This window comes from Dysosmobacter acutus, assembly GCF_018919205.1.
GTDB classification, from domain to species: domain Bacteria; phylum Bacillota; class Clostridia; order Oscillospirales; family Oscillospiraceae; genus Oscillibacter; species Oscillibacter acutus.
The window spans coordinates 2,731,834-2,788,818 of record NZ_JAHLQN010000001.1 but is presented as its reverse complement, the minus strand read 5'-3'; the positions used below and the strand labels follow the sequence as shown (position 1 = coordinate 2,788,818).

56 protein-coding genes (2 of these 56 cut by a window edge) are annotated in these 56,985 nt (G+C 57.7%); 50 read left to right on the top strand and 6 right to left on the bottom strand.

Features of this window, described 5'->3' with window-relative positions:
* From KQI82_RS13595 to KQI82_RS13585, 3 genes are all read left to right on the top strand, one after another.
* A protein-coding gene (locus KQI82_RS13595) for an MGDG synthase family glycosyltransferase (protein WP_216633252.1) crosses the window boundary here: on the top strand, positions 1-533 show its 3' portion. It extends 583 nt beyond the left edge of the window; the window shows 533 of its 1,116 coding nt (coding positions 584-1,116); its start codon lies beyond the left edge, outside the window; its stop codon occupies positions 531-533.
* A 17-nt stretch (positions 534-550) separates the two neighbouring features.
* Entirely contained in the window at positions 551-913 is a 363-nt protein-coding gene (locus KQI82_RS13590) for a VOC family protein (RefSeq protein ID WP_216633251.1), read from the top strand.
* Between the two features lie 119 nt (positions 914-1,032).
* Positions 1,033-1,212 (top strand): hypothetical protein, encoded by a 180-nt coding sequence (locus tag KQI82_RS13585; RefSeq protein ID WP_216633250.1) that lies wholly within the window; start codon positions 1,033-1,035, stop codon positions 1,210-1,212.
* Between the two features lie 92 nt (positions 1,213-1,304).
* Here the strand turns inward: KQI82_RS13585 and KQI82_RS13580 are convergent, their stop codons facing one another.
* Complete coding sequence (locus KQI82_RS13580; RefSeq protein WP_216633249.1) at positions 1,305-1,517, bottom strand: hypothetical protein; 213 nt, start codon at positions 1,515-1,517, stop codon at positions 1,305-1,307.
* A gap of 350 nt (positions 1,518-1,867) precedes the next feature.
* On the opposite strand from KQI82_RS13580, the gene rpoB reads away from it, so the two are divergent.
* The gene (gene rpoB, locus KQI82_RS13575; RefSeq protein ID WP_216633248.1) at positions 1,868-5,575 is read left to right on the top strand and encodes a DNA-directed RNA polymerase subunit beta; all 3,708 of its coding nucleotides are present in this window, start codon (positions 1,868-1,870) and stop codon (positions 5,573-5,575) included.
* A 45-nt stretch (positions 5,576-5,620) separates the two neighbouring features.
* Positions 5,621-9,355: a DNA-directed RNA polymerase subunit beta' gene (gene rpoC / locus KQI82_RS13570; protein ID WP_478213753.1), complete on the top strand. Its 3,735-nt coding sequence runs from the start codon at positions 5,621-5,623 to the stop codon at positions 9,353-9,355.
* A gap of 113 nt (positions 9,356-9,468) precedes the next feature.
* Here rpoC and KQI82_RS13565 read toward each other — a convergent pair whose 3' ends face one another.
* Positions 9,469-9,873, bottom strand: coding sequence for a DUF3298 domain-containing protein (locus KQI82_RS13565; protein WP_216633247.1), 405 nt, complete (start codon positions 9,871-9,873; stop codon positions 9,469-9,471).
* A 315-nt stretch (positions 9,874-10,188) separates the two neighbouring features.
* On the opposite strand from KQI82_RS13565, the gene KQI82_RS13560 reads away from it, so the two are divergent.
* From KQI82_RS13560 to tuf, 5 genes are all read left to right on the top strand, one after another.
* A complete protein-coding gene (locus KQI82_RS13560; RefSeq protein WP_216633246.1) occupies positions 10,189-10,431 on the top strand; it encodes a ribosomal L7Ae/L30e/S12e/Gadd45 family protein in 243 nt (80 codons plus the stop codon).
* Between the two features lie 88 nt (positions 10,432-10,519).
* Positions 10,520-10,936 carry a 30S ribosomal protein S12 gene (gene rpsL, locus KQI82_RS13555; protein ID WP_187333362.1) on the top strand — a complete coding sequence of 139 codons (417 nt, stop codon included), beginning with the start codon at positions 10,520-10,522 and terminating at the stop codon, positions 10,934-10,936.
* Positions 10,937-11,063: 127 nt separating this feature from the next.
* Positions 11,064-11,534, top strand: coding sequence for a 30S ribosomal protein S7 (gene rpsG / locus KQI82_RS13550; protein ID WP_187333363.1), 471 nt, complete (start codon positions 11,064-11,066; stop codon positions 11,532-11,534).
* A gap of 12 nt (positions 11,535-11,546) precedes the next feature.
* A complete protein-coding gene (gene fusA, locus KQI82_RS13545) occupies positions 11,547-13,655 on the top strand; it encodes an elongation factor G (RefSeq protein WP_216633245.1) in 2,109 nt (702 codons plus the stop codon).
* 102 nt (positions 13,656-13,757) lie between these two features.
* On the top strand, positions 13,758-14,960 hold the full coding sequence (gene tuf, locus KQI82_RS13540) for an elongation factor Tu (protein WP_216633244.1): 1,203 nt from the start codon (positions 13,758-13,760) through the stop codon (positions 14,958-14,960).
* A gap of 88 nt (positions 14,961-15,048) precedes the next feature.
* On the opposite strand, the gene KQI82_RS13535 is transcribed toward tuf, so the two are convergent.
* A complete protein-coding gene (locus KQI82_RS13535) occupies positions 15,049-15,534 on the bottom strand; it encodes a DUF4830 domain-containing protein (RefSeq protein WP_216633243.1) in 486 nt (161 codons plus the stop codon).
* An 83-nt stretch (positions 15,535-15,617) separates the two neighbouring features.
* Between KQI82_RS13535 and KQI82_RS13530 the strand changes: the two genes are divergently transcribed.
* The 16 genes from KQI82_RS13530 to KQI82_RS13455 all read left to right on the top strand — a co-directional run bounded on the left by KQI82_RS13530 (position 15,618) and on the right by KQI82_RS13455 (position 32,124).
* Positions 15,618-16,337 (top strand): pseudouridine synthase, encoded by a 720-nt coding sequence (locus KQI82_RS13530; protein ID WP_216633242.1) that lies wholly within the window; start codon positions 15,618-15,620, stop codon positions 16,335-16,337.
* Positions 16,338-16,491: 154 nt separating this feature from the next.
* The gene (locus KQI82_RS13525) at positions 16,492-17,583 is read left to right on the top strand and encodes a PucR family transcriptional regulator (protein WP_187333368.1); all 1,092 of its coding nucleotides are present in this window, start codon (positions 16,492-16,494) and stop codon (positions 17,581-17,583) included.
* A gap of 362 nt (positions 17,584-17,945) precedes the next feature.
* Positions 17,946-18,632 (top strand): cell division ATP-binding protein FtsE, encoded by a 687-nt coding sequence (gene ftsE, locus KQI82_RS13520; protein WP_216633241.1) that lies wholly within the window; start codon positions 17,946-17,948, stop codon positions 18,630-18,632.
* Positions 18,629-19,516 (top strand): permease-like cell division protein FtsX, encoded by an 888-nt coding sequence (gene ftsX / locus KQI82_RS13515; RefSeq protein ID WP_216633240.1) that lies wholly within the window; start codon positions 18,629-18,631, stop codon positions 19,514-19,516. Before ftsE ends, ftsX begins: the two co-directional genes overlap by 4 nt.
* A gap of 11 nt (positions 19,517-19,527) precedes the next feature.
* Positions 19,528-20,724, top strand: a complete 1,197-nt coding sequence (locus tag KQI82_RS13510) for a murein hydrolase activator EnvC family protein (RefSeq protein ID WP_216633239.1) — start codon at positions 19,528-19,530, stop codon at positions 20,722-20,724.
* Between the two features lie 73 nt (positions 20,725-20,797).
* Positions 20,798-21,517 (top strand): hypothetical protein, encoded by a 720-nt coding sequence (locus tag KQI82_RS13505; RefSeq protein WP_216633238.1) that lies wholly within the window; start codon positions 20,798-20,800, stop codon positions 21,515-21,517.
* Between the two features lie 118 nt (positions 21,518-21,635).
* Entirely contained in the window at positions 21,636-22,112 is a 477-nt protein-coding gene (gene greA, locus KQI82_RS13500) for a transcription elongation factor GreA (RefSeq protein ID WP_216633237.1), read from the top strand.
* Positions 22,113-22,125: 13 nt separating this feature from the next.
* Positions 22,126-23,670 carry a lysine--tRNA ligase gene (gene lysS / locus KQI82_RS13495; RefSeq protein WP_241426718.1) on the top strand — a complete coding sequence of 515 codons (1,545 nt, stop codon included), beginning with the start codon at positions 22,126-22,128 and terminating at the stop codon, positions 23,668-23,670.
* Between the two features lie 90 nt (positions 23,671-23,760).
* Entirely contained in the window at positions 23,761-24,531 is a 771-nt protein-coding gene (locus tag KQI82_RS13490) for a TrmH family RNA methyltransferase (protein WP_216633236.1), read from the top strand.
* Positions 24,532-24,543: 12 nt separating this feature from the next.
* Positions 24,544-25,722: a DNA-processing protein DprA gene (gene dprA / locus KQI82_RS13485; RefSeq protein ID WP_216633235.1), complete on the top strand. Its 1,179-nt coding sequence runs from the start codon at positions 24,544-24,546 to the stop codon at positions 25,720-25,722.
* Positions 25,723-25,747: 25 nt separating this feature from the next.
* Positions 25,748-28,195 carry a type I DNA topoisomerase gene (topA, locus tag KQI82_RS13480; RefSeq protein WP_216633234.1) on the top strand — a complete coding sequence of 816 codons (2,448 nt, stop codon included), beginning with the start codon at positions 25,748-25,750 and terminating at the stop codon, positions 28,193-28,195.
* Positions 28,196-28,282: 87 nt separating this feature from the next.
* Complete coding sequence (gene trmFO, locus KQI82_RS13475) at positions 28,283-29,614, top strand: methylenetetrahydrofolate--tRNA-(uracil(54)-C(5))-methyltransferase (FADH(2)-oxidizing) TrmFO (RefSeq protein ID WP_216633233.1); 1,332 nt, start codon at positions 28,283-28,285, stop codon at positions 29,612-29,614.
* The gene (gene plsX / locus KQI82_RS13470) at positions 29,611-30,633 is read left to right on the top strand and encodes a phosphate acyltransferase PlsX (protein ID WP_216633232.1); all 1,023 of its coding nucleotides are present in this window, start codon (positions 29,611-29,613) and stop codon (positions 30,631-30,633) included. The genes trmFO and plsX overlap by 4 nt, the downstream gene beginning before the upstream one ends.
* 92 nt (positions 30,634-30,725) lie before the next feature.
* Complete coding sequence (gene acpP / locus KQI82_RS13465) at positions 30,726-30,974, top strand: acyl carrier protein (protein ID WP_216633231.1); 249 nt, start codon at positions 30,726-30,728, stop codon at positions 30,972-30,974.
* A gap of 56 nt (positions 30,975-31,030) precedes the next feature.
* A complete protein-coding gene (gene rnc / locus KQI82_RS13460; RefSeq protein WP_216633230.1) occupies positions 31,031-31,705 on the top strand; it encodes a ribonuclease III in 675 nt (224 codons plus the stop codon).
* 233 nt (positions 31,706-31,938) lie between these two features.
* Positions 31,939-32,124: a ferredoxin gene (locus KQI82_RS13455; protein WP_216633229.1), complete on the top strand. Its 186-nt coding sequence runs from the start codon at positions 31,939-31,941 to the stop codon at positions 32,122-32,124.
* Between the two features lie 57 nt (positions 32,125-32,181).
* Here the strand turns inward: KQI82_RS13455 and rd are convergent, their stop codons facing one another.
* Positions 32,182-32,340 carry a rubredoxin gene (gene rd / locus KQI82_RS13450; protein WP_216633228.1) on the bottom strand — a complete coding sequence of 53 codons (159 nt, stop codon included), beginning with the start codon at positions 32,338-32,340 and terminating at the stop codon, positions 32,182-32,184.
* 282 nt (positions 32,341-32,622) lie between these two features.
* Here rd and KQI82_RS13445 point away from each other — a divergent pair, with 282 nt between their 5' ends.
* The 8 genes from KQI82_RS13445 to KQI82_RS13410 all read left to right on the top strand — a co-directional run bounded on the left by KQI82_RS13445 (position 32,623) and on the right by KQI82_RS13410 (position 39,802).
* Positions 32,623-33,558 carry a substrate-binding domain-containing protein gene (locus KQI82_RS13445; RefSeq protein WP_216633227.1) on the top strand — a complete coding sequence of 312 codons (936 nt, stop codon included), beginning with the start codon at positions 32,623-32,625 and terminating at the stop codon, positions 33,556-33,558.
* A 110-nt stretch (positions 33,559-33,668) separates the two neighbouring features.
* A complete protein-coding gene (gene pstC / locus KQI82_RS13440) occupies positions 33,669-34,499 on the top strand; it encodes a phosphate ABC transporter permease subunit PstC (RefSeq protein WP_241426879.1) in 831 nt (276 codons plus the stop codon).
* On the top strand, positions 34,496-35,353 hold the full coding sequence (gene pstA / locus KQI82_RS13435) for a phosphate ABC transporter permease PstA (protein ID WP_216633225.1): 858 nt from the start codon (positions 34,496-34,498) through the stop codon (positions 35,351-35,353). Before pstC ends, pstA begins: the two co-directional genes overlap by 4 nt.
* 6 nt (positions 35,354-35,359) lie before the next feature.
* Positions 35,360-36,115: a phosphate ABC transporter ATP-binding protein PstB gene (pstB, locus tag KQI82_RS13430; RefSeq protein ID WP_216633224.1), complete on the top strand. Its 756-nt coding sequence runs from the start codon at positions 35,360-35,362 to the stop codon at positions 36,113-36,115.
* A complete protein-coding gene (gene phoU / locus KQI82_RS13425) occupies positions 36,115-36,759 on the top strand; it encodes a phosphate signaling complex protein PhoU (RefSeq protein WP_216633223.1) in 645 nt (214 codons plus the stop codon). Before pstB ends, phoU begins: the two co-directional genes overlap by 1 nt.
* 40 nt (positions 36,760-36,799) lie before the next feature.
* Entirely contained in the window at positions 36,800-37,453 is a 654-nt protein-coding gene (locus KQI82_RS13420; RefSeq protein WP_216633222.1) for an HD domain-containing protein, read from the top strand.
* A 37-nt stretch (positions 37,454-37,490) separates the two neighbouring features.
* The gene (locus KQI82_RS13415) at positions 37,491-38,159 is read left to right on the top strand and encodes a response regulator transcription factor (RefSeq protein WP_216633722.1); all 669 of its coding nucleotides are present in this window, start codon (positions 37,491-37,493) and stop codon (positions 38,157-38,159) included.
* Positions 38,156-39,802: a sensor histidine kinase gene (locus KQI82_RS13410; protein ID WP_216633221.1), complete on the top strand. Its 1,647-nt coding sequence runs from the start codon at positions 38,156-38,158 to the stop codon at positions 39,800-39,802. The genes KQI82_RS13415 and KQI82_RS13410 overlap by 4 nt, the downstream gene beginning before the upstream one ends.
* Before the next feature lie 47 nt (positions 39,803-39,849).
* Here the strand turns inward: KQI82_RS13410 and KQI82_RS13405 are convergent, their stop codons facing one another.
* The gene (locus KQI82_RS13405) at positions 39,850-40,320 is read right to left on the bottom strand and encodes a MarR family winged helix-turn-helix transcriptional regulator (RefSeq protein ID WP_216633220.1); all 471 of its coding nucleotides are present in this window, start codon (positions 40,318-40,320) and stop codon (positions 39,850-39,852) included.
* A 171-nt stretch (positions 40,321-40,491) separates the two neighbouring features.
* On the opposite strand from KQI82_RS13405, the gene KQI82_RS13400 reads away from it, so the two are divergent.
* The 9 genes from KQI82_RS13400 (at position 40,492) to KQI82_RS13365 (ending at position 48,087) form a co-directional block, all read left to right on the top strand.
* Entirely contained in the window at positions 40,492-41,331 is an 840-nt protein-coding gene (locus tag KQI82_RS13400) for a DegV family protein (protein ID WP_216633219.1), read from the top strand.
* 89 nt (positions 41,332-41,420) lie between these two features.
* Complete coding sequence (locus KQI82_RS13395) at positions 41,421-42,206, top strand: alpha/beta hydrolase (RefSeq protein WP_216633218.1); 786 nt, start codon at positions 41,421-41,423, stop codon at positions 42,204-42,206.
* A gap of 415 nt (positions 42,207-42,621) precedes the next feature.
* Positions 42,622-44,034 carry a GNAT family N-acetyltransferase gene (locus KQI82_RS13390; RefSeq protein ID WP_241426717.1) on the top strand — a complete coding sequence of 471 codons (1,413 nt, stop codon included), beginning with the start codon at positions 42,622-42,624 and terminating at the stop codon, positions 44,032-44,034.
* 266 nt (positions 44,035-44,300) lie between these two features.
* On the top strand, positions 44,301-44,633 hold the full coding sequence (locus KQI82_RS13385; RefSeq protein ID WP_216633217.1) for a zinc-ribbon domain-containing protein: 333 nt from the start codon (positions 44,301-44,303) through the stop codon (positions 44,631-44,633).
* Between the two features lie 99 nt (positions 44,634-44,732).
* On the top strand, positions 44,733-46,151 hold the full coding sequence (locus KQI82_RS13380) for a spore germination protein (RefSeq protein WP_216633216.1): 1,419 nt from the start codon (positions 44,733-44,735) through the stop codon (positions 46,149-46,151).
* A 206-nt stretch (positions 46,152-46,357) separates the two neighbouring features.
* Positions 46,358-46,573, top strand: coding sequence for a MerR family DNA-binding transcriptional regulator (locus KQI82_RS15715; RefSeq protein WP_338148983.1), 216 nt, complete (start codon positions 46,358-46,360; stop codon positions 46,571-46,573).
* Complete coding sequence (locus KQI82_RS13375; protein ID WP_241426716.1) at positions 46,489-46,956, top strand: TipAS antibiotic-recognition domain-containing protein; 468 nt, start codon at positions 46,489-46,491, stop codon at positions 46,954-46,956. Before KQI82_RS15715 ends, KQI82_RS13375 begins: the two co-directional genes overlap by 85 nt.
* Before the next feature lie 165 nt (positions 46,957-47,121).
* Positions 47,122-47,325: a helix-turn-helix transcriptional regulator gene (locus KQI82_RS13370; RefSeq protein WP_216633215.1), complete on the top strand. Its 204-nt coding sequence runs from the start codon at positions 47,122-47,124 to the stop codon at positions 47,323-47,325.
* A gap of 3 nt (positions 47,326-47,328) precedes the next feature.
* Positions 47,329-48,087, top strand: coding sequence for a DUF3169 family protein (locus tag KQI82_RS13365; RefSeq protein WP_216633214.1), 759 nt, complete (start codon positions 47,329-47,331; stop codon positions 48,085-48,087).
* A 211-nt stretch (positions 48,088-48,298) separates the two neighbouring features.
* On the opposite strand, the gene KQI82_RS13360 is transcribed toward KQI82_RS13365, so the two are convergent.
* Positions 48,299-49,246, bottom strand: coding sequence for an alpha/beta fold hydrolase (locus KQI82_RS13360; RefSeq protein WP_216633213.1), 948 nt, complete (start codon positions 49,244-49,246; stop codon positions 48,299-48,301).
* A gap of 395 nt (positions 49,247-49,641) precedes the next feature.
* On the opposite strand from KQI82_RS13360, the gene KQI82_RS13355 reads away from it, so the two are divergent.
* The 7 genes from KQI82_RS13355 to KQI82_RS13325 all read left to right on the top strand — a co-directional run.
* Positions 49,642-50,613 (top strand): ornithine cyclodeaminase family protein, encoded by a 972-nt coding sequence (locus KQI82_RS13355; protein WP_216633212.1) that lies wholly within the window; start codon positions 49,642-49,644, stop codon positions 50,611-50,613.
* Positions 50,614-50,638: 25 nt separating this feature from the next.
* A complete protein-coding gene (locus KQI82_RS13350; protein WP_216633211.1) occupies positions 50,639-51,826 on the top strand; it encodes an MFS transporter in 1,188 nt (395 codons plus the stop codon).
* Positions 51,827-52,086: 260 nt separating this feature from the next.
* On the top strand, positions 52,087-53,145 hold the full coding sequence (locus KQI82_RS13345) for a 2,5-dihydroxypyridine 5,6-dioxygenase NicX family protein (protein WP_241426715.1): 1,059 nt from the start codon (positions 52,087-52,089) through the stop codon (positions 53,143-53,145).
* A gap of 122 nt (positions 53,146-53,267) precedes the next feature.
* Complete coding sequence (locus tag KQI82_RS13340) at positions 53,268-54,920, top strand: ABC transporter substrate-binding protein (RefSeq protein WP_216633210.1); 1,653 nt, start codon at positions 53,268-53,270, stop codon at positions 54,918-54,920.
* Positions 54,921-55,017: 97 nt separating this feature from the next.
* On the top strand, positions 55,018-56,046 hold the full coding sequence (locus KQI82_RS13335; RefSeq protein WP_216633209.1) for an ABC transporter permease: 1,029 nt from the start codon (positions 55,018-55,020) through the stop codon (positions 56,044-56,046).
* A 1-nt stretch (position 56,047) separates the two neighbouring features.
* Complete coding sequence (locus KQI82_RS13330) at positions 56,048-56,932, top strand: ABC transporter permease (RefSeq protein WP_216633208.1); 885 nt, start codon at positions 56,048-56,050, stop codon at positions 56,930-56,932.
* 1 nt (position 56,933) lies between these two features.
* Positions 56,934-56,985, top strand: partial view of an ABC transporter ATP-binding protein gene (locus KQI82_RS13325; protein WP_216633207.1) — the start only. 926 nt of this gene lie beyond the right edge of the window; 52 of the gene's 978 nt are visible here — the first part of the coding sequence; it begins with the start codon at positions 56,934-56,936; its stop codon lies off the right edge, out of view.

The window sequence follows — 56,985 nt, the reverse complement described above, 5'->3', positions numbered from 1 at the left end:
TCCTGAAGCTGCCGGAGGAGGGGAAGATCGTACTGGTGATGACCGGCTCCATGGGCTTTGGGGACGCGGAAGGCCAGGTGCTTGCGCTGTATCGGATGCTGGGCAGAAAAGCGCGGATCCTTGTGATGGGCGGCAACAACGAAAAACTGAAGGAGACACTGCGCCTGGAGTATGATGGCGCCGTCACCGTGCTGGACTACACCCGCGAGGTGCCGCTTTATATGGACGCATCCGACGTGCTCATCACCAAGCCAGGCGGGCTTTCCACCACGGAGTCCGCTGTGTGTGAAATCCCCACGGTGCTCACCACCCCGATCCCCGGCTGGGAGGAGGAGAATGTGGACTTTTTCACCAGCCACGGCCTGGCCCGGTTTGCCACGGAGCCGGAGAACATTGCCCGGCAGGCAAAGCTGCTGTTGGAGGACCAGGACGCCCGGGAGACCATGAAGGCCTGCCAGAGGCGGGAGATCAGCAAACAGGCGGCCGGGGAGATCATGGACTATGTGACGAACCGGCAGCGGTCCCTATTTTAAAAAAGGAGGAATCTGCAATGCGCTTTCAAATGGTACACAACAACCTGAATGTGGCCAGCCTGGCCAAAAGCCTTCCCTTTTACAAAGAAGCCCTTGGGCTGGAGGAGGTGCGCCGGATCAAGGGGGAGGGCTTCACCATCGTCTACCTCAGCAATCCCGAAAGCACCCACCAGCTGGAACTGACGGAGATAGAGGCCCATCCCCAGCCCTATGACCTTGGGGAAAATGAGTTCCATCTGGCCTTTCGCACCGACGAGTTTGAGGCCGCGCTGGAAAAGCACCGCCGGATGGGCTGCGTGTGCTTTGAAAATCCGGACATGGGAATCTACTTTATCTCCGATCCCGACGGATACTGGCTGGAGATCGTCCCCGCGCGATAACGGGAGAAAGGGCGGCGGACGCGAAAAAATGATTGTAATTTCGGTAAAAATCGTGTATACTGAATCATCAAACAGGAAGCTCAGGAGGAGCAGTTGAATGGACAACAGGAGGAGTGGCTATGAACAAGACTGCCCGTTTCGTATTGAAGATCATTGCGGCCAGCTTGGGTCTTGCGGCGATCGTCTGCCTGATCGTGGGCAGCTGGAGCGACATCGGCGAGGGTTGTAAACATGTAAAATGCCGGCTGAGCCGTAAATCGGAGTATGACGACTACGAGGACGAGAAGCTGTACGATTGACAGATGGTGCAAAACGCCTGGATTCAGGGCGCCATAGTGAAAAAAGCTCCGGGAAGGGCCGATCGGCCCTTCCCGGAGCTTTTTTGTTGCAGTCATTTGTCAGCGGAGGAGGATTGAAGCGCCTCCCCGATCAGATGGTTTGCAAGTTCAAAGGCCGTTATCCGCCTTTTTGCAAGCGTGATCTGAGACCGGTATCTATGGGGCTGCTCTTTTGCCTCCAGCGTTTTGACGACCCCTCTCAATTTGTGCAGCGTTGAGTCGATCTGCCGCTTTGCCTCCGCCAGCTCTTTCCTGGAATATGCCATTTGCCTCTCCCCAGCCAAAGCGCTGCCGATTGAATTCGCCACAACGCCTTTTCTTGCCAAAAAAGAAAAAATCCGGAAAAAATCCGGACCTTCCACTGAATTCTCTTGACAAACCAAAAATTACATGCTATCATAAAGCGCTTATGTTTCAAAGCGGAAATGTATCCCCTGCCACGTTACATGTCAAAGATACCACAGGGTGTGGGAAAAAGCAAGAGGAAGTTGTTTGAAATGTAACAACAAGCCCGTGCGTATCAAAAAATGCGCGGGCCTGGCCGGCGGACGTGCGTGCAGATACAGGCAAGGCGGCGCTGCGCCGCTGAAGTCTATGAAGAAAGGTGAAGAACAAGATGGCCAAAGACAAGTATTACGGGAAGACTCTGCGCAAGAACTTTGCCCGGTACGAGGAAGTCATGCCCATGCCGAATCTTCTGGAGATTCAGAAGAAGTCCTACCAGTGGTTTTTGGACACCGGGCTGCGGGAGGTGTTTGCCGATGTGGCGGCAATCACCGATTTCGCCGGCAATCTGGAACTGACGTTCATCGACTACACGATGAATGAGGCGCCCAAGTACGATGTGGAGGAGTGCAAGGCCCGGGATGCCACCTATGCTGCGCCTTTGAAGGTGAAAGTGCGCCTGCGCAACAAGGAGACCGAGGAGATCAAGGAGCAGGAGATCTTCATGGGGGATTTCCCGCTGATGACCCAGTCGGGCACCTTTGTCATCAACGGCGCCGAGCGCGTGGTGGTCTCCCAGATCGTCCGCAGCCCCGGCGTCTACTATGGCAAGGAGATCGATCTGAAGACCGACCTGCCGCTGCTGACCTCCACAGTGATCCCCTACCGGGGCGCCTGGCTGGAGTATGAGACCGACGCCTCGGAGGTATTCTGGGTCCGCATCGATAAAAACCGCAAGCTGCCCATCACCTGTCTGCTGCGGGCTTTGGGCCTGAAGACCAACGAGGAGATTCTGGAGCGTTTCGGCGACGATCCCCGGGTGGTCGCCACGCTGGAGAAGGACCCCTGCACCACCTATGAGGACGCCATGCTGGAGATTTACCGCAAGCTCCGCCCCGGCGAGCCCCCCACGGTGGAGGCCTGCGAAACCCTGATCCACAACCTCTTCTTCGATCCCCGGCGCTATGACCTGTCCATCGTGGGGCGGTATAAATTCAACAAAAAGCTCTCCTTGTGGCACCAGGTGGCGGGCCAGAAGCTGCTTTATCCCGTGGCGGATCCGGCCACCGGTGAAATCCTCTTTGAGGACGGCCACGTGCTGACCACCGCGGAGGCCCGGGAGTTGGACGACATTGGAGTCTATGAGGTGACGGTGGATGTGGACGGAAAGCCCATGAAGGTCTTCTCCAACCACATGTGCGACCTCAGGCGTTATGTGGATTTCGATCCTCTTGCCGAGTGCGGAATCAAGGAGCGGGTGCGCTATGACGTGCTGCGGGAGATTTTGGACAGCGGCGTCGCCGGTGAGGAGCTGAAGGACGCCCTGCGCAGCCGCGCCGACGAGCTGGTGCCCAAGCACATCATTGTGGACGACATTCTGGCCTCCGTCAACTACATGAACGGCCTTGCGGCGGGGCTTTCCACCAGGGACGACATCGACCATCTGGGCAACCGCCGCCTGCGCTGCGTGGGCGAGCTATTGCAAAACCAGTTCCGCATCGGTTTTTCCCGGATGGAGCGGGTCATCCGGGAGCGCATGACCATCCAGGACCTGGATATTGTCACGCCCCAGAGTCTCATCAACATCCGCCCGGTCACCGCGGCCATCAAGGAGTTCTTCGGCTCCAGCCCCCTGAGCCAGTTCATGGACCAGACCAACCCTCTGGCCGAGCTGACCCACAAGCGCCGCCTCAGCGCCCTGGGCCCCGGCGGCCTCTCCCGGGAGCGGGCCAACATGGAGGTCCGCGACGTCCACTACAGCCACTACGGCCGCATGTGCCCCATTGAGACCCCTGAAGGACCCAACATCGGCCTGATCTCCTACCTTGCCACTTACGCCCGGATCAACGAGTACGGCTTCATCGAGGCGCCCTACCGGGCCGTGGACCACGAGACGGGCAAGGTCTCCGACGAGGTGACCTACATGACCGCCGATGTGGAGGACCAATATATTGTGGGCCAGGCCACGGAGCCGACGGACGAAAACGGCTGCCTGACCAATCCCCGTATCACCTGCCGCCACCGGGATGAGATCATCGAGGTGGACCGTGAGATGGTGGATTATATCGACGTATCCCCCCGAATGATGGTTTCCATCGCCACGGCCATGATCCCCTTCCTGCCCAACGATGACGCAAACCGCGCCCTGATGGGCGCCAACATGCAGCGCCAGGCAGTGCCGCTGCTCCGCCCCGAGGCCCCCATCGTGGGCACCGGCATGGAGCACAAGATATGCATCGACTCCGAGGTGGCGGTGCTGGCCGAGGGCGACGGCGAGGTGGCGTCCGTGGATGCACGCCATGTCACCGTCAAATACGACAGCGGCGAAACCAAGGAGTATAAGCTGACCAAATTCCTCCGCTCCAACCACGGCACCTGCATCAATCAGCGGCCCATCGTGGAGGTGGGAGAGCGGGTCCATGGAACGCGGATGGGGGAAAACGGTCAGATGGAGAATCCCACCGTCCTGGCGGACGGGCCGGCCACCGATCAGGGCGAGATCGCCCTGGGCCACAACATCCTGGTGGGCTTTATGACCTGGGAGGGCTACAACTACGAGGACGCTGTGCTGCTCAACGAGCGGCTGGTCCGGGAGGACGTATACACCTCCATCCATATCGAGGAGTATGAGATCGACTCCCGGGACACCAAGTTGGGCCCCGAGGAGATCACCCGGGACATCCCCAACGTGGGCGAGGACGCCCTGAAGGACCTGGACGAGAACGGCATCATCCGCATCGGCGCCGAGGTCCACTCCGGCGACATTCTGGTGGGCAAGGTCACGCCCAAGGGCGAGACCGACCTCACCGCCGAGGAGCGGCTCCTGCGGGCCATCTTCGGAGAAAAGGCGCGGGAGGTCCGCGACACCTCCCTGAAAGTGCCCCACGGCGAGTCCGGCATCATTGTGGATGCCCGGGTCTTTACCCGTGAAAAGGGCGACGAGTTAGGACCCGGCGTCAACCAGGTGGTCCGCGTCTATATCGCACAGCGCAGAAAAATTCAGGTGGGCGACAAGATGGCCGGCCGCCACGGAAACAAGGGCGTCGTCTCCCGCGTGCTGCCCCAGGAGGATATGCCCTTCCTGCCCGACGGCACGCCGCTGGACATCGTGCTGAATCCCCTGGGCGTGCCCTCCCGTATGAACATCGGCCAGGTGCTGGAGGTCCATCTGGGCTACGCCGCCCACAAGTTGGGCTGGAAGGTGGCCACCCCCATCTTCGACGGCGCCAGCATGGAGGAGGACATCTCCGCCGCGCTGGCGGAGGCCGGCCTGGATCCCGAGGGCAAGAGCTGGCTCTTTGACGGCCGCACCGGCGAGCGTTTTGACAACAAGGTCACTGTGGGTTATGTCTATTTCCTTAAGCTACACCATCTGGTGGACGATAAGATTCACGCCCGCTCCACCGGCCCGTACTCCCTTGTGACCCAGCAGCCGCTGGGCGGCAAGGCCCAGTTCGGCGGCCAGCGCTTCGGCGAGATGGAAGTGTGGGCCCTGGAGGCCTATGGCGCGGCCTACACCCTCCAGGAGATTCTGACGGTGAAGTCCGACGACGTCACCGGCCGTGTCCGCACCTATGAGGCCATTGTCAAGGGCCACAACGTGCCCACCCCCGGCGTACCTGAATCCTTCAAGGTGCTGGTGAAGGAGCTGCAGTCCCTGTGCCTGGACATCCAGGTGCTGGATCGCAACGGCAACCTCATCGACCTCAAGGAGGATGAGGACGCCATGGACACCTTCAATCTGGCCCGGATGGACGCGGAGGATGAGCGCAACCGCAGCTTCGCCGACGACAGCGAGTTCCAGGAATCCGGCTTTGACATCGAAGACGTGGAAGAGGGGGACGACGAACCCTTGGAAGACGGCCTGGACGAAGAATAATTTAGAAATCGTCCGTTTCTGAATTAGAATAAGGAGGATTTGCATATGAGCGATATGAGCAATGTCGGCGCCGCCGGCGAGGTTGCTTTTGACGCGATAAAAATCGGGGTCGCCTCCCCTGAAATGATTCATGAGTGGTCCTTCGGCGAGGTGAAAAAGCCGGAGACCATCAACTACCGCACCCTGAAGCCCGAGCGGGACGGACTGTTCTGCGAGCGGATTTTCGGGCCCACCAAGGACTGGGAATGCCACTGCGGAAAGTATAAGAAGATCCGCTACAAGGGCAAGATCTGCGACCGCTGCGGCGTGGAAGTCACCCGGGCCAAGGTCCGCCGCGAGCGCATGGGCCACATCGAGCTGGCTACCCCGGTCTCCCACATCTGGTATTTCAAGGGCATCCCCTCCCGCATGGGACTGCTGTTGGACATCTCTCCCCGCATTCTGGAGAAGGTGCTCTACTTTGCCGCCTATATTGTCACCGACGCCGGCGACACCCCCTTGGTGAAGAATCAGATTCTCTCTGAAAAGGAGTACAGGGACTTCCGGGAAAAGTACGAGGACGACTTTGACGCCGGCATGGGCGCCGAGGCGGTGAAAAAGCTCCTTTGCACCGTGGGACTGGACCCGGAGCAGAGCCGCCGCAAGCTGGAGCTGCTGGATAAGAAGGACCGCACCGGGGAGGAAGAGGCGGAGATAGAGTCCCTCAACGGCCTGGTGAAGCTCTCCGAGGAGCTCCATGCGGAGCTGAAGGACGCCTCCGGCCAGAAGAAGGCCCGGGTAGTCAAGCGCCTGGAGGTGGTGGATGCCTTCCGCCTCTCCGGCAACAAGCCTGAGTGGATGATCATCGACGTGCTGCCGGTGATTCCCCCGGAGCTGCGGCCCATGGTCCAGTTGGACGGCGGCCGGTTCGCCACCTCTGACCTGAACGACCTCTACCGCCGGGTCATCAACCGCAACAACCGCCTGAAGCGCCTCATACAGCTCAACGCGCCGGACATCATCGTCCGCAACGAAAAGCGGATGCTTCAGGAGGCGGTGGACGCTCTGATCGACAACGGCCGCCGCGGCCGCGCGGTCACCGGCGCCAACAACCGGGCCTTGAAATCCCTGAGCGACCTGCTCAAGGGCAAGCAGGGCCGCTTCCGCCAGAACCTGCTGGGCAAGCGCGTGGACTACTCCGGCCGCTCCGTCATCGTGGTCGGCCCTGAGCTGAAGATCTACCAGTGCGGCGTGCCCAAGGAGATGGCCGTTGAGCTGTTCCGCCCCTTCATTATGAAGAAGCTGGTGGAGGACGGAAGCGCCAACAACATTAAGTCCGCCAAGAAGATGGTGGACAAGGGCCGGACCGAGGTGTGGGACGCCCTGGATGAGATCATCAAGGACCACCCCGTCATGCTCAACCGTGCCCCGACCCTGCACCGTCTGGGCATCCAGGCCTTTGAGCCGGTGCTGGTGGAGGGCCGCGCGCTGAAGCTGCACCCGCTGAACTGCACCGCCTTCAACGCCGACTTTGACGGCGACCAGATGGCCATCCACGTTCCCCTCAGCGCCGAGGCCCAGGCCGAGGCCCGTATCCTCATGCTCTCCGCCAACAACCTGCTCCGTCCCCAGGACGGCGGACCTGTCACCGTACCCACCCAGGATATGGTGTTGGGCTCCTACTACCTGACCATGGAGCGTGTGGAAGACAGCATGTCCCAGATGTATCCCGCCGGCGAGGAGCCGGAGGAGTATCATCCCCCCGTGTACCGCAACGAGGACGAGGCCATGATGGCCTACAACGAGCATGCGGTGGGCATCCACGCGCCCATCCGGGTGCGCCGCACCTGTACGGTGGACGGAACCACCTGCACCCGGGTGGTGGGCACCACCATCGGCCGGATCATCTTCAACCGCAACCTGCCCCAGGACTTGGGCTTTGTGGACCGTACCGATCCCGAGCATATGTGCGACTACGAGATCACCTTCCAGTGCGGCAAGAAGCAGTTAGGCCAGATCGTGGACCGGACCATTCAAAAGCACGGCTTCACCATGGCCGCCGAGGTACTGGATGCCATCAAGGCCACGGGCTACAAGTATTCCACCCGCGCCGCCATCACCATCTCCATCGCGGATATGGCCGTACCCGCCAAAAAGTACGAACTCATCAACGAGACCGAGGACCGTGTCCTTGACATTGAAAACCAGTATAAGATGGGCTTCATGACCGACGACGAGCGCTACCGCCAGGTGGTGAGGGAGTGGGAAAAGACCACCAACGACGTCACCGACGCCCTGCAGGCCAGCCTGGACCGCTACAACCCCATCTATATGATGGCCGACTCCGGCGCCCGCGGATCCATGAAGCAGATCCGCCAGCTGGCCGGTATGCGCGGATTGATGGCCAACACCGCCGGCAAGACCATTGAAATCCCCATCAAGGCCAACTTCCGTGAGGGCCTCAGCGTGCTGGAGTACTTTATCTCCTCCCGAGGCGCCCGAAAGGGTCTGGCCGATACCGCCCTGCGCACCGCCGACTCCGGTTACCTGACCCGCCGCATGGTGGATGTCTCCCAGGACGTTATCATCCGGGAAGAGGACTGCGGCGTGGACCACGGCATCGTGGTCAGCGAGATCAGTGAGAACGGCCAGATCATCGAGAAGTTCTCCGACCGCATCCGGGGCCGCTATCCGGTCCACGATATCCTGGATCCCAAGACCGGCGAGGTGCTGATCTCCCATGAGAAGATGATGGATGAGTCCGACGCCAGGCTGCTGGAGGCCCATGGCATCACCTCTGTGGAGATCCGCACGGTGCTGACCTGCCGCGCCCACAGCGGTGTGTGCGCCAAGTGCTACGGCATGAACCTGGCTACCTCCAATCCCGTGGGTCCCGGCGAGGCCGTGGGCATCATCGCCGCCCAGTCCATCGGAGAGCCCGGCACACAGCTGACCATGCGTACGTTCCACACCGGCGGCGTGGCCGGCGGCGACATCACCCAAGGTCTTCCCCGTGTTGAGGAGCTGTTCGAGGCCCGCAAGCCCAAGAAGATGGCCCAGCTGGCGGAGATCGGCGGCAAGGTCAAATTCGAAGCGGCCACCAAGGGCAGCCTGCTGGACATCACCATCACCGCCGAAGACGGCGACACCCGCACCTACTCCGTACCCCACACGGGGTTGCTGGTCAAAGACGGGGATGTGATCGAGAAGGGCACCGCGCTGATGTACGGTGCGCTGAACCCCCACGAAGTGCTCCGCCTGCGGGGCGAGGGCGCCGTGTACAACTACCTGATCCAGGAAGTTCTGCGCGTGTACCGCCAGCAGGGCGTTGACATCAACGATAAACACATCGAGGTTATTGTCCGCCAGATGATGCGCAAGGCCCGGGTGGAGGACTCCGGCGACACCAGGCTGCTCTCCGGCTCCATGGTGGATGTGCTGGAACTGTCCGACGCCAACGAGGAGATCCGCCGCCGCAACGCCGAAGGCGAGACCAACGACCAGGGCGAGCCCCTGCGTGAGGCCCAGGCCACCCAGTTGCTGATGGGTATCACCAAGGCGTCTTTGGCCACGGATTCCTTCCTCTCCGCCGCCTCCTTCCAGGAGACCACCAAGGTGCTGACCGAGGCCGCCATCAAGGGCAAGGTGGACCACTTGGTGGGCCTGAAGGAGAACGTCATCATCGGCAAGCTGATCCCCGCCGGAACCGGCCTGGACGCCTACCGCACCTTTGCCGAGGAGATCGTGCCCGGCGAGGAGCCCCGGCAGGACGATGTTCTGGCAGAGGCATACGTGGACTGAGTTTTCCGCGGCCGCGGGATTGAAGGGTTCATCAGCTTGTTCAGAAAAGGACTGCCCTGTGATTCAACAACGCCCCGCGGCCTTTCAGGCCGCGGGGCGTTGTTCAAAATGGATCAGGGCTTGGGCAGAATGAATTCCTGGGCTCCGAAGGTCTCGCTGGTGACGCTGCCGGCGGGCAGGACAATGACCGGATTGCCGTCGTCATTGAAATAGAATTCCGTGGAGTCGTCTATGGAGACATATTCGGTGAGGGACTTCTCCTCTGTGATGGGGAGATATTTGATGTCCGGATTTTTGTCCATACGGTTCCCCATCTGCATTTCAATGGTGTCCCTGATAAACTTGGCGTAGTCCTCACCGTACAGCTCGGCCAGGGTGGCGGATTCTGAGCTTCCATCACGCTGCGGAGCGGTCAGAGAGGCGGCGCTTTGCGATGCGCTCCCTGAAGAGGCGGGTGCGCAGGCTGCCAAAAGCAGCAGCGCTATGACAAAGGGAAAAATGGCAGGGATTCGTTTCATGTCGGATTCCTCCTTTATTTTGTAAAGCATGATTGCTCTGTACCGGATAGACGGCGGATTGCAAAAAAAAGTTTGAGCTTGCGACCTGGCCGCGGACTGGTCCGATCAACCTGGGGATTCCCAAGAAGTATGAACTATGAACTTGGTAAAGTTCAGGTAAAATGCTGGAGGCGGCGGGAAAATACAGGAAAACCCCGGACAAACCGGACAATTTTTCGCCGTTTCTATTGACGATCCCATCCAGGCGTGATATAATTCTAATCCGCGCGGAATGTTTTCCGTGAATTTCGCCATGCGAATCAGGAGGAATGCTCCATGCTGGAGGAACTGGCCTCCCGGGACAAGGTCATTGGCGTGAAGCAGTCCCGCAGAGCCATCGCCGAGGGGAAGGCGGCCAAGGTGTTTTTCGCCTGCGATGCCGATGGCGCCGTGATAGAGGGCCTGCGGCGCGGCTGTGCCGAACAGGGAGTCCCCACAGAGGAGGACCACAGCATGTCTGAGATAGGCCGCGCCTGCCGCATTTCGGTGGGGGCTGCCGTTGCGGTCCTGCTGAAGTAGTTTTTTTCGGAATATTTTACCGTATTCCGCAAAAAATATAGCCTGATGCGTTTTGCACCGGCAAGAATATCAAAGAAAGGAGAACAGTATGCCTACTTTTAATCAGTTGGTCAGAAAGGGAAGAGAACAGGCTACCTACAAGTCCAATTCTCCCGCCATGCAGTATGGTCTGAACACCTTGAAGAACAAAAACACAGATCTGCCCTCTCCCCAGAAGAGAGGCGTGTGCACCGCCGTGAGAACTGCGACCCCCAAGAAGCCGAACTCTGCACTGCGTAAGATCGCCCGTGTGCGTCTTACCAACGGTTACGAAGTCACCGCCTATATCCCCGGCGTGGGTCACTCCCTGCAGGAGCACTCCGTCGTGATGATCCGCGGCGGTCGTGTCAAGGATCTGCCTGGTGTTCGTTACCACATCATCCGCGGCACGCTGGACACCCAGGGCGTCTCCGGCCGTATGCAGGCTCGTTCCAAGTACGGCGCCAAGAGACCCAAGTCCAAGTAAGGACAAAAATGAAAGCTGTTCCGAATAGGCTGATATAAAAGTAGCAGTCCTCTTTGGCAGCTCACGGAAGGCGGACGCCTTTCGAGTACCTATGAAATCATAGATTATTATGAAGGAGGGAAGCATAGTGCCCAGAAGAGGAAATGTTCCCAAAAGAGAAATCTTGCCCGATCCCATCTACGGCTCCGTACTGGTGACCAAGCTGGTCAACAGCATCATGCTGGACGGCAAAAAAGGCGTTGCTCAGAAGGTTGTCTACGGTGCTTTCGACACAGTGAAAGAAAAGACTGAGAAGGATCCCCTTGAGGTATTCACTCAGGCAATGGAAAATATCATGCCCAGCCTGGAGGTCAAGGCCCGCCGTGTGGGCGGCGCAACCTATCAGGTTCCTATGGAAGTCCGCCCCGCACGGCGTCAGACCCTGGGTCTGCGCTGGCTGACCGCCTATGCCCGCGCCCGCAGTGAAAAAACCATGGCGGAGCGTCTGGCCGGCGAGATTATGGATGCTGCCAATAACACCGGCAGCGCAGTGAAAAAGCGTGAGGATACGCACAAGATGGCCGAGTCCAACAAGGCGTTCGCACACTTCCGCTGGTAAGAGGAGAACAGTATGCCAAGAAAAACACCTCTCCAAAACACAAGAAATATCGGAATTATGGCCCACATCGATGCGGGAAAGACCACCACAACGGAGCGTATCCTGTACTATACCGGTGTGAACTATAAGATCGGTGAGACCCACGATGGTACTGCTACCATGGACTGGATGGCCCAGGAGCAAGAGCGCGGCATCACCATCACTTCCGCCGCCACCACCTGCTTCTGGACCGGTTCCAAGAACCAGTTCCCCCAGACCCGGATCAACATCATCGACACCCCGGGCCACGTGGACTTCACCGTGGAAGTGGAGCGTTCTCTGCGCGTGCTGGACGGCTCTGTGACTGTGCTGTGCGCCAAGGGCGGCGTGGAGCCCCAGTCCGAGACCGTGTGGCGCCAGGCCGACAACTACAAGGTCCCCCGCATGATCTATGTCAACAAGATGGACATCATGGGCGCTGACTTCTACAACGTCCTGCGGATGGTCCACGACCGGCTCAAATGCAATGCGGTGCCCATCCAGCTGCCCATCGGCAAGGAGGACACCTTCAAGGGCATTGTGGACCTGATCGAGATGAGCGCGGACGTCTATTATGACGATCTGGGCAAGGACATGCGTGTGGAGCCCATTCCCGAGGACATGGTGGACCTGGCCAACGAGTACCGCGAAAAACTGATGGACGCCGTGGCCATGGTGGACGAGGAGTTGATGGAGCTGTATCTGGGCGGCGAGGATATCCCCACCGAACGGATCCGCAAGGCCATCCGCGAGGCTACCATCGCCAATGAGATGGTGCCTGTCACCTGCGGCACCTCCTACAAGAACAAGGGCGTGCAGAAGCTGCTGGACGCCATTGTGGATTTCATGCCCGCTCCCACGGATATCCCCGCCATCAAGGGTGTGAACCCCGACAGCGGCGAAGAGGACGAGCGTCCCTCCGACGACAACGCGCCCTTCTCCGCCTTGGCCTTTAAGATCATGACCGACCCCTTTGTGGGCCGCCTGAGCTTTTTCCGCGTGTATTCCGGCCATCTGACCACCGGCTCCTCCGTGCTCAACAGCACCAAGGGCCAGAAAGAGCGTATCGGCCGCATTCTGCAGATGCACGCCAACCACAGAGAGGACATCGACGAGGTGTTCTCCGGTGATATCGAAGCCGCCGTGGGTCTGAAGAACACCACCACCGGCGACACCCTCTGCGATGAAAAGCACCCCATCATCCTTGAGTCCATGGAATTCCCCGATCCCGTCATCCGCGTCGCCATCGAGCCCAAGACCAAGGCCGGTCAGGAGAAGATGGGCGTTGCGCTGATGAAGCTGGCTGAGGAGGATCCCACCTTCAAGACCTGGACCGATGAAGAGACGGGCCAGACCATCATCGCCGGCATGGGCGAACTCCATCTGGAGATCATCGTCGACCGTCTGCTCCGCGAGTTCAAGGTGGAGGCCAATGTGGGCGCTCCCCAGGTCGCCTATAAGGAAACCATCAAGAAGGCCGTGGACCAGGATACCAAGTACGCCCGCCAGTCCGGCGGTAAGGGCCAGTACGGCCACGTCAAGATCCACGTGGAACCCAACGAGTCCGGCAAGGGCTATGAGTTCGTCAATGCCGTGGTGGGCGGCGCCGTGCCCAAGGAGTATATCCCCGCCGTGGACGCCGGTATTCAGGGCGCCATGTTGGGCGGCGTGCTGGCCGGGTATCCGGTGGTGGACGTCAAGGTCACGCTGTTCGATGGCTCCTACCACGAAGTCGACTCCTCCGAAATGGCGTTTAAGATCGCGGGTTCCATGGCCTTCAAGGAGGCTATGCGCAAAGCCGATCCCACGCTGTTAGAGCCCATCATGAAGGTCTGTGTCATCGTCCCCGACGAGTATATGGGCGACGTCATCGGCGATCTGAACAGCCGCCGCGGCCAGATCCAGGGCTTTGAAGCCCGTCCCGGCGCTCAGCAGATCGACGCCTTTGTGCCTCTGGCCGAGATGTTCGGCTACGCCACGGACCTCCGCTCCCGTACCCAGGGCCGCGGTCAGTACACCATGGAGCCCTCCCACTATATCGAAATCCCCAAGAGCATCCGGGATAAGATCGTGGAGACCCGCTCCGCCGGGAAGAACGAGTAAAAAACAGTTGCTTTTCCCCGCGATTTACTGTAAAATGGCAACGATAACGAATTTTATCTTGCTGAATGTTTGAAATCGTAATTTGTTAGGAGGATTTTTCAAATGGCTAAGCAGAAATTTGAGAGAACTAAGCCCCATGTCAACATTGGCACCATTGGTCACGTTGACCATGGTAAGACCACTCTGACCGCTGCCATCACCAAGTGGCTGTCCCTGCAGGGCAAGGCCCAGTTTGAGGCTTATGATTCCATCGATAAGGCTCCCGAGGAGAAAGAGCGCGGCATCACCATCAACACCGCTCACGTGGAGTATGAGACCGAGAAGCGTCACTATGCTCACGTTGACTGCCCGGGCCACGCCGACTATATCAAGAACATGATCACCGGTGCCGCGCAGATGGACGGCGCCATCCTGGTCATCGCCGCCTCCGACGGCCCCATGGCCCAGACCCGCGAGCACATCCTGCTGGCCCGCCAGGTGGGCGTGCCCGCCATCGTTGTGTTCCTGAACAAGTGCGATCAGGTGGACGACGAGGAGCTGATCGAGCTGGTGGAGATGGAAGTCCGCGAGCTGCTGAGCAAGTATGAGTTCCCCGGCGATGATATTCCCATCATCCGCGGCAGCGCTCTGAACGCCCTGATCTGCGAGTCCAGCGATCCCGCCGCTCCTGAGTATGCCTGCATCAAGGAGCTGATGGACGCTGTTGACGACTATATCCCCACCCCCGCCCGCAACGACGACCTGCCCTTCCTGATGCCTGTTGAGGACGTGTTCACCATCTCCGGCCGCGGCACCGTGGCAACCGGTCGTGTGGAGCGCGGCGTTCTGAAGCTGAGCGAGGAAGTCGAGATCGTCGGCCTGTCTGACGAGAAGAAGAAGACCGTCGTCACCGGCATCGAGATGTTCCACAAGCTGCTGGATTACGCTGAGGCCGGCGACAACATCGGCGCCCTGCTGCGCGGCGTTGCCAAGACTGACATTGAGCGCGGTCAGGTTCTGTCCAAGCCCGGCTCCATCCATCCCCACACCAAGTTTAAGGGCCAGGTTTACGTCCTGTCCAAGGATGAGGGCGGCCGTCACACCCCCTTCTTCAACAACTATCGTCCCCAGTTCTATTTCCGTACCACCGACGTGACCGGCGTCATCTCCCTGCCCGAGGGCGTTGAGATGTGCATGCCCGGCGACAACGTGGATATGAATGTTGAGCTGATCACCCCCATCGCCATTGAGAAGGGCCTGCGTTTCGCTATCCGTGAGGGTGGCCGTACTGTCGGCTCCGGCGTTGTCATCGAGATCAACGAATAAGTTCAATGTGCCTGAAAAAGAGGAGCCAAACGGCTCCTCTTTTTTTGCTGCGCAATCCCCGCTTAATCCGTTTTTCCCTTTACAGCCGCTACCGGGAACCGGAGGAGTCGCCCTCCCGGTCCGGAAAGAGCAGGGTGGACTGGAACCCATCCTCCCCGGCCATGAAGAGGTCGCCGGCAATGACGCTTCCGGCGCACAGATAGAGGTTGGCCTGCACATCGGAGGCGGCGCCGGGATAGTTGGTGATCCGGTAGGTGAAGCGCTCCACCCGGCGGCCCAGGTAGTCGGTCAGGTCGAACCCCTGCTGCTTCTGGAGATCATTGTAAGAGGCGTAGGTGCCCGCCCCATCCTCGGGGAGCAAAAGCTCCAGGGTTTCTACCGGGTCAGGGACCACCTCCCACCCAAGGGACTCCAGATAGGCCACCCGCTGTTCATTTGTCTCAATCTGCTGAGGGATGGGCAGTCCGCTCTGACGGTGCAGGGCGCCGCTCAGCAAAATCAGGGCGATTGCCGCAAGAGCGCCCAGCAGTACCCAAATCACGGCCTTTCGCTTGGTCATCGTAACAATCCACATAAAACTTCCCTCCTACAGATTCCTTATTACTTTTCCCCTGAATTTATGCTATGATATCCAAAAGGATTGAGAGAGGCGAGCGAATGGAGAAGCTGCGACTGGACAAAATCGTATCCGCCACCGGCCTTTATTCCCGCCGGGAGGTCAAGGCGCTGGTGCGCCAGGGGCGGATTCTGGCGGATGGAAGGGTGGTGCGCTCGGCGGATGAGAAGTTTGACCCGGAGGGGACGGAGCTGCTTTTGGATGGGCGGCGGGTCGACTATCAGGAGTATACCTATCTTATGATGAATAAGCCGGCGGGAGTCCTCTCCGCCACGGAGGACGACAAAGGACGGACCGTGCTCTCGCTGCTGCCGCCGGAGCTGCAAAAGAGAAACCTCTTCCCGGTAGGGCGGCTGGACAAGGATACGGAGGGTCTTCTGCTGCTGACCAACGACGGTCCTCTGGCCCATGAGCTGCTCGCCCCCAGACACCATGTGGATAAGGTCTACTTCGCCCAGGTGGACGAGGAAATCGAGGAGGCGGACTGCCGGGCCTTTGCAGAGGGCATGACGCTTGGGGACGGGCTGCGGTGCATGCCGGCACAGCTTCGCATCGGCGGCGCTCCGGACACCTGCTATGTGACGCTTCAGGAGGGGAAATTCCATCAGGTCAAGCGGATGCTGGCCAGTAGGGGGAAACCTGTGAAATACCTGAAACGGCTGCAAATGGGCAATTTGACGTTAGATTCGGCGCTTCCCCCGGGAGCCTTTCGCTTTTTGTCGTCTGAAGAATTGGAAAGCCTGAAAAATTTTGGAAAGTGAACTGGATTTTTTCCAATGTTCAACAAAAAACCATGAGTTTTTTTGTTGAAAAAAGAAAAAACTTCTTGCATTGTGACAAGTTTCCCGTTATAATATCTGTGTTGACAGATTGCACAAATAAGGACTGTGAGCCTTTTTATGAGGAGGAAAACAGATGTCAGGAAGAATTTTTCAGAATGTTGTCCTGCAGCTGAAGGAAAACACGGATCGCACCATTGGTGTGATCGACGGCGAGGGCATTGTCATTGCCTGCAGTGAACTCTCCATGATCGGCCAGCGGTGGCCCGACTATGTAAGTGCCATCAACAATGCCGACGGCGCCATCATCACCTCCGACGGAAAGACCTTCAAGGCCTTGGCTGGCTGGGGCGCACAGTTTGACTATGCGGCTTTTGTCTCCGGGGACAATGAGATCAGCAGGACGGTCTGCGCCATGTCCACCGTGTCCCTCAATTCGGCCAAGGCCTATTATGAGGAAAAGCATGACAGAGGCTCCTTTGTCAAGGACATCATCTCCGACAACATCATGTTGGGGGATATCTACATGCGGGCCAAGGAACTGCGTGTGGCCACCGACGTGCCCCGGGGCGTATTTGTGGTGCGCTCTTTGAAAAAGGGCGAGTCCGTGCCCATCGATGTGTTGCAGGCCCAGTTCCCGGACCGGCAGAACGATTTCGTGCTCAGCGTGGGTGAGGGCGACGTGGTGCTGATCCACCAGGTGGGCGAGAGCGCCGGCATCAAGGAGCTCAACAAGGTGGCCTCCACGCTGGAGGAGTCGCTGCGCAGCGGGGCGGAGAGCACGGTGGTCGTGGGCATCGGCACTGTGGCGAATCATCTGCGGGAACTGGCAAAATCCTATAAGGAGGCCCAGATCGCCATCGAGGTGGGCAAGGTCTTCGACACGGAGAAGTACATCGTCAATTATGAGAATCTGGGAATCGGCCGACTGATCTATCAGCTGCCCACCACGCTCTGTGAGATGTTCCTCCAGGAGGTATTTAAGAAAAATCCCATCGACGCCCTGGACCACGAGACGCTCTTTACCATCCACAAGTTCTTTGACAACAACCTGAATGTGTCGGAGACGGCGCGCAAGCTGTTCGTCCACCGAAACACCCTGGTCTACCGGCTGGAGAAGATCAAAAAGCTCACAGGTTTGGACCTGCGTGAGTTTGACGACGCCATTACCTTCAAGGTGGCCCTGATGGTCAAGAAATACCTGACCTCCCGGGGGATCGACGCCTGAGGAAGGATTCAGTCCGCGCGGCAAAAGCCGCGCGGATTTTTTGTATTCACGGATCGGCCAACAGGATTCTTTTTTGTAATTTTTTTACGTTCCCTGTTGCGAAAGGAAAAAGACTTCGATATAATAAGAGCAATGTAGAATTATGTCGACTACAAGGGGTTGTGGTCGGACAAAGCGATATGGTCCAGGAAGCGGGGCGGGTCTGTTTGAAACCGCCCGTGACGCCTCTTTGCGAAGCTGCTGCCCGGACTGAAAACTCCAGCCAGCGGCTGGCCCGCGGCAGAAATGACGTGGATTTGAAAAGGTCCGTTCGGCTCTTTTCACGCTGGCTGATTCAGAATGCCATACTGTGAGGGAAAAAGATGATTCGTTTGAAGGATGTGGAGTTAGAGTATCCCAACGGCGCCCAGGCGATCCGCGGTATTACCATGGCTATCGAGGATGGGGAGTTTGTTTTTATGGTGGGGCCTTCCGGCTCGGGAAAATCCACCATCATCAAGCTGCTGACGGCTGAGATCGAGCCCACGGCGGGGCGGATCATGGTCAACGGGTTCAGTATGAACAACATTTCCCAGCGTCAGATTCCATTGATGCGGCGCACCATCGGCGTCATATTCCAGGACTTCCGGCTGATTGAGAAGAAATCGGTTTACGACAACCTGTCCTTTGCCATGCGGGCGGTGGGGGCCTCCCCCAAGGAGATCAAAAACCGCATCCCCTACGTGCTGGAGCTGGTGGGCCTGGACAACAAGGGCCGCCGTCTGCCCTCGGAGCTCTCCGGCGGTGAGCAGCAGCGTGTGGCCATCGCCCGGGCGCTGGTGAATAACCCCGCCACCATCATTGCCGATGAGCCCACCGGCAATCTGGACCCCGCCCGGTCTCTGGAGATCATGATGCTGCTGGAGCGGATCAACGCCCTGGGCACCACTGTGGTGGTGGTGACCCACGAAAAGGATCTGGTGGACCGCTTTTCCAAGCGGGTGATCGCCCTGGAGCAGGGCAGGATCGTCAACGACGGACACGCCTATTATGGAGGGCCCCGGCAATGAGAAAACACGATTTCGGCTACTTCTTTCACGAGGGCCTGTCCAATATGTTCAGCCACGGCTTCATGTCCTTTGCCGCCGTGGGCATCACCGTGGCCTGCCTTTTGATCATGGGAACCTTCACCCTGGTGGCGGTCAATGCCGACGCCAATCTGAAGGATCTTGAAAACGCGAACGAGATACTGGCCTTTGTGGACGAGAGCCTCACCGAGGAGGAGGCCAGGGCTTTGGAGCCCAGGCTCACGGCGATTCCCAACGTCACCTCCGCCGTCTTCGTCAGCCGGGAGGAGGCCCTGGCGTCCTTTGTGGAGGAGCATCCGGAGGAGGCGCTGTTTCAGGACCTGGACCCGGAGATTTTCCGCCACCGCTTTGCCATCCACGTGGCAGATCTGAAGCTTCAGGGCGAGACGGGAGAGCGGATCAAGGCGGTCAGCGGCATTGCCAAGATCAATGTCTATGAGGAGATTTCCAACGGCTTCATCACCGTGCGCAACATCGCAAGCGTGGTGTGCGCGGCGCTGATTGTGATTTTGTTTGTGGTCTCCGTTTTCATCATCTCCAACACCATCAAGCTCACAACCTTTGACCGCCGGGACGAAATCGCGATCATGAAGATGGTGGGCGCCACCAACGGCTTTATCCGCTGGCCCTTTGTCTATGAGGGCCTGATGATCGGATTTTTGGGAGCGGTCATCGCTTTTTTGCTCCAGTGGCTGCTCTATGAGGCGGTGGCCAAGGGCGTGGCCGGGTCCGACACCATGCAGCTTTTGAAGGTGGTAGACTTTTCCGCCATGTGGAAGCCGGTGGCCGCGGTCTTTGCAGGCACCGGGCTGCTGGTGGGCGTGGGCGGAAGCCTGACTGCGATTCGCCGCTTTTTACAGGTTTAGGGGGGCTGCGGATGAAAAAACGGACATTGCGTATTCTGACCGCCGTTGTGTGCATGGTGCTGATGGCGACCACGGCCGCCGCCCCGGCGATGGCCGTCACCCAGGCGGATATCGACGCGCTGAAAAGCGACGCCAGCGATCTTTCCTCCCAGAAGAAGGCGCTGCAGCAGAAGTTGGACGCTTTGGCGGACGACAAGACAAGCGCGATAGAGAAGAAGAACCTGCTGGACCAGCAGATCGGCAAGATCAGCGATGAGATATCCAACGTGGAGCAGCAGATTGCCACGTACGTCTCCCTGATCTCCCAGACCCAGAGGGAGCTGGAGGACGCGCAGGAGAAGGAGGAGGCCCAGTACGAGCTCTTCTGCAAGCGTGTGCGGGCTATGGAGGAGCGGGGGACCGTCAGCTACTGGTCGGTGCTGTTCGACGCCACAAGCTTTACGGATTTACTGTCCAGTCTGGATTTTATCAATGAGATCATGGATTCGGACCAGAGGGTCATCGACGATCTGAAGGCGCTGCAGGAGGAGATATCCGCCAAGAAGGCGGACCTTGAACAGCAAAAGGCGGACTCTGAAAGCGCCAAGGCGGACCTGGAGAGCAAGAAATCGGAGCTGAACACCCAGCGCAAGGCCGCCGACGACTTGGTCAAGCAGATTCAGGCCAATGAAAGCGAATATCAGGATACGCTGGATAAGATCGACGCCGAGGAGGAGGCAATCCAGGCGGAGATTGTGAGGAAGTCCAAGGAGCTGGCGGCTCAGCAGGCCGCGTCGGGCCAGGGCACCACGGCGGCGTTGGGCGGCTATATCTGGCCGGTGCCCAGCCATCGGATCACCTCTCCCATGGGCAGCCGCTATACCGGCATCCCCGGCGCCTCCACCAACCATAAGGGCGTGGACATCGGCGGCGTGGGCTACACCACCGAGGTCCACGCGGCCAAGGCCGGCACGGTCATTGTGTCCCAGCACAGCAGCTCCTACGGCAATTACGTGGTGGTCAGCCACGGCAGCGGCAACACCACCCTCTATGGCCATATGAGTAGCCTGAAGGTCAGTGTGGGCCAGAGCGTGGCCCAGGGAGACGTGCTGGGCATCACCGGCTCCACCGGCATCTCCAGCGGACCCCACCTCCATTTTGAGATCACGGAAAACGGAAGCCGGGTCAATCCGCTGAACTATCTGACCGACTATGTCAAGGCCTGGTAAGAAATACACATACCCCCAGCTCCCGCTCCATAACATGGAGCGGGAGCTTTTTTTGACAAAAAGGAGGGCGTATATGTTTGGATATGTGGAATGGGCTGGTGAGAAGCGGGGAAACTTCGTATCGGCGGGAGAAGCGGTGATCTGCGGGATGCGGGTGTACCGGGTTGTGATTGGGCGGGAAAGCCGGTTTTGGGCCGGCCGGGCCGCTAAGGCGATGCAGCGCGGCGGCATCCGGCAGGCAATTTTTCCCCAGGGCTTCCCCTATCCGGAGGCGTTTTTCAAGCGGGGCATCCGACCGGTGGATCCTCAGCCGCTGCACCGGCAGCTGGCCGCCGAGGCGGTGCGCTGCGCCATGGCGGAATTAGGGCTGACGGCGGGCAGCGCCGTCACCGCCGTGGTGGGGGACCGGCTCAGCGGCGATCTGCAGCGGGCGGTGACGGAGCTATGTCTGCGCAACCGCTACGTGCTGCTCTCGGTGCCCTATGGCGCGGAGGCCATGTGCCGCGGCCTTCAGCGGGAGTATGGCGTTTCGGTGCTGCAGCGGCCAACGGCGGAGCAGATAGAGCGCTCGGACATCCTGCTGCTGTTCGATCGCCGGGAGGAGCTGAGCCTGCGCAACCGGTGCGTGCTGCCCCTCTACGAAGGAGGCCGGGAACGGTGGGTCCTGGGGCTGCCGGAGCAGATGAAAATTCCATCCGGCTGCGAGGAGGAGCAGCTGGCCGCGGCGCTGGTTCAGGCGGGAATTCTGCGGGCAAATCAAATTGAAGTGAAGTCCTTGCGTTCCAATGCTTGACAATCCGGAAGGGATTCACTATAATACACTCCATGATTCATAGTATATAATAGTATAAGTATGTTCCCGCACGGATGATGCGTTTTTGAAAACCATACAACAGAAAGGACCCGAGTGCATGAACAAAGAATACAGAATGAGCGAGGCCCGCTTCCAGGAATTGCAGGAGGAGCTGAACTATCTGAAGACCACCCGCTCCGACGAGGTGGCCGAGATGATCAAAGTAGCTCGCGGCTTTGGCGATCTCAGTGAAAACAGTGAGTACGACGAGGCCAAAAATGAGCAGGGCAAGCTTTATTCCCGCATTGCCGAGCTGGAGGAGATTTTGCAGCATGTGGTGATCGTGGACGAGAGCAACGCTCCGTCCAACCAGGTGACCATCGGCTGCAAGGTGATTGTCACGGATAAAAAGACCGGAAAGGACCTGCCGCCCTATAAAATTGTGGGCTCCCAGGAGGCGGATCCCATGCACGGGGCCATCTCGGAGGAATCGCCTTTCGGCAAGGCTCTGCTGGGGTCCAAAGAGGGCGCGGAGGTCAGTGTGGACGCTCCCAAGGGGACGCTTATTTATATTGTCAAGAAGATCGAAAGATAAAAAGAGGAAAAGGATGGACGATACTATGGCCAATCAGACGAACCAGAACGCCGAGCAGCAGGAGCTTTCCGATATTCTGCGGATCCGCAGGGAGAAGCTGAAGGCGCTGCAGGACGCCGGCAAGGACCCCTTTGAGCAGACTTTTTTTGACTGGAATGCAACCAGCGGCAAGATCCGCGAGAATTTTGACGCCATGGAGGGCCAGGAAGTCCGAGTTGCGGGCCGTCTGATGAGTAAACGCGGCATGGGTAAGGTCAGCTTCTGCGACCTGCAGGACAGGGACGGCCGCATCCAGCTTTACGCCCGCAGGGACGAGATGGACGAAGCGCAGTACAATGAGTTTAGGAAGTACGACATCGGCGACATCGTGGGCGTCACCGGCGAGGTGTTCCGCACACAGCGGGGCGAGATGAGCGTCCGCATCCGGGATGTGATCCTGCTGAGCAAGTCCCTGCGCCCCCTGCCGGAGAAGTTCCATGGCCTCCAGGACCAGGAGCTGCGCTACCGCCAGCGTTATGTGGACCTGATCGTCAATCCGGAATCCCGCAGGAATTTTGAAATCCGCTCCAGGTTCGTCTCCCTGATCCGCCGCTATATGGATGACCTGGGCTATCTGGAGGTGGAGACGCCGGTGCTGAACACCATCTCCGGCGGCGCCAACGCCCGGCCCTTCATCACCCATCACAACACGCTGGATCTGGATATGTACCTGCGCATCGCCACGGAGCTGCCCCTGAAGCGCCTGATCGTGGGCGGCATGGACCGGGTCTATGAGATCGGCCGTATTTTCCGCAACGAGGGCATGGACCCCAAACACAACCCGGAGTTTACCACCATTGAACTCTACCAGGCCTACGCGGACTTCCATACCATGATGGACATTGCCGAGGGCATCATCACCAGCGGCGCCCGGGAGCTGCGGGGCACCTATCAGCTCAAGTGGCGGGGCCATGATGTGGACCTGACGCCCGGCTGGCCCCGGCTGACCATGGCCGACGCGGTGAAGCAGTATACAGGCATCGACTTCATGGCCATTTCCGATGACGCCGAGGCTGTGGCCGCGGCGGAGAAGATCGGCGTGGAACTGGACGACGCCGCCGAGCGCACCTGGGGCAATGCCCTGTATGCCTGCTTTGACCAGCGGGTGGAGGATGAGCTGATCCAGCCCACCTTTATCACCATGTACCCGGTGGAGGTCTCCCCCCTGACCAAGCGCAGCCCCAAGGACAAGCGCCTGACCGAGCGCTTCGAGCTCTTTATCTGCGGCGCGGAGCTGGCCAACGCCTTCTCCGAGCTCAATGACCCCATCGACCAGAAGTGGCGCTTCCAGAAGCAGGTGGAGCAGCGCGAGCGGGGCGATGAGGAGGCCAGCATGATGGACGAGGACTACATCAACGCCCTGGAGTACGGCCTGCCCCCCACCGGCGGCATGGGCATGGGCGTGGACCGTATGGTGATGCTGCTCACCGGCACCGACACCATCCGCGACGTGATCCTGTTCCCGACCATGAAGCCCCTTGCCGACGGCAAGGGCGCAAAGGCCGAGGAAGAGAAATAAACTGCAAATACGGGAAGCCGGTTTGCCGGCTTCCCGTTACCCGGTTTTGAACAAATCCGGGTAAGTACAAGAGGGATGGAGGCGCAGAACATGGAGACCATCAGCAGCAGACAGAATCCACTGTGCACCCATATCCGCAAGCTGGCCGCCTCCGGAAGCTACCGCCGGGACCAGAGAGAGTTCCTCTGCGACAGCCCCAAGCTGCTGGAGGAGGCGCTTGCCTGGGCGCCAGAGCGTGTGCATACCGTGGTGTATACCGCCGGGGCGCCCCTGCCGCCGCTGGGTGCGCAGGTGCGGCTGGTCCAGGTGAGCGGGGACGTGATGCGCTCCATTGCGCCATCCCAGACCCCCCAGGGCGTGCTGAGCATCTGCGCCATGACGCCTCATCCCCTGCCGGAGGCGCCTCTGAGCGGAAAGCGCTATGTGGTGTTGGACGGGGTTCAGGACCCTGGGAACGTGGGCACCATCCTGCGCACGGCCGACGCCCTCTGGTGTGACGGGCTTTTCTTGGTGAACGGCTGCGCGGACCTCTACAATCCCAAGACCGTGCGCTCCACCATGGGGGCCGTGTTCCGCTGCAGCGTCTGGCGGGGAGGCGCGGAGGCGGCGGCGGCGCTTTTCCGGCGATCCAACATCCGGCTCTACGGCGCTGCGCTGCGGAGCGATACCCTGGACGTCAGGGAGATGGACTGGGGACGGCCTCTGGCCCTGGCTGTGGGCAGCGAAGGGAAGGGGCTCTCGGAAGAATTGCTGCGCCTTTGCGACGCTACGGTCCGGATCCCCATGAGTGAGCACTGTGAGTCCCTCAACGCCGCTGCCGCGGCGGCGGTGCTGCTGTGGGAGTGTACAAGAAACTGCTGACGGGGGTGCGGTATGGCTGCTTTAAAATACTGGCTTTGGCTGACGGAAAAGAAAAAGCTGACGAACCAGGTCCGCCTGGCGCTTTTGGAGCATTTCGGCTCCCCGGAGGACCTCTATTTTTCTGACAGCGGAGAATATCTCCAGGTCCCGGGAATGAGCCGCGCCATGGCGGCTGAGCTGGAGGAAAAGGACCTCTGCGCCACCGACCGGATTTTGGGCGAGTGCCAGCGCCTGAACATCCGCATCATGACCATGCAGGATGCCGCCTATCCCTCCCGGCTGAAGAACATCTACGACCCGCCGTGCCTTTTGTACACAAAGGGCACCATGCCCCTTTTGGATGAGGAGGCCGCCGTGGCGGTGGTGGGGACAAGGGACGCCACGCCCTATGGGATTTCCTCGGCGGAAAAGTTGGGCTATGAGCTGGCGGGCCAGGGCGCGGTGCTGGTCTCCGGCGTGGCACGGGGCGTTGACAGCGCCGCCATGCGGGGCGCGCTCCGGGCGGGAGGCGTCACGGTGGGCGTCTTAGGCGGAGGGATCGACGTGGTCTACCCGCCGGAGAACGAGTACCTCTTTCAGGACATTGCCGCCAGCGGCGTGCTGATGTCGGAGTATCCGCCGGGAACAAAACCGGCGGGCCGTCATTTCCCCGTGCGCAACCGCATCCTCTCGGGACTCTGCGTGGCAACCCTTGTGGTGGAGGCGCCGGAGCGCAGCGGCGCGCTGATCACCGCCGCCACAGCCCTGGAACAGGGCAGGGACGTATTTGCCGTGCCCGGCCCCATTGACGCGCCGGCCAGCGCGGGGTGCAACCGCCTGATCCGGGACGGCGCGGGGCTGGTGAGTGAAAGCTGGGATTTGCTGCGGGAGTATGAGCATCATTTTCCGGGAAAACTCAGGGCAGAAAAGCCCCATGCGCCTGCGGACCTTGGATATCAGGCCCGGCAGGCGGAGCCGCCGGCCCAGCCGGCCCGTGAGACGCTGCGCCTGAGCGAGGCGGGCCTCACCGACGACCAGATCCGCATTTTGAAGACCCTGGGCGACGAGCCCATGCTGGTGGATGATCTCATCGAATGGACGGGCCTGAGCGCAAGGCGCGTGCTGACCGCCCTCACCATGCTTGAAATTGACAACTATGTGTCGCAGAGCAGCGGAAAACGGTTCGCCCGCTCCGTGACCCTTGCTGAATAGATCGACATGAAATTTGGAGGCCCTTATGGCAAAACAAAACCTGGTCATCGTGGAGTCCCCGGCCAAGGCCAAGACCATCGGTAAGTATCTGGGGAAAAATTATGAGGTCAAGGCCTGCATGGGACACCTGCGGGATTTGCCCAAAAGCGTGTTGGGCGTGGATATTGAACACAATTTTGAACCGGTCTACAAGCCCATCCGAGGAAAAGAAGACATCATCAGCGACCTGAAAAAGTCCGCTGACGCCAGCGATATGGTCTATCTGGCCACCGACCCGGACCGCGAGGGCGAGGCCATCTCCTGGCATCTGAAGGAGCTTTTGAACCTGGACGACGCGAAGACCCGCCGTGTCACCTTCAACGAAATCACCAAGAAGGTGGTGCAGGAGAGCATTGAAGAGCCCCGTGAGATCGATCAGAATCTGGTGGACGCCCAGCAGGCCCGCCGCATTTTAGACCGGATCGTGGGGTATCAGCTCTCCCCGCTGCTGTGGAAGAAGATCCGCCGGGGCCTCTCGGCGGGCCGCGTCCAGTCCGTGGCCACCCGCATGGTGGACGACCGGGAGACGGAGATATCCAACTTCCAGCCGGAGGAATACTGGAGCCTGGACGCCCACCTGGAGGCCCGGGACGCGAAGCACACCAGCTTTGTGGCCCACTACCACGGGAAGGGCAAGAAGGCGGAGCTTCCCAACGAGGAGGCCGTGGACGCGGTGATCGCCGAGACAAAGGACGCGGTCTTCTCCGTCAAATCCGTGAAGCGGACGGATAAGCAGCGCTCCCCCTCTCCGCCTTTCACTACCTCCACCTTACAGCAGGAGGCATCCCGGAAGCTGGCCATGACGCCCCGGCGCACCATGGCCATCGCCCAGCAGCTCTATGAGGGCGTGGACATCACCGGCGAGGGCACCGTGGGCCTCATCACCTATATGCGTACCGACTCCCTGCGCATCAGCGAAGAGGCGCTGGAGGCCACCAGGAACTTTATTCTGGGACGTTACGGCAAAGACTACTATCCGGCTTCAGCCCGGCACTATAAGGCCAAGGCAGGCGCCCAGGACGCCCATGAAGCCATCCGGCCCAGCAACATCGATCTGACGCCGGAGATGGTGAAAAGCGATCTGACCGGCGAGCAGTACCGGCTCTACCGCCTGATCTGGAGCCGCTTTTTGGCCTGCCAGATGGCCAACGCCGTTTACGACAGCGTCAGCGTGGAGATCGACGCCAACGGACACAGCTTCCGGGCCAGCTCCAGCAGCCTCAAATTCTCCGGTTACACGGCGGTCTATGAAGAGGGACGGGACGAGGAGAAGGAGGAAAAGGTCTCTCCTCTGCCCGCGCTGCAGGAGGGGGAGGTCACGGAGCTCAGGAAGTTCGACCCCCAGCAGCACTTTACCCAGCCCCCCGCCCACTACACTGACGCCACGCTGATCCGGGCCATGGAGGAGCAGGGTATCGGACGGCCCTCCACCTATGCGCCCACCGTGTCCACCATTTTGGACCGGGAATACGTGGTGAAGGAGGGGAAATACCTGAAGATCACCGCCCTGGGCCATGTGGTCACCGGCTTGATGCGGGAGAAGTTCCCGGACATCGCCGACATGAAGTTCACCGCCAACATGGAGAAGAAGTTAGACGGCGTGGAAGAGGGGCAGACCCAGTGGAAAAGCCTGCTGCGGGATTTCTACGGCGGCTTTGAGCAGAGCCTTGCCCAGGCGGAAAAGGATTTGGAGGGGACCCGCATCAAGGTGCCCGATGAGGTGTCTGAGGAAAAGTGCGACCTGTGCGGCAGGAACATGGTCATCAAGTCCGGCCGGTTTGGCCGCTTTTTGGCCTGCCCCGGGTATCCGGAGTGCAAATTCACCAAGCCTTTGGTGGTGGAGATGCCGGGCCGCTGCCCCAAATGCGGCTCCCGCATCCTGAAAAAGACCTCCAAAAACGGCTACACCTACTATGGCTGTGAGCACAACTCCGATAAAAACGAGGAGACCAGGTGCGACTTTATGACCTGGGACGTGCCGGTGAAGGACGACTGCCCGGTCTGCGGCCACACCATGTTCAAAAAGTCCGGCAAGGGCTTCAAAAAACCCTTCTGCGTCAATTCGGACTGTGCCAACTTCCTGCCGGAGGACAAGCGGGGCTATCCCAAGAAAAAAACCGCGGAGTCCGGGGAAAATGGCGGCGGGGAGCAAAAGAAGGCGGCCGCTGAGGAAGGCGCTGAGCCGGAGGAAAAAGCCGGGGCAAAAAAGGCGGCGGGGAAGATATCCGCCGGGAAGAAGAGCGCAAAAGAGCCCACAGAGAAGAAGACCGCAAAAAAGTCAGCGCCCGCCAAGGAATCGGACGCTGAGGAGAAGCCCAGGAAAAAGGCGCCGGCGAAAAAGGCGCCTGCCAAGACTGGGACAAAAAAGAAAGCCGGGACCGGCGCGGGGAAGAGCGCTGCCCAAAAGACGGCTTCCAAGGAGCAGAAGCAGTAAGAGCCGTCTTGCCGCGCTGAGCCGCTCAGGCGGGCGGCGGAAAACTGAGAAAATGCGCTTTGGGGCGCATCAAAAGGAACGAATTCTATGACCGTTACTGTAATCGGGGCCGGTCTCGCGGGCTGTGAAGCGGCCTGGCAGCTGGCCCGGCGGGGAATCGACGTGACGCTTTGCGAGATGAAGCCGCTTAAGAAAACCCCTGCCCATACAAGCGACGATTTTGCGGAGCTCTGCTGCTCCAACTCCCTCCGGGGCGCGGGGCTGGAGAACGCGGTGGGGCTGTTGAAAGAGGAGCTGAGGCGGCTTGAATCGCTGATTCTCAACTGCGCCGACCGTACCGCGGTGGCGGCGGGCGGCGCGCTGGCCGTGGACCGGCAGGGCTTTTCCGCCCTGGTGACGGAGCGGATCCGCTCCCACCCCCACATCCGGATCTGCGCGGAGGAGGTGACCGCCCTGCCGGAGGGCGAGGTGATCGTGGCCACAGGGCCGCTCACCTCGGAGCCTTTGGCGGAGGCGATTCAGGCACTGATCGGCCCGGGCCGGGACCTTCATTTTTTTGACGCCGCCGCGCCGCTGGTCAGCTTTGAGAGCGTGGACATGGACTCTGCCTTCTTTGCCTCCCGCTACGATAAGGGGACAGCGGACTATATCAACTGCCCTCTCAACAAGGAGGAGTATCTGAGCTTCCACGCCGAGCTGACCCGGGCCCGGGAGGCGGAGGTCCACGGCTTTGAGGACCAGCAGGTTTTTGAGGGCTGTATGCCGGTGGAGGTGATGGCCCGCCGCGGTGTGGACACGCTGCGCTACGGACCGCTGAAGCCCAGGGGCCTACGGGACCCCAAGACCGGGAGCGAACCCTATGCGGTGGTGCAGCTGCGAAAGGACAACGCCCGGGGCAGCGTGTACAACCTGGTGGGATTTCAGACCCATCTGAAGTTCCCGGAGCAAAAGCGGGTCTTCTCCATGATCCCCGCCCTGCGGGAGGCCGACTTTTTGCGCTACGGCGTGATGCACCGCAACACCTATCTTGATTCACCCCGCCTGTTGAACCGGTACTACCAGCTGAAGAGCGAGCCACGGCTTTCCTTTGCCGGCCAGATGACCGGTGTGGAGGGCTATGTGGAGTCCGCGGCCTCCGGCTTTTTGGCGGGGGTGGAGACGGCGCGCCGCCTGATGGGCCTTCAGCCGGTGGATTTCCCAAGGGAGACCGCCATCGGCGCGCTGGGGCTCTATATCAGCGATGAGACGGTCCGCGACTTCCAGCCGATGAACATCAATTTCGGCCTGATTCCGCCGCTGGACCATCGGGTGAAGGGGAAGCGGAACAAGAACGCGGAGCTCTCCGCCCGATCCCTTGAAATTGTGGAAACATTGCGGGAAACCGTGGCAGCAGGTATGCCGGAGGAGGAACCTATTTGAAGATTATCGTAGACGCCATGGGCGGAGACAACGCCCCGCTGGAGATTGTCCGGGGCGCGTTGCAGGCAAATGAAAAATATGGGGTGGAGATCATCCTCACCGGCAGGACTGAGGCGGTGCTGCGCTCCATTTCGGAGTGCGGAAGGAAGGAACTGCCCAAGGGGGTGGAGATCGCCAACGCCACCGAGGTGGTGGAGATGAGCGACGACCCCGCCACGGCTTTTAAGGTCAAGAAGGACTCCTCGCTGACCGTGGGGCTGAATCTGCTGAGGGACGGGAAGGGCGACGCGTTCGTGTCCGCCGGATCCACCGGGGCGCTGCTCTCCGGGGCGACGCTGGTGGTCAAGCGCATCCGCGGCATCCGCCGGGCCGCCATGGCGCCCCAGGTCCCGGTGATGGGCGGCAGGGCCGTGCTGTGCGACTGCGGCGCGAACGCCGAGTGTACGTTGGAGTACCTGGTGCAGTTCGCCTTCTTAGGCAGCTATTACGCCCAGCATGTCATGGGGATCAAGAGGCCCCGGGTGGCGCTTCTCAATATCGGCGCCGAGGCGGAAAAGGGCGATGAGCTGCGCCGGGACACCTTTGCCCGGCTACAGGAGCTGAGCGGCGAAGGGCGGCTGAACTTTGTGGGCAACATTGAAGGGTCCACCGCCATGATGGGCGGCGCGGACGTCATAGTGGCCGACGGCTTTTCCGGCAATGTGATGCTCAAATCCCTGGAGGGCACGGGAAAGTTCCTCTATGAGACCATGAAGGGCATGTTTGCCCGCAGTGCCTCCACCAAGGTCGCCGCCGTGCTGATGAAGGAGTGCATCAACGAGTTCAAGGATATGCTCAACCCCAGCGAGGTGGGCGGAACGCCCTTCCTTGGCATCTCCAAGCCGGTCATCAAGGCCCACGGAGCCTCCGACGCCCTTGCCATCTGCAATGCCGTCCGTCAGGCAAGGGACTTTGTTCAAAGCGGCTTCATCGGCGATGTGGAGCGGGATGTGGAGCTGATGCGGGTGGAAAAATCATAATTTCGCCGGAATATCTATTGACAGCTCAGAGACATTGCCGTATTATTTTCAGGAAAGATTTCCCCATTGACCTTAGGAAGGGAGTGAACACGATGACACCGGAAGAGATTCTGAAAAAGCTGCAGGGCCTGATTGCGGAGCAGTTTGCCGTAGAGGCGGAGACTGTGACCATGGATTCTTCCTTTGAGGAGGATCTGGGCGCCGATTCCGTGGACCTGGTGGAACTGGTCATGGCAATTGAAGAAGAATTCGATATCGGCGAGATCCAGGAAGAAGAGCTGACCGCTCTGAAAACTGTGGGTGACACCGTTCGCTATCTCACCAGCAAGTTGAATAAGTAAGAACGGAACACCCCGCGCAGCAGCGGGGTGTCCTTTTCGGGAAAAGAGGGAATGGCGTGAAGAGTCTGGAGAAAAAACTGGGCTACACATTTCAAAATCAGGCATTGCTGGCGGAGGCCCTGAATCACAGCTCCTACGCCAACGAACACCGGGGCTCCGGCATGTGCAGCAATGAGCGGCTGGAGTTTTTGGGAGACTCTGTGCTGGGATTTGTGACGGCGGAGTTTCTGTTCTGCACCAACCCGGACCTGCCGGAAGGAGACCTGACCCGGATCCGGGCCGCCTTGGTCTGTGAGCAGAGCCTCTATGAGGTGGCTCAGTCCATCGATTTGGGCGCGCATCTGAAATTGGGGCGTGGGGAGGAGAGCGGCGGCGGCCGCACCCGGGCCTCCATCCTGGCCGACGCCATGGAGGCTGTGTTCGCGGCGGTCTATCTGGACGGCGGCATCAGCGCCGCCTCCCAGCTTATCCACCGGGTGCTGCTGAAACGGGAACAGGAGGAAGTGGAGAAGCGCAGGGACTACAAGACCGCGCTTCAGGAACTGGTCCAGCGCAAGCCCGACCAGGCGCTCCTTTACCGGATGGCCGGCGAGGAGGGTCCGGATCACGACAAGACCTTCTCCGCGGAGGTGCTGCTCAACGAGCAGGTGGTGGGCTGCGGCAGCGGACACAGTAAAAAGGAAGCGGAGCAGGCAGCCGCCAAAGCCGCGCTGAACGCACTGGAAGAGTAAAAAGACTGAAGAACACGATGGAAGCAGGGCAGCATGGAATTTACCATGCTGCCCTGTTTTTTGCGCCGGCCTGAGCAGAACGCATCCGGCGTCCCACGCCCCGGGAACAGTTCCCATAGCTCAAGCGCATTTTGAAACCGGCGGACTCTTCACAGGGCAATGGAGGCCGTGAAGAGGGATGTATATTTTTTCAGCTTTGGAAAACACTGATGAAGAGCAAAGGAGGAGAGCTTATGGAAGTGAAAATCATACCCGGATGCATCGGCTGCGGCTTGTGTGCCGCCACCTGCCCGGAGGTGTTCCAGTTGGGCGACTTCGGACAGGCCGAAGTGGTCCAGGAGCCTCAGCAGGACCAGATGGACGCAGTGGAGGAAGCCGCGTCCAACTGCCCGGTCAGCGTCATCGAAGTGTCCAAATAAAGTGGAAAGCGCCGGGGAACTCTCCCCGGCGCTTTCACAAAATGAATGGAGTGAAGATCAGGCCTCTTTAAAATCGGATTTGGGTGCGCCGCACAGGGGACATACCCAATCCTCCGGCAGGGATTCAAACGCAGTGCCCGGCGCAACGCCGTTGTCAGGATCGCCCACCGCGGGATCGTACTCATAGCCGCACAGCTCACAGATATACTTTTTCATCTGAATTCCTCCTGCTTTTATTGTAGAATTGTCGTTCTTTTTAAAGAATATAGCATATCTCAGGGGAAACCGCTGTTGCTTTTGCAACTTGTTTGCAAAAAAGTATGTGTAAGTGGACAAAATTTACACACGGAACATTGTAAAACCAGGCATTTTACAAAGAAAATTTTGCTTTACACAGATTTTACAAAACACAGGTAACGGATTTTATTTTTGATCTTTTATACTAAGGACAGTCCAAAGAGGAAATCATAAATGAAAACAAAAGGAGTTAATGTTCTGATGAAAAAGTTAGGTTCTGTTCTGCTTGCACTGGCCATGGTGATGGCTCTGCTTGCCGGCTGCGGCGACAATGGCGCGGCGTCCGGCGGCTCCGGCAGCGCCGGCGGTTCCGGCGCGGTTTCCGGCTCCGGCAGCACCGGCGGCTCCGATACATTCAGCGGTTCCATCTCTGTCATTTCCCGTGAAGACGGCTCCGGCACCCGGGGCGCATTCATCGAGCTGCTTGGCGTTGAGCAGAAAGACGCCGACGGCAACAAGGTGGACATGACCACCGACCAGGCTGAAATCACCAATTCCACCGCCGTCATGCTCACCACGGTCAGCGGCAACGAGTATGCCATCGGCTACGTGTCCATGGCCTCCCTGAACAAGGATGTCAAGGCTCTGCGGATCGACGGCGCCGAGGCCACCGTGGAAAATGTCAAGGACGGCAGCTACAAGGTCGCAAGACCCTTCAACATTGCCACCAAAGGCGATGTCTCCGAGGTCGCTCAGGATTTCATCAACTTCATCATGAGCGAAGACGGACAGAAGGTGGTGGAAAATGAGGGCTGCATCAGCCAGGGCAACAACGGCGCCTTTACCAGCACCCAGCCCTCCGGCAACATCTCCGTGGCCGGCTCCTCCTCCGTCAGCCCCCTGATGGAAAAGCTGAAGGAAGCCTACGCTGCTGTGAACCCCAACGCCACCATTGAGCTCCAGACCAGCGATTCCACCACCGGCATGACCTCCGCCGCCGAGGGCCTGTGCGACATCGGCATGGCCTCCCGTGAGCTGAAGGACAGCGAGACCGGAGCCGGCCTGACCGCCACCGTCATCGCAATGGACGGCATTGCGGTTGTGGTCAACAACGAAAACCCCATCGACGGTCTCACCAGCGAGCAGGTCTGCTCCATCTTCACCGGTGAAACCACCGACTGGAGCGAGGTTGCCTAAATCGCGAACGGCCGCAGGAGGGGAAAGACTTGCCCCTCCTGCGCCTTTCTATGAACCACCGGAAAAGGGGGAATCATCCTTTGAAGCACACAGCAATCCGGGAAACCGTGATGCGATTTGTATTCCTGCTGACGGCCTGCGTGTCCATTCTGGCAGTAGCGCTGATCTGTATCTTCCTGTTTCAGAGCGGCTTTCCGGCAATCCGGGAAATTGGCCTTGTCCAGTTCCTGTTCGGCACGACCTGGAAGCCGGGAAACGGGCTGTACGGCATCGCCCCCATGATTTTAGGCAGCGTCTATGTCACCGCCGGCGCCATCCTGGTGGGCGTGCCCCTGGGGCTGCTGACAGCCGTTTTTATGGCCCGCTTCTGTCCGCCCCGGCTCCATCGGATCATTAAGCCGGCGGTGGACCTGCTGGCCGGCATTCCCTCCATCGTCTACGGCTTTTTCGGCCTGATGGCCCTGGTGCCCCTGATGAAAACCATTTTCGGCGGCGGTGGAAAGAGCATGCTGACCGCGTCGGTCCTTTTGGGCATCATGATTCTGCCCACCGTGATCGGCGTGTCGGAAGCAGCGCTGCGGGCCGTGCCGGAGAACTACTATGAGGGCGCGCTGGCCCTGGGCGCCACCCATGAGCGGGCGGTATTTGCAACCGTGCTGCCGGCGGCCAAGTCCGGAGTGCTGGCCGCGGTGGTGCTGGGCGTGGGACGCGCCATCGGCGAGACCATGGCGGTCATCATGGTGGCGGGCAACCAGACCGCCATGCCCTCAGGCCTTCTCAAGGGCGTGCGCACCATGACGGCCAATATCGTCATTGAAATGGGCTATGCCCAGGACCTCCACCGCCAGGCCCTCTTTGCCACCGGTGTGGTGCTGTTCATCTTCATTATGCTGATCAACCTGTGCTTCTCCTGTCTGAAGCGGAAAGGAGAGGCGCAATGACAACTTCCGCCGCGTCTGTTGCAGCACCTGAGAGCCGGCCGGCACGACACACCGGTTCCAAACTGTTAAGGGCGCTTGTCTGCATTTCGGCAGCAATCACCGTATTGATCCTGATATCCCTGGTGGTGTACATCCTGATCAAGGGTGTGCCCAATCTGAAGCCGGAGCTCTTTGCCCGGAAATACACCTCCGACAACTGCTCTATGCTGCCGGCCATTCTCAACACCATCACCGTGACGCTGATCTCCCTCCTGTTCGCAGTGCCCCTTGGCGTGGGCTCCGCCATCTACCTGGCAGAGTACGCCAAGCGGGGCAGCCGACTCGTGCGTCTGGTGCGTCTGACCACGGAGACCCTGGCCGGCATTCCTTCCATTGTCTATGGCCTGTTCGGCTATCTGATGTTCACCATTGCCCTGAAGTTCGGCTATTCCCTGCTCTCTGGCATCCTGACGCTGTCCATCATGGTGCTGCCCACCATCATGCGCACCACGGAGGAGGCGCTGGTAGCGGTGCCGGACCTCTACCGGGAGGGAAGCTTCGGACTGGGAGCCGGACGGCTGAGGACGGTATGGCGTATTGTGCTGCCCTCCGCCATGCCCGGAATTGCCTCCGGGGTCATCCTGGCCATCGGCCGCATTGTGGGTGAGACGGCGGCGCTGATCTTTACCTCCGGCACGGACACCGGCGTGGCGGGACTGACTTCCTCCGGCCGGACCCTGGCTATCCACATGTATGCGCTGTGGAATGAGGGACTGCACATGGAGGCCGCCTATGCCACCGGCGTGGTTCTCCTGATCCTGGTGGTGGGGATCAACGCCCTGGCATCTTACGCCGCCAAGAAAGTAGAGAGGTGACTCCTTTTGGATAATTTTAAACTCTCCATTCGGAATCTGGAGCTTTATTATCATGACTTCAAAGCCCTCAAGGGCATTGATATGGACATCCGCGCCAACGAGGTCACCGCGTTCATCGGCCCCTCCGGCTGCGGCAAGTCCACGCTTTTGAAGACCCTCAACCGCATGAATGACCTGGTGGAGGGCTGCCGCATCACCGGCACCGTGAAGTTGGACGGCGAGGACATCTACGGCTCCATGGATGTGCCGTCCCTGCGCAAGCGTGTGGGCATGGTGTTTCAAAAGCCCAACCCCTTTCCAATGAGCGTCTACGACAACATCGCCTACGGCCCCCGCACCCACGGTATCCGCTCCCGGGTGAAGCTGGATGAGATTGTAGAGAATTCCCTCCGTTCGGCCGCTATCTGGGATGAGCTGAAGGACAGGTTGAAAAAGAGCGCGCTGGGCCTTTCCGGCGGCCAGCAGCAGCGCCTGTGCATCGCCCGGGCCCTGGCCGTGCAGCCGGAGGTGCTGCTGATGGATGAACCCACCTCCGCCCTGGACCCGATCTCCACGTCCAAGATAGAAGACCTTGCCTTGGAGCTGAAAAAGGATTACACTATTGTCATGGTGACCCACAACATGCAGCAGGCCGCCCGTATTTCCGACCGCACCGCCTTTTTCCTCCTGGGAGAGGTGGTCGAGTTCGGGGAGACGGAAAAACTGTTCTCTGTGCCCCAGGACAAACGGACCGAAGATTACATCACGGGGAGGTTTGGATAATGAGGAGCAAGTTTGACCAGCAGTTGGAACTGTTGAATGTGGAGCTGATCCGGATGGGGGCCCTGTGCGAGGAGGCAATCTCCGCGGCTGCCAAGGCGCTTTTGGACGGTGATGAAGCCCTGGCCGAGGCTGCCAAGGCCGCCGAGCAGGAAATCGACGACAAGGAGCGGGCCATTGAGTCCCTTTGCATGAAGCTCCTTTTGCAGCAGCAGCCCGTGGCCCGGGATCTGCGTGTGATTTCCTCGGCACTGAAGATGATCTCCGACATGGAGCGCATCGGCGACCAGGCGGAGGACATCGCCGAGCTGACCCGGTATGTGAACATGGTATCCGCCTCCAGCCGGCTGCACATCGGCGACATGGCCCGCGCCACCATCTCCATGGTGACGGACAGCGTGGACTCCTTTGTCCACAAGGACCTGAGCCTGGCCCGGGCGGTGTGCGACGAGGACGACAAGGTGGACGCTTTGTTTCTGGAGGTCAAGCGAGAGCTGATCGATCTGATTTCCGCTGACAGCTCCAAGGGGGAGTTGGGGCTGGATTTGCTGATGGTGGCCAAATACCTGGAACGCATCGGTGATCACGCCACCAACATCGCCGAGTGGGTGGAGTATTCCCTCACCGGGACCCATCCCAAAAGTTAAGGCGGCGGGAAAACTCCGCCGCAAAGAGGAGGAGTTTCCCATGCTGAGCTTTGAAGAGGTAAAAAACAGCAAGGAGATCCGCACGTATATTGAGCGGGCGGATGAGTCCTTGGCGGCCCTTGGCTTTACGGAGCACAGCTTTGCCCACGTGACCAAGGTGGCCGAGACGGCCCGCTATATCCTTGAGACGCTGGGCTATAGCGCCCGGGAGGTGGAGCTTGCGCGGATCGCCGGATACCTGCACGATATCGGGAACCTGGTCAACCGGGCGGACCACTCCCAGAGCGGGGCTGTGATGGCCTTTCGCATTTTGGATCACATGGACTGTCCGCCGGAGGAGATCGCCACCATTGTCACCGCCATCGGGAACCACGACGAGGGGACCGGCGTGGCGGTCAACGCCGTGGCGGCGGCGCTGATCTTAGCGGATAAGTCGGACGTGCGCAGAAGCCGCGTCCGGGCCACTGATCCGGCCCAGTTTGACATCCACGACCGGGTGAACTACTCGGTGGAGGAGTCACGGCTGGAGATCGAGCAGCCCTACATCTGGCTGCGGCTGCGCGTGGATACCCGCTACGGCTCGCTGATGGACTACTTTGAGATTTTTATGCAGCGCATGATTCTCTGCCGCAAAGCCGCGGAGAAGTTAGGGCTGCAGTTTAAGCTGATGATCAACGGCCAGCAGCTGATTTGAAGCCGTAAAAAAGATTCAAACGGAAGGGGACTTGTCATTGATCTACCTGGTGGAAGACGACGACAGCATCCGGGATTTTGTAATTTATACGCTGAAGAGCCAGGGGATGGAGGCCGCCGGATTCGGCCTGCCCTCCCAGTTCTGGAAGGCCGTGGAGAACAAGGCTCCCTCCCTGGTGATTCTGGATTTGATGCTGCCTGAGGAGGATGGACTCCACATCCTCAAGCGGCTGCGCGCCGCCCCTGCCACGGAGAAAACACCAATCATCCTGCTTACGGCCAAGGGGACGGAGTACGACAAGGTGGTGGGGCTGGACGCCGGGGCCGACGACTATGTGGCCAAGCCCTTTGGTATGCTGGAGCTGCTGTCCCGGATCAGGGCCCTCCTCCGGCGGACGGAAAAGGCGCCGGGGGAGTACCGGCTGGGCAGCTTATACCTTTGTCCGGAAAAGCACGTGATCCGGGTAGATGGGGAAGACGTGGTGCTGACCCAGAAGGAGTTCCAGATTCTCTGTCTGCTGGTGGAGAACCGGGGTGTGGTCTTTACCCGGGCCCAGCTCATCGACCGGGTCTGGGGATATGACTTTGACGGAGAAACCCGCACGGTGGATGTACATATCCGCACATTGCGCCAGAAGCTGAAAGAGTGCGGCGCGTACATTGAGACCGTCCGGGGATTTGGATACAAAATAGGGGAAGGCACATGACAAAACGAATTTTTCGCTCCATCGTCCTCTCCTCCGTGGCGGTGCTGCTGGCCTCCACGGCGCTGATCATGGGCGTGCTCTATGAGTATTTCACCGCCCGGCTGGAGACGGAGCTGGCCACGGAGACCGGATACATTGCCCAGGGCGTGATAGCGCAGGGAGAGACCTATCTGCGGAGCCTGAAGCCCGGAAACAGCCGCATCACCTGGGTCGACTCTGACGGAAGCGTACTTTATGACAACCGGGAGGACGCCTCCGCCATGGAAAACCACGCCGGCCGGGAGGAAATCCGGCAGGCGATGGAGAGCGGAACGGGTACGTCCTCCCGCTATTCCGACACATTATCCCAGCAGGCCATCTACTATGCCCAGCGCCTCTCCGACAACACGGTGCTGCGGGTGTCCAGCCAGAAGTACACTGTGTGGGTGTTGCTGCTGCAAGTGCTTCAGCCGGCCATGTTCATCCTGCTGGCAGCTCTGATCCTTGGACTGTTCCTGGCGTCCCGGCTGTCCCAGAAGATCATCCGGCCCATCAACGCCCTGGACCTTCAGCATCCGGAGGAGGGGGAGTGCTATGACGAGCTGGCTCCCCTCTTAGGCCGGATCCGCAGTCAGAACGAGGTGATCGGCAGACAGATGGAGGAGCTGCGCCGCCGCCAGAAGGAGTTCACCGCCATTACGGAGAACATGAGCGAGGGCTTTTTGATCGTTGACCGAAACACCAACATCCTGTCCTATAATTCCGCGGCGCTGCGGCTGCTGGAGGCCCAGGCGCCGGACGGCGTCAGCATCCTGACCCTGAACCGCAGCTGGGCGGTGCGCTCCGCCGTGGAATCCGCCCTGGACGGCCAGCGCTGCGAGCAGCGCATGGAAAAGGACGGCCGGGTGGAGCAGCTCATTGCCAATCCCGTGCGGGAGGGCGAGCAGGTCGCCGGCGCGGTGCTGGTGATTTTAGACGTGACGGAAAAGGAGCAGCGGGAGACGCTGCGCCGCGAGTTTACCGCCAACGTGTCACATGAGCTGAAAACGCCGCTGACCTCCATCCTTGGCACGGCGGAGATTATTGAAAACGGCATGGTGAAGAGCGAGGATGTGGGCCACTTTGCAGGGAACATCCGAAAGGAGACCCAGCGGCTCATCGATATGGTGGGGGACATCATCAAGCTCAGCCGCCTGGACGAGGGCGACAGCGGCGCCAAGTGGGAAGAGGTGGAGCTGCTGGCCTTAAGCCGGTCGGTGGCGCGGCAGCTCTCCGACGCGGCCCGGCGCGCCCAGGTCTCCTTCCAGGTGGAGGGCGAGGACGCGGCGGTGCCGGGCGTGGGACAGATCGTGGAGGAGATGCTTTATAACCTCTGCGACAACGCCGTGGCCTACAACCACCCCGGCGGCAGCGTCACCGTAGAGGTGCGCAAGGAGGCGGGCGGCGCCAGAGTCACGGTCAGCGACACCGGCGCCGGCATCCCCAAGGACCAGCAAAGCCGCATTTTTGAGCGGTTTTACCGGGTGGACAAAAGCCGCAGCAGCAAGGGGACCGGACTGGGCCTCTCCATTGTTAAGCACGGCGCCCTCTACTTGGGTGCGTCCGTGGAGGTGGAGAGCGAGGTGGGCCGGGGCAGCACGTTCACGCTGCACTTCAAAGGATAGCCTCAAAAATAGGAAGGCGCGGGACCGCATCTGCGGTCCCGCGCTTTTTAAGTTTCCCCGTCCAAAAGGGCGCGGAAGTGTTTTATTTCAAAAAAGGCGCTGAGCTTTTCCATGCTGGATATCAACGCGGCCTTTTCCTCCGGATTCAGATGGGAGGACACGGCCTGCACCATTTTCTGATGAAAGCTGTCGTGGTAGGCGCACAACTTTTTGCCCCGGGGCGTCAGCGTGAGGCGGACCGAGCGCCCGTCGCTTTCACTTTTCCGCTTGCGCAGGCACTCCTTGGCCATCAGCTTGTTGGCCGCGATGGTGACGGAGGAGGCGGTGATATCCAGCGCCGCGGCCAGCTCGCTGACGGTGCAGCCTTCAGGACGGCGGCCCACCGCGGCGATCAGATGGAGCTCGCTGATGGTGATGTCCGCGTCGTGGTTGCGGCGGATCATCTCCTCCTCCGCCTTCAAAATGCTGCCGAACACGTTGACCAGGAAGTCATTGCATTCGGTTTCAAACTGGTCCACGCGCCTCACCTCCCGCTTACCCATAAAATCACAGTCTGATTAAACCAAAAAAATATTTGTTTGTCAATCAAAATATCTTGATTTTTTTCAATTTCCTGATATGATGGGATAGATCGTTTGATAATCAAAGTACCTGCGCGCTGAACGCGGCGGCAGACAACGGAGGTATCCATGGGAGTCAGAATCATTACCGACAGCACCTGTGATTTGGAATTCAAAACCCAGCAGGAGCTGAATGTCGAGGTGGTCCCCCTCAGCGTGATCTTTGAAGACGGCATCTACCGCGATGGCGTGGAGATCAGCAAGGAGGCTTTTTACGAGAAGCAGGCCAGTGTCAAGGTGCTGCCCAAGACCGCGCAGGTCAATCCGGCGGAGTTTTGCGACGTGTTTGAGGAAAACCGGGAGGACGAGATTGTGGGCATCTTTCTCTCCTCAAAGCTCAGCGGCACGTTCCAGTCCGCCTGCATTGCAAAGGAGATGTTAGGCGGCAGGCAGATCCATCTGGTGGATTCGCTGAATGCGACGGTTGGCCTGGGGCTGCTGGTCCGGCAGGCCGCCGCCATGCGGGCGCGGGGCCTGGGCGCCGGGGAGATCGCAAGGGAAATCGAATCGCTGAAAAAGCGGGTCCGATTCGTGGCCTTTGTCAACACCCTGAAGTATCTGAAGATGGGCGGCCGGATTCCCGCCTCCACCGCCGTCTTAGGGACCATGCTTGGCATTTCTCCGGTGGTCTCCCTTGAAAACGGGAAACTGGAGTCCATCGGGAAGGTCAAGGGGAAACAGAAAATCCTGGAGTTCACCACCAGCTTTGTGAACCACCATCTGATCGACCACCAGTATCCCGTGGCCTTTGCCCATTCCCACGCGCTGGAGACGGCGGCGGCCTACCGGGAAAAGTGCTGCAGGGCCTTTCACATTGAAAACAGCGTTATGGATGAGTTGGGCGCCGTGATCGGCACCCACGCCGGGCCGGGCTGCTACGGCATGGCCTATATTGAGCGGGAAAAATAGAGGAAACGGGCTGCGGATTCCGCGGCCCGTTTTTCATCTTGACGGGGCGCTTCCCCGGCATATAATAGAGGTAGACAGGGGGAAGAGGAATGGAGAGTGAGACGCTGCAAAACCGCCAGCAGGCGGTGGCCCGGCGGCTGGAGCGGCTGAACCAGAGGCGGGCGCGCGACCGGTATTTCCGGCCGGGCGGCAAATCGGGGACAGGAACCCTGCTCTACCTCCACGGCGGGGGATTCGTCTCCGGTGATGGAGCCTACATGGAGTCGGTGGCCGGCCTGATAGCCGGGCAGACCGGACGGTGCGTCCGCTGCGTGGACTACCGTCTGGCGCCGGAGCATCCCTGCCCCGCCGCGGCAGAGGATGCGGAGGCGGCCTGCCTTGCGCTTTGGCGGGAGGGGACGGCGCCGGAGAAAACCGCCTTTGTGGGCGACTCCTCCGGCGGCGGATTGGCGCTGGCCCTTTGCCAGCGGCTGCGGGACAGTGGACTTCCACTGCCCGCGGGGTGGATAGCCCTGTCGCCTTGGGTGGATCTGACCCGCACTTGCGGGGGATTCGACGGCTTCTTATCCGGAGAGGATCTGGCGCGGTGGGCGGAACAATATGGCGGGAAACTGGAGCTGCGGGCCATTTCCCCCCTCTTCGGCGGTCTTGCCGGCCTGCCACCAGCGCTGCTCTTCGCCGGTGGGGAGGAGCTGCTGCGCTCCGACGCTGAGCGGCTTTGTCAGGGGATTATAGACGCGGGCGGCCGGTGTGAGCTCACGGTGGCCCCGGGCAAGGGCCACTGCTATGTCCTGGCGGGAGGGAACCAGGCCAGGGCGGATTTCGCGCGCATGCGCGCCTTTTTGGACGATGTGCTCCGGGATACTGTGGACTGAGGCGCTGCCGACCTATCCGCACCGGGCCGGTGCGTTGAAGCAGCGGGGCGGAATCCCTGCCGCTGAACTGCAAATTGGGCGATTTCAAGGAAAAATCAGGGAAAAAAGCGGGATTTGACTTGCCGGAATGCAACACCGGAGGTATAATGGCTCCTGAAGCAAAACGGTCTTATGAGAGGATACCCGCGTGCATCACATGAAGGGCGGCAGGCATATTCCGCCCCGGATGCGGGATGCTATGGAAAAGGAGACCTTCGCCGGAGCGCTGCTTTTTATAACTGTTGCAGCTGCATCTTCGGGGAGCTTCGGTTCTGTGGTATGATAGACCAATCAGACGGCGGTCCGCTGAAAGCGAAAGCCGGTTGATCAGAAGATCGCTTATAAGCGCAATATAGAAAGAAAAAGGTGCACTATTTTGATATTTAAGAAGGTAACGAACAGTGACGGAGCCAAGCTCCGCAGATATTACCGCAACTGCTCTTATGGGCTGTGCGAATACTCGGTTGGAACCAAAATGATGTGGCGGGATGAACTCCACCCCATGTATGCGGAAGAGGCGGGCTGCCTGATTGTGAAAAACCTCCACCAGGGCCAGACTGTGTTCGATTATCCGGTGCCCGGCCCGGAGGGGGATGAGGATGCGGCGCTGACGGCCATTGAAACCTGGTGCCTGGAGCAGGGGATCGCTCCGGTGATCTCCGTGGTGCCGGACTGCAAGGCGGCGGGGCTGATGACCCGCTATCCCTATGTGAAGATCAGCAACCTGCGGACCTGGCGGGACTATCTCTATGATGCGGATGCTCTTGGCACCTTTGCCGGGCGGAAGTACTCCGGCCAGCGCAATCACATCAACAAATTCCGCGCCGCCTGTCCCGACGCCGTGTTTCGGGTGCTGACGCATGACGACTCTGCCCTCATCGACGGATTTTGGGCGGACTACGACGCGGTGTTCACCAAGGACGACAAGAAGGCGAAAAGCGAGCTGCGCTATGCCAAACGGACCATGGCTCTTGCCGGGAAGCCCTGGTTCTGCGCCGGAGGCATGGAGCTGAACGGGCGCCTGATCTCTCTTGCCTTAGGGGAACGCTGCGGGGATACGCTGATCGTCCACATCGAGAAGGCGCTCTACGGCTATGAGGGGGTTTACCCCGCCACGGTGCAGGCCTTTGCCCAGGCATTTTCCGACGGCGCGCGCTACAGCGAGCGGGCCCGCTATATCAACCGGGAGGACGATGCCGCCGACCGGGGGCTGCGAACCTCCAAGCTGCAGTACCTGCCGGTGAAGCTTGCGCCGAAATACTGTTTTGAGCCGGCCAACGAGCTGATCCATGTGCCTCAGATTCCGGAGCTGCGGACACAGCGGCTGACGCTGTCCGCCATCACGCAGGAGGATGCGGAGCCCTACTACAAGCTGTGCATGGACCGGGACCGGAACCGCTGGTGGGGCTATGACGACCCCGCCGGCGTGGAGGGCGAACTGTGTGAAGACAGCTTCCTGCGCATCGCCCAGGCGGACTTTGAAAAGCGCAGAGCCGTCAACTTTGCCGTGCGCCTGGAGGGGAAGATGATCGGCGAGGCCATTTTGTACCGGTTCGACTACCGGGGCGGCGCGGAGCTTGGGTGCCGCATTGCGCCGGAGTACGCAGGCCATGGCTACGGAACAGAGGCCTTCACCGCCGTGGCGGAGTGGGGGCTCTACAAGGTCCACCTGGCGCGGATTGTGGCGAAATGCTTCCATGAGAATGAGGCCTCCCGGAAGATGCTGGCCTCCTGCATGCGGCCCAACGGACAGGACGACACATTTTATTACTTCCAGAAAGTGGTCTGAGCAGATGCCGCCGCAACATACGGCGGCATCTTTATTTTGCGCTGCTCCACATTTGGTTGATGACCGGGAGCTTCACTGATATCGAAAGGAGACAAAATCGTAACCGCTCAGGGGCCTTTGCCGTCCGGACGCGAACTGATTTGACGGAGGAATCGGAAACCGGACTGGGATATCTTGAAAAGTAAGTGAGATTTCAAAGCTTCGGATTGCTATTTGCAGGGAAAGTGTGGTATACTTGCAGTAATCTAATAGGATGAGGTGGTATCATGGCTATGAACAACTGTCCGAAATGTGGCAAAGAGATTCCGGATGCAGTGCAGGCCTGCCCTATCTGCGGCTATGTACCGGAGGAGTACAAAGTGACGGTACAGGGCCGCCACAGCAGCGCCGCCACAGCGGTGGCCGCCCTGCGGGAGGTCTGTGGGTATACCGCCGACCGTGCGGCCCAGGTGCTGAATGCCATGCCGGAGGTGGTGTACACCACCGGGGCGCTGGAGGAGGCCGTACATATGGCGCAGCTGCTGTCTGACGCCGGGTTTGATGCGGCGCTGTACGGCAAGGACGGCCAGGTATGCTTCCAAAGGGATCTGAAGGACTGATCCCCATAGAGATCAGAGAAAGGCGGCGTCTTTGGGCGCCGCCTTTTTTGTATAATTCCTGTGAGAGATTCCATACTAATCCTGAATGGGAGGGATCGGATGGAACAGCTGTCACAGGATTTTGCCGCCAACCAGAAAATTTTTGATCAGCTTCTTGGTGTGGGGCGCAACTACGATATGGTTTCAAGAGACTTTATCATCGGCGGCCGCCGGGTTCGGGTCTGGGTGTTGGACGGCTACGGGGAAGACGCGGTGCTGGAGCGGATGGGCTCCTTCTGGCTGAATATATCGCCGGAACGGGTGCGGGATATCAAAGAGATGCAGGAATTTGCAGACGGGTTCGTTACCTTCTGCGAGGTGAACGTCAGCTTCTCCTATGAAGACATTGTCACGTCGGTGCTGCTGGGCAAGACTCTGCTGATCATGGATGGGGTGCGCGGCGCGGCGCTGATCGACGCGAAAAAGTATCCGGTCCGCAGCGTGGAGGAGCCGGCGGACGGCAAGGTGCTCCGGGGCTCTCACGACGGCTTTGTGGAGACGCTGCTGCACAACACGGCTCTGATCCGCCGCCGGATCCGGGATCCGCGGCTGACCATGGAAAACCACAAGGTGGGCGGCCGGTCCAAAACGGACATTGTCCTCTGCTACCTGGAGGACCGGGTGGACAAAAAGCTGCTGGAGCAGGTCCGGAAGAAAGTGACCAATCTTGATGTGAATTCCATCTCCATGGGCCAGGAGAGCGTGGCGGAGGCCATGATGGCGCCCCAGTGGTACAACCCCTTTCCCAAGGTACGCTATACGGAGCGGCCAGATGCGGCGGCCGCCAGTGTGATGGAGGGAGAGATCCTCCTGCTGGTGGACAACTCTCCGTCGGTGATGATTCTGCCCACCACGTTTTTCGATTTTGTCCAGGAGGCCAACGACTTCTATTTTCCGCCTCTGATCGGATCCTACCTGCGGCTGGTGCGGTTCATGGTGTTTTTGCTGTCCCTGATCATCACGCCGGTGTGGTATCTGCTGGCCAGCCATCCGGCGGACCTTCCCCAGTACCTGGCCTTCCTGAAAGTGGAGGAGCCCAGCGGTGTGCCTCTGCTGCTGCAGCTGGTCATCGTGGAGTTTTTGGTGGACATTCTGAAGTTAGCCTCCCTCAATACCCCAAGCTCGCTGGCCAACTCCTTCTCCATGTTGGGAGCTCTGATCCTGGGCGACTTTGCGGTCCAGGCCCGCTGGCTGGTGCCAGAGGTGCTGGTCTATATGGCCTTTGTATCCATTGCGACCTTTGCCCAGCCCAGCTTTGAATTGGGCTATGCCTTCAAGCTCATTCGGCTTGTACTCCTTGTTTTGATCGCCCTCTTTGAGTGGTGGGGCTTTGGCCTTGGCATTCTGGGCGCCCTGGTGCTGATGGCCACCACCAAGCCCCTGGTGGGACCCGGGTATCTCTACCCCCTGATTCCCTTCAACTGGAAGGCCATGCGCGGTCTGCTCATACGCCGGCCAATCAGCCGGAAAAACACGTAACTAAATCAAATTCCCTGCGGCGGCACAGCTGAAACGCTGTGCCGCCGCAGCCGGTTCACTCCGCCCGGTGAGCAGGTGAGGCGTGGAGGGCGGAGACTGGAGAGGGTACGTTTCTGCATGGATCGCAAAGCGCATAAAAAGGGTAAAAAGGCCTTGACCTTCACGGGGCGTGATGGTTTAAACTCAGTGCAAAGGAGGCAAGGAAAATGATGACGGTCAAAGAGATGGCAGGGCGCACGGGGATCAGTGCGCGGACGCTTCACTATTATGATGAGATCGGGCTGCTTGTGCCCACGGAGAGAAGCGGGGCGGGATACCGCCAGAGCTGTTCCAGACCATGTTCGGCCGAATGCCTGAATCCATCAGGCAGTGTTCCATCCGGGAATTCGGCGGTGTGGAACAGTGGAAGGAGCACTACATAGCGGCCCTGTCCTCAGCGGATATGCAGCGGCAGTACGCGGAGTTGGTGGAGTGGTACGGGGGAAAAGAGGCATATCTCTCCGCCGTAAAGAATCCGATCAGTACCGAAGATGCCGGGCGCTGTAAAGATCAGTTGGAGAAGCTCCAGCAAAAGCTGAGCAAAAAGCGGGACTGTGGTCTCACCTCTCCTGCGGTCCAGAGGCTCATTGGGGCATATGCACTTGTCATGAAGACCATCTCTCAGGCAAAGGAGGAGAAAGGACTTATGCTGGCCCAGGCCCGTTTCTACCGGGACGAGCGGACCCGGCAGGCTGTGGATGCGCGGTACGGAGACGGGACGGCGGAGTTCTTCGCCCGGGCCATCGAAGCGTTTTACCGACGGTGACGGGCGCCCGCTGCGGACGGGGCTTGGATGGCAGCTGCTGTCGTCCAAGCCTTTCAAAATAAAGTTTTGCCGCCCTATTGACAAGGATAGTTGTCAGTGGTATAGTATGAATGACAATTAAAGTTGTCATATCGACAAGAAAGATTGGCAGAGAGGAGAATAAAAATGCCGCTCTATAATCGGCTCAAAGAGCATCGGGCCCGGCTTGGAGTGAATCAGCAGGAGATGGGGGCGTTGGTGGGAGTTTCCCGCCAAACCATCAGCCAGATTGAGCGGGGAGACTATTCCCCGTCGGTGACGCTGGCGCTGAAGATCGCCGGGGTCTGCGGCGCAGCGGTAGAGGATATTTTTTCATATCAGGAGGATTGAGCAATGGAGATGAATCGTGTAAAACAGGAGAATAAAAAGGCGTTCCCCAAATTCATATTGGTGGTCGTTCTTGCCGCTGCCTTTGGCGGTGTGCTGGGGTTTGGCATTGGCATTGCCGGGGATGTGGGACTTCCCGAGGCGATTAGCGCCTGGCTGGAAGTGTTTTGGCGCACCGTGACGCCCTGGGCTATCCCGGTGATCTCCGTGGTGCTGTTAGGCGCCGCCTGGGGAAAATATCGTTTGGCCAGAAAGCAGGCTGCAATCTGGGACGGCGAGGATGAGGCGGTCATGGACAGAGTCGATCAGGAGCTGAACTGGACGATGCTGCTGGGCCAGGTCACAATGATCCTGGACTTCTTTCTCATGGCCGCGGGCAGCATCTGCCTTCGGGGAACTGGGTCCAATTTGGCGGTGGTGGGCTGGTTTATCCTCTCCTGCGCCATTGTGGTGGTGATCCAGCAGAAGGCGGTGGACCTGACCCGCGCCATGAACCCGGAGAAGCAGGGCAGCGTATATGATATGAAATTTCAGAAGAAGTGGTTTTCAAGCTGTGACGAGGCGGAGCGCGCGCAGATCGGCCAGGCCGCTTACCGTGCCTTCCGGACCACCAGCAGTGCCTGCATCTTTCTCTGGATGATGCTTGTATTTGGCAGCTTTCTCTTTGACTTCGGGCTGATGCCGGTGTTCGTGCTGACGGTGATCTGGGGCGTGCTGCAGGTGAGCTATCTGCTGGAGTGCGTCCGTATGGGGCGGGGAAAGTGAGAGATGCGGCTGAAATAATCGAAACTGAATTGCGGGAAACGAAAGAAGGGCCGCCTCCAATGCATTGGAGGCGGCCCATTCGCTCCTATTGTCCTTTCGCAGGCTCGGTTCGCAGCTGAATTGGAGGAGCCCTGGAATCCACTCCCGGAGCGGCGCTGGCCCACAAGATGCTGTCCCAACGGTCCTTGACTTTGCGCGGCGGCGCATGCATCTACAGTGTCTGCCGCACAGCACGAAGCGCAGCGGCAAATTCACCGGGCCGTTCATGCATGAGATTGTGGCCCGCTCCCGGAATCGTGGTGATTGTTTTGTAAGGAGCGTCGATCGTATCAAAATACGCTTTGCCAAGAGACGTTGAAGTGATGGTATCCATTTCTCCAAGAATGTAGTGAACCGGCACTTTATAATGGGGTGGGAACTCACGGAGGTTGAAGGACAGCATTTCCAGGTGGAGGGGGTGATTCACTTTCATGATTTGCATAAAACTGATCAAATCGCCCCATTGAAAGGATGGGCTGTGCCGTAGGGTGTGGAGCAGATCACCCAGACCGGAACCCGAGACCGGGCCATTGTCATAAGCTTCCTGAATTTTCCGCATTTTCGGCAGGAGCTTCAGCAGCAGCTCCGGGTCGCCGGGGGGATACTCCCCCATCTTTTCCAGTGTCCGGAGATGCGCCTGGTTTCCCGCCTTTTGAGCCATTGCCAGCGTTTCCTGATACGCGGTCCGCTCGTTCTCCAGCATACTGACGACCTGTCCTGCGCCGATGTATGCCAAGACGGTTTCAGGATGCCGGAACACATACAGGCTGCCCAGCAGGCTGCCCCAGGAATGACCTAAGAGGACCACCTGTTTAATCCCGTACTTGCGCTGCAAATGCCCTATCACGCCGTGCAAATCATCCAGCATTTGATCCACTGTCTTGGGCAGACCGGCTCTCTTGTTTCTGCGGAGGGTTTTGCCCGCGCCGCGCTGATCCCAATGCACATGGGTGAACAGATCGCCCCACGCGTTGTCCAGCTCGTACGCAAACAGCGATTCGACGCTGCCGGGGCCGCCGTGGAGATACAGCAGGATCGGGGTGCCGGGTGCTTTGGGGTAGTGCAGCAAAAACTGTTCAATGCCGTTGATTGAGACGTACTCCTCTTCCAATCGACTCATGGTCTGCCACTTTAATAAATTACTTCAAACCGCCTGTCCAACCGGGGCGGACTGATATACTCCACTTTACCATAGGAGCCTTTTTTTCACAAGATGGTTTTGGAAACCCGTCAGGCTTAGCTCCTGCTAAGAAGGTCTTAAAGAGATTGATTGTACTAAAAATCCGGTAAAAAAGACGCCTCACGACGTTAAATTATACACTTTTAAGTATAGTGCTCAAAGACTCAGCGGTCCACTGTCCAATTATTTCGCAACTACTAATATAACCCGACATGCACTGTGTAATCGAAAAAACACCTTGACACATAAGATTGGCGCATATAAAATGTTAGCTATAATTCATCAATTACGAGTAATAATTAATTAATATTGATGAAATAAAAGAGGAGGAAACTATGCTGCTGTTGAATCGGAAGGAAATTGAACTGTGCTTTTCCATGAGAGATGCGATAGAGTCAGTTGAGACTGCATTTATAGAAAATTTGAAGGGAAATGTTGAATCACCGCTAAGAACAGTGATTCTGACATCTGGTGGAAACTTTTTATTCATGCCTGCATATATGGAGGCCAAAGGATATGCTATTTTAAAAGCGGTCAATATCTTTCCGGGAAATTTCGATAAACACTTACCAACAGCACCATCATCACTGATCCTTTTTGACGGAAAAACAGGGATACCCTTGGCTTATTTGGACGGAACCTATGTCACTCAGCTGCGCACTGGCGGCGCTACCGGGGCGGCTCTTCGCCGCTTAGCAAGAAAGGATGCACGAATTGCTGCTATGATCGGTTCTGGAGGGCAGGCTGAAACCCAAATCAAGGCAATTCTGACTGTGCGTAAGATCGAGGAGATCCACATTGCGGATGTAGCTTTGGAACGAGCGGAGGCATTAACACAGAAGATGCAAAACAGTTTCCCAAATATTAAATTTTTGGCTTTTTCTGACAGCAATGCAGCCATTACGGATGTAGATATTATTGCAACTGCCACCTCCTCTAAAAAACCGACTTTTTCTGCTGACTGTATAAAGCCAGGAGTGACCATCAGCGCTGTAGGTGCCTATCGTCCGGATATGCAGGAGATCGACCCGAAGTTAGTGAAGATGGTAGATAAAATCTTTTGTGATTCCAAAGAAGCTGTTCTGAAAGAGGCTGGTGACATTATGATCCCCTTGCAGGAGGGATTGATCAGCGAAGACAATTTGGTGGACTTGGCACAGGTGTTGATGGGGAAAATGGACGGGAGAACAAGCGCTGAACAGAACTTGTTGTTTGAAACTGTTGGTTTTGCTGCTGAGGATATCATGACGGCGGCAGCTATTTATGAGCGGGCCAAAGCCAAGGGCTGCGGTACCGCTTGGGAATAAGATGCCTGCGAAACGAGGCGACTCTGTGGGAAAGAAACTGCGAAGCATGAATGTCCAATACGTCCTGGCAATGGCGCTTTACCTCTGTTCCTACAGTGTCATTACAGTGTTTGCCTCCAGTTATTTGTTGGAAAAGGGCTGCTCCAACTCTGTAATTGGCATATCCTTTTCAGTGGTCGGTGCCTTGACATTGCTAACCCAACCCTTTATTGCCTCAGCTGCTGATGAAAATCGGGAGCAAAAGGTGCGCTGGATGATACTGGTGTTTTTGGCGGTCAGTGTGGCTGCCACAGGGGGATTACTGTCGCTTCCGGAGGGGTCGCCCTTTCTGCTGCCCCTATTTATGCTGGTGGAATATTGCTTATTGACCATCCAGCCCTTGCTGAATTCTTTGGCGTTCATTTTTGAGAGCTATGGCATATATATTCATTTTGGAATCGCCCGGGGCATTGGCAGCGCTGGCTATGGATTTTCATCGATCTTGGTGGGTAGAATGATTGAAGGCACAAGCACTCGCAATGTTCCCTTTGTCTATTTGATAGCAAATTTGCTGTTAGTTTTAGTGCTGTTCAATTATGGCCGGGAATTGGGCATACAAAAAATGGAACAGATAGCGAGAAAAAAAGCGCCACTATCAACATGGTCGTTTTACAAAAAATATAAGCGCTTCATGCTTTTTATTTTGGCCAGTATCTTTATATATTTTGCCCATGTTACTATTTTTAATTTCTTCATTCATATTGTGATGCCAGTGGGCGGCTCGGAGAATGATGTAGGAAAAGCGGTTTTTCTTTCTACTTTTCTGGAGGCTTTTGCGACTGCGGCGATGCCTTGGTTAGTGAAAAAAATCAGCTGCTCTGTCATATTGAAATTCGCTGCTGTCATGTTTATTGTACGGAATATCATTATGTGTACTGCACATAGCATGACGTGGATCTATATAGGCAGTGCCTTTCAACTGGTCTCTTATGCACTGTTCTATCCGGGAAGCATTTTTTATGCCAACTTTATGATTCCGGAGACAGACCGTGTGAAGAGCCAGTCGCTGGTAACTATCAATTACACCGCCAGCAGCATTTTTGCAAGTCTGATTGGAGGAATTGTCATTGATCTCTGGGGAATTGGCCAAGCTTTGATGATTGGCACGGCACTATCATGTGTAGGAGCGATTATTGTTTTTGCTTCAGTAAAAGAAAATAAGAATATCCAATGAAAAAGTTGCAAGGCTAATCAGAAGACATTCGGGAGGGTCAAGAGCATTTGTTATCAAGATTCCATCATTTTGTTATATCTTCGGCATGATTGCTAAGAAAGCATTACAGATTTTGGATAAAATGGAAAAAATAGATAATATGTCGGGTTACTTTTTTATACTATTGACAAATCATTAATGATTTGTTATTCTTCAGTAAAGAGCAGTGAGTGGACTGCCTTACAAAAATAATGAAGAATGGATTGAGGAGGTTATTAAAAATGGTATCAAACATGGACTATGGCTATTTGTATAAGTTTGAGCTGACCAAGGCTGCCGACATCTTGATTCGGGAGACCTGTAAGCTTAAAGAGGGTGAGACTATCTTAATCACCGCTGACACAGAAAGCGATAAAAACCTTGTTGACGCTGTTGCGGGCGCAGCCTTTGCCGCTGGAGGAAAGCCTATGGTGGTTTGGACTGCAACTCCTTTGGGACCTGGCAAGATGGTGGATGACTTCCTTCCCTCCGATGCCATTCTGGGTGCGGCACTAAAGGCTGATGCTTGGGTGGAGTTCAATCGTCAGTATTTCCTGTATTCTGATACTTATCAGGCTGCTATGGACGGTAATCCCAAGCTGCGCTTTCTGGGACTGCCCGGTACCACCAGTGAAGTGTTTGTAAGACTGTATGCCCGTGTGAATCAAACTGATTTGGCGGAGTTCGTTACATATCTTGCGGATATCACCCGTGAGGCCAAGCATGTCCGCATGACTACAGAACTGGGACAGGACATTGAATTCGACAACCACCCTGGTTGGCCTGTTCGTGCGGAAACCGGTTTTTGGGACAAGCCTGGCACCATGATGCTCAGCGGTCAGATATGCTGGACTCCGTCGTGGGAATCCATCAATGGTGTTCTGGTGTTTGATGCATCTATCGTTCCTCAGTTTGGCCCCCTTCATGAACCTTGCAAGGTCTATTTGGAAAAGGGTGTTATTCAGAAGGTGGAGGGCGGCATTCAAGCGCACGACTGGTTTAAATGGTTGAAGAGCTTCAATCATCCTCAGATGCTTCGTCCGGCTCACCTTTGCTATGGATTCCACCCTGGAGCTAAGATCAGCGGACAGAATGGTGAAGACGAGCGTGTCTGGGGTTGCACCGAGTGGGGATTCGGTAGCGCCGGCGCCTATTATGCCCCTCCGGGATATCCCGCTCCCTCCCACACTGATGGTATTGTCCTGAACACCACAACCTACCTGGATGGCAGGATGATCATCGATCGCGGTACTCCAGTGGAACCGAAGTTGGTTGAACTTGCCAAGAAGCTGGGTAAATAACGTTTGCTCCCACACATTTTCGTGTAAAGTATAAAGAAAAAAGGGCAACCCTGCTATTTTGACTTCCGCGTTTTATGATATCCCCGCTAATGATAATCGCTAATTTATTAAAGGAGGGTCATATGAAAAAGTTTTTGAGTCTTATCCTTGCATGTATAATGACGGCGTCCCTGTTAGTGGGCTGCGGCGGTGGTGCTAATGTACCTAATAGCAGTTCCAGCAGCACTGGCAATGGCTCCACTGGCGGCGGTGAGTCCTTGGTCAGAATGGCGATTTCCGATGTTCCTGTGGTTGACCCGGCAGTCGCCATCACTGAGTCCGCATTGATCCTATATCCCAACGTGTACGATTCCTTGGTTTGGCCCCAGGCTGACGGCTCTGTTGTGAATGGCATGGCTGAAAGCTATACTGCTTCTGAGGACGGCAAGTCTTTTGACTTTGTCCTGAGAAAGGGTATCTTGTTCCACGATGGCACTGAAGTTTTGGCTGAGGACGTGAAGTACTCTATGGACCGCGCTATTGAGATTGGCCAGGGCCTGGGATTCCTGTTTGCCAATAAGGTTGCTTCTACTCAGGTCGTGGATGATTACACTGTCCGCTTTAATCTGAATGCTCCCAGCGGCGTGTTCATTACCAGCCTTGTTCGTCTGTATATCGTGAATAAGGATCTGCTGGAGGCCAACTATCAAGATGGTCCTTATGGCGATAAAGGCGACTATGGGATGACTTATCTGCAGAATACCGATGCCGGCTGCGGTGCTTATGAAGTGGAGCTGTACGAACAGAACCAGGCTATTACCGTCAAAAAATTTGCGGATTACTGGGACGGCTTTGAGGCCAACAACCCCGAACGTGCTAAATTTATGAATGTGGATGAGACGGTTACCCAGGTGACGATGATGTCGAATCGTGAGCTGGAGATCAGTAATCCCTATTTGGCCCTTGAGACCTATGAGCAGTTGGATGCGATCGAGGGTATTGAAATCGCTGGCTTCTACAAGGGCGATCTGATGGCCCTGTCCACCAACACCAAAAGAGCGCCTATGGATTGTGAGCATCTTCGAAAAGCTCTTGCATACTGCATCGACTATGATACTTTGATCAACACTCTGTATCCTGGATCTTATCGCGCCAACAGCTGTGTTCCCACCACTGTGATGGGCTACGATGATAAGGCTGTGAATGTGAGCTTTGACATGGAGAAAGCCGCTGCAGAGTTGGCTCAATCCAAATATGCGGATACCATTGGTGATTATGAGATCGAGATTGCCTGGGTTGCTAACTGCCCCGACCGTGAAAAGATCGCTCTGATGCTGCAGGCCAATGCTGCTCAGCTTGGTATCAACCTCAGCATTTATGAAGTGCCTTGGGCGTCCATAGTGGACACTTCGGCCTCTCCCGAAACCACTTATCACATGGTGACGGTCATTACCGCTCCTGACTATACCGAGGCTGGTTGCCTCTTTGAGACCTGTTTCAGCGATGTTGAGCACGGTAATCCCAACACCATGTCTTGGGCCGGTAGCCCTGAACTGGATGCCAAAATTGCCGATGCAGTCGCCACCTTGGATAGTGATGAGCGTGAACAGAAATATATTGACCTTCAGGAAGAATTCATGGATAGTATGCCAATGATCCCCTTGTTTGAGCAACGGTTCCAGTATGCCTATCAGGCGGGTTACTTGGAATGGACCATTGCAAACCAACCCGTTCCTGCCATTATGGGGGCCAACGTGATTCTGCGTGATATGCTGATTTACCCTGAAAAGAAATAAACTCTATCATGTAACTTCCGCGCCGTGCCAAATGGTGCGGAAGTTACATTATTTTAAAAAGAGTAAGAAGATAAATACGCGCAGGAGGAAATGATTCATGCGAGAATATTTAGCGTATTTTGTAAAGCGTATCGGCCTGTCGATATTTGTTTTGCTTGGCCTGTCTATCGTAATCTTCACCATTTCCAGAATTGTCCCCGGTGATCCAGCCAGAATTTCTTTAGGAGCGAATGCAACAGAAGAGGCAGTTGAACTACTGCGAGAAGAAATGCATTTGAATGATCCGCTGCCCTTACAGTATGTGTATTGGCTGGGCAGCGCTCTGCAGGGAGATTTTGGCGATTCTCTTGTGACAAAACGGCCTGTTGCAACTGATATTAAGGAATTTTTGCCTGCGTCTCTGGAGCTGATTTTCTTAGCTGCATTGATCCATATCATTTTTGGAATGATTTTGGGCATTGTCAGTGCAAAAAACAATGGTCGGTGGCCGGATACAGTGATTCGGATTTTCAGTTACATTGGCATTGCCGCGCCACCTTTTGTTATGGCTGTGCTTCTTCTGTTGGTGTTTGGCTATTGGATCCCGATTCTGCCCTCCATTGGTGGTCGTTTAACACCGGGAATAATAGTGCCCACAGTGACCGGCTTTGTAAGTATTGACTCGATCCTGGCAGGTAACTTTGCAGCGCTGAGGGATAACTTTGCGCACTTGATTCTGCCTGCTCTCGCATTGGCTCTGGGCAATATGTTCCAAGAGGCGAGAATTACCCGCTCGACGATGGTGGATAACTCTGAAAAGGACTATATCCTGATGATGCGGGCACAGGGGGTTGGAAGTAGATTGATCAACAGCAAATATTTGTTCAAGCCTTCTGTTATCCCCACGATTTCCATCATGGCTCTGGACTTCTCCTCCATGTTTTGCAATGCATTCCTGGTGGAGACCATTTTTACCTATCCGGGTCTCTCTCGGTATGCAATCAATGCGATGCTCCGAAACGACCTGAATGCGGTTTGCGCAGTTGTTCTGATTTTGGGTGTTGTGTTTATTATTGCAAATATCGTCGTTGATATTATTGTTTCGATTCTTGATCCCAGAATCAGCATTGGGGCGGGAGGTAATTGATATGGAAAAGATACAGAAGAGACCGCAGAGTGTGAGAAGTTTGACCTGGAAGAAACGGTGGTATCGCTTTTCCCGTAATTATATGTCTGTAATCGGTTTGGTAATCGTTGCATTGGTTGTGATCATGGCGATTTTTGCCAAATGGATTACACCGTATCCTGAACACGCCGGCGCGTTTACAGATTTCGCCAACGCCAATACTGCACCCAGCGCTGCGCATATTTTTGGCACGGATAACAGTGGCCGCGATATTTTTACCCGGGTCGTTTTTGCTTTTCGCAATGCGCTGAAAATGGCAGTTATTGTTCTGACTATCTCAGTTCCTGTCGGCAGCGTTCTGGGCATCATTGCTGGTATTCGACAGGGCACCTGGATCGATACCGTGATCATGCGGTTTACCGATATTTTTCTCTCTGTTCCGTCGATGATCTTGGCATTGGCAATCGCATCGATTCTGAAACCCAATATGACCAATGCAATGCTGGCAATCACAGTATCTTGGTGGCCATGGTATTGCCGCTTAACTTATAGCACAGCGCGGTCTATCAGCCGAGAGAATTATGTCCGTTATGCTGAATTAACCGGCGGTAGTTTTGCTCATATCATATTTAAAGAAATTCTGCCGAACTGCGTCTCTCCAATTTTGACAAAAATGACACTGGATGTGGGCTGGGTTATTATGACAGGAGCATCTTTGAGCTACGTAGGTCTTGGCGAGCAGGCCCCTATTCCTGCCTTGGGAAATATGATTTCCAGTGGCATAAAATATTTACCTGATCAATGGTGGAATACGATTTTTCCCGCCCTCGGTATTATTGTGATCATTCTTGGCTTCAATCTGCTGGGAGATGGTGTGAGCGATTTGCTGGCAGTAGAGGAGGAATAATATGGAAAAGAATGGGAGCTTTGAAATCAAAGACCTAAAAATATCCTACAAAG

Bases quoted from the DNA above. Each gene is read 5' to 3' on its own strand.
- KQI82_RS15715 (WP_338148983.1), top strand. From the start codon at position 46,358: ATGATGACGGTCAAAGAGATGGCAGGGCGCACGGGGATCAGTGCGCGG.
- KQI82_RS13565 (WP_216633247.1), bottom strand. From the start codon at position 9,873: ATGAAACGAATCCCTGCCATTTTTCCCTTTGTCATAGCGCTGCTGCTT.
- KQI82_RS13420 (WP_216633222.1), top strand. From the start codon at position 36,800: ATGCTGAGCTTTGAAGAGGTAAAAAACAGCAAGGAGATCCGCACGTAT.
- greA (WP_216633237.1), top strand. From the start codon at position 21,636: ATGAACAAAGAATACAGAATGAGCGAGGCCCGCTTCCAGGAATTGCAG.
- KQI82_RS13330 (WP_216633208.1), top strand. From the start codon at position 56,048: ATGGAAAAGATACAGAAGAGACCGCAGAGTGTGAGAAGTTTGACCTGG.
- KQI82_RS13400 (WP_216633219.1), top strand. From the start codon at position 40,492: ATGGGAGTCAGAATCATTACCGACAGCACCTGTGATTTGGAATTCAAA.
- pstA (WP_216633225.1), top strand. From the start codon at position 34,496: ATGACAACTTCCGCCGCGTCTGTTGCAGCACCTGAGAGCCGGCCGGCA.
- rpoC (WP_478213753.1), top strand. From the start codon at position 5,621: ATGAGCGATATGAGCAATGTCGGCGCCGCCGGCGAGGTTGCTTTTGAC.
- tuf (WP_216633244.1), top strand. From the start codon at position 13,758: ATGGCTAAGCAGAAATTTGAGAGAACTAAGCCCCATGTCAACATTGGC.
- KQI82_RS13585 (WP_216633250.1), top strand. From the start codon at position 1,033: ATGAACAAGACTGCCCGTTTCGTATTGAAGATCATTGCGGCCAGCTTG.
- rpoB (WP_216633248.1), top strand. From the start codon at position 1,868: ATGGCCAAAGACAAGTATTACGGGAAGACTCTGCGCAAGAACTTTGCC.
- KQI82_RS13355 (WP_216633212.1), top strand. From the start codon at position 49,642: ATGCTGCTGTTGAATCGGAAGGAAATTGAACTGTGCTTTTCCATGAGA.
- KQI82_RS13375 (WP_241426716.1), top strand. From the start codon at position 46,489: ATGTTCGGCCGAATGCCTGAATCCATCAGGCAGTGTTCCATCCGGGAA.
- KQI82_RS13505 (WP_216633238.1), top strand. From the start codon at position 20,798: ATGTTTGGATATGTGGAATGGGCTGGTGAGAAGCGGGGAAACTTCGTA.
- KQI82_RS13410 (WP_216633221.1), top strand. From the start codon at position 38,156: ATGACAAAACGAATTTTTCGCTCCATCGTCCTCTCCTCCGTGGCGGTG.
- ftsE (WP_216633241.1), top strand. From the start codon at position 17,946: ATGATTCGTTTGAAGGATGTGGAGTTAGAGTATCCCAACGGCGCCCAG.
- KQI82_RS13490 (WP_216633236.1), top strand. From the start codon at position 23,761: ATGGAGACCATCAGCAGCAGACAGAATCCACTGTGCACCCATATCCGC.
- KQI82_RS13525 (WP_187333368.1), top strand. From the start codon at position 16,492: ATGTCAGGAAGAATTTTTCAGAATGTTGTCCTGCAGCTGAAGGAAAAC.
- trmFO (WP_216633233.1), top strand. From the start codon at position 28,283: ATGACCGTTACTGTAATCGGGGCCGGTCTCGCGGGCTGTGAAGCGGCC.
- dprA (WP_216633235.1), top strand. From the start codon at position 24,544: ATGGCTGCTTTAAAATACTGGCTTTGGCTGACGGAAAAGAAAAAGCTG.
- KQI82_RS13510 (WP_216633239.1), top strand. From the start codon at position 19,528: ATGAAAAAACGGACATTGCGTATTCTGACCGCCGTTGTGTGCATGGTG.
- pstC (WP_241426879.1), top strand. From the start codon at position 33,669: ATGCGATTTGTATTCCTGCTGACGGCCTGCGTGTCCATTCTGGCAGTA.
- KQI82_RS13530 (WP_216633242.1), top strand. From the start codon at position 15,618: ATGGAGAAGCTGCGACTGGACAAAATCGTATCCGCCACCGGCCTTTAT.
- phoU (WP_216633223.1), top strand. From the start codon at position 36,115: ATGAGGAGCAAGTTTGACCAGCAGTTGGAACTGTTGAATGTGGAGCTG.
- lysS (WP_241426718.1), top strand. From the start codon at position 22,126: ATGGACGATACTATGGCCAATCAGACGAACCAGAACGCCGAGCAGCAG.
- KQI82_RS13365 (WP_216633214.1), top strand. From the start codon at position 47,329: ATGGAGATGAATCGTGTAAAACAGGAGAATAAAAAGGCGTTCCCCAAA.
- KQI82_RS13455 (WP_216633229.1), top strand. From the start codon at position 31,939: ATGGAAGTGAAAATCATACCCGGATGCATCGGCTGCGGCTTGTGTGCC.
- ftsX (WP_216633240.1), top strand. From the start codon at position 18,629: ATGAGAAAACACGATTTCGGCTACTTCTTTCACGAGGGCCTGTCCAAT.
- KQI82_RS13395 (WP_216633218.1), top strand. From the start codon at position 41,421: ATGGAGAGTGAGACGCTGCAAAACCGCCAGCAGGCGGTGGCCCGGCGG.
- KQI82_RS13385 (WP_216633217.1), top strand. From the start codon at position 44,301: ATGGCTATGAACAACTGTCCGAAATGTGGCAAAGAGATTCCGGATGCA.
- KQI82_RS13335 (WP_216633209.1), top strand. From the start codon at position 55,018: ATGCGAGAATATTTAGCGTATTTTGTAAAGCGTATCGGCCTGTCGATA.
- KQI82_RS13590 (WP_216633251.1), top strand. From the start codon at position 551: ATGCGCTTTCAAATGGTACACAACAACCTGAATGTGGCCAGCCTGGCC.
- KQI82_RS13345 (WP_241426715.1), top strand. From the start codon at position 52,087: ATGGTATCAAACATGGACTATGGCTATTTGTATAAGTTTGAGCTGACC.
- KQI82_RS13380 (WP_216633216.1), top strand. From the start codon at position 44,733: ATGGAACAGCTGTCACAGGATTTTGCCGCCAACCAGAAAATTTTTGAT.
- fusA (WP_216633245.1), top strand. From the start codon at position 11,547: ATGCCAAGAAAAACACCTCTCCAAAACACAAGAAATATCGGAATTATG.
- KQI82_RS13370 (WP_216633215.1), top strand. From the start codon at position 47,122: ATGCCGCTCTATAATCGGCTCAAAGAGCATCGGGCCCGGCTTGGAGTG.
- KQI82_RS13360 (WP_216633213.1), bottom strand. From the start codon at position 49,246: ATGAGTCGATTGGAAGAGGAGTACGTCTCAATCAACGGCATTGAACAG.
- KQI82_RS13580 (WP_216633249.1), bottom strand. From the start codon at position 1,517: ATGGCATATTCCAGGAAAGAGCTGGCGGAGGCAAAGCGGCAGATCGAC.
- acpP (WP_216633231.1), top strand. From the start codon at position 30,726: ATGACACCGGAAGAGATTCTGAAAAAGCTGCAGGGCCTGATTGCGGAG.
- KQI82_RS13445 (WP_216633227.1), top strand. From the start codon at position 32,623: ATGAAAAAGTTAGGTTCTGTTCTGCTTGCACTGGCCATGGTGATGGCT.
- rpsL (WP_187333362.1), top strand. From the start codon at position 10,520: ATGCCTACTTTTAATCAGTTGGTCAGAAAGGGAAGAGAACAGGCTACC.
- topA (WP_216633234.1), top strand. From the start codon at position 25,748: ATGGCAAAACAAAACCTGGTCATCGTGGAGTCCCCGGCCAAGGCCAAG.
- KQI82_RS13340 (WP_216633210.1), top strand. From the start codon at position 53,268: ATGAAAAAGTTTTTGAGTCTTATCCTTGCATGTATAATGACGGCGTCC.
- KQI82_RS13560 (WP_216633246.1), top strand. From the start codon at position 10,189: ATGCTGGAGGAACTGGCCTCCCGGGACAAGGTCATTGGCGTGAAGCAG.
- rd (WP_216633228.1), bottom strand. From the start codon at position 32,340: ATGAAAAAGTATATCTGTGAGCTGTGCGGCTATGAGTACGATCCCGCG.
- KQI82_RS13535 (WP_216633243.1), bottom strand. From the start codon at position 15,534: ATGTGGATTGTTACGATGACCAAGCGAAAGGCCGTGATTTGGGTACTG.